The organism is Xenorhabdus stockiae, from assembly GCF_002632825.1.
Lineage (GTDB): Bacteria > Pseudomonadota > Gammaproteobacteria > Enterobacterales > Enterobacteriaceae > Xenorhabdus > Xenorhabdus stockiae.
Genome location: NZ_NJAJ01000026.1, coordinates 1 through 57,671, shown reverse-complemented (window position 1 = coordinate 57,671; position 57,671 = coordinate 1). Strand labels below are relative to the sequence as shown.

Below are 57,671 nucleotides of genomic sequence, written 5' to 3'. Positions count from 1 at the left end.
TGCAATTTGAAAGATACAAATTACTTTTATAATAAAAATATCAGGAATGTACTATGGAACGAGATTTAATTAACATTCGTAAAAAAATCAGCAGCATTGATGCTGATTTACTGGATTTACTAGCACAACGCCGGCAATTAGCCTGTGATGTCGCACAAACAAAACTTCATGATAATCGCCCGATACGGGATAAAAATCGGGAACGAGAATTACTGGATGTGTTAATTGATAAAGGTAGGTCTCGTGGATTGGATGGGTTTTACATTACCCGCCTGTTCCAAATGATCATTGAAGATTCAGTACTGACACAGCAAGCCCTTCTACAGCAACATCTGAACCAGACGCCTTATGATACGGCACGAATTGCCTTTCTTGGCCCAAAAGGCTCTTATTCTCACCTTGCAGCCCGTCAGTTTTCAGCACGACATTTCAATCAGTTAATTGAATGTAGCTGTCATAAATTCTCTGATATCTTTTCATTAGTGGAAATTGGTCAGGCTGATTACGGTATCCTGCCACTGGAAAACACCAGTTCCGGGGCAATAAATGATGTTTATGACCTATTGCAGCACACGCCATTATCTTTGGTAGGAGAAATTACTCTTCCGATCAATCACTGCTTATTGGTTAGCAAAGAGAGTGATATTTCTAAGATAAAAACAGTCTATAGTCACCCTCAGCCATTTCAGCAATGTAGCCAATATCTTAATCACTTCCCGCACTGGAATATCATCTATTGTGAAAGTACTGCCGTTGCCATGCAAAAGGTAACTGAGATAGATTCACCGGATGTGGCGGTATTAGGAAGTGAAGCCGGAGGCGTACTTTACGGACTAAAAGTTTTAGAAAATAATCTGGCAAACCAACAAAATAACAGTACCCGTTTTATTGTTGTCGCCCAGAAACCGATTGAAGTATCAGATCAGGTTCCGGCAAAAACGACTTTTATTATGTCCACGGGACAGCAGGCTGGTGCTCTGGTTGACGCACTCATTATCTTAAAAAAGCACAATATTATTATGAGTAAACTGGAATCACGCCCGATAAACGGTAAGCCATGGGAAGAGATGTTTTATATTGATGTTCAGGCCAATATCCGTTCTATGAAAATGCAACAGGCTCTTAAGGAATTGTCTGGAATCACCCACTTTTTGAAAATATTAGGATGTTATCCCTCAGAAAATGTCCCCTCGGTCGATCCATTCTGAATAGTAAACCGGATGGCAACATCCGGCTTTTCCTTCACAGCAACCGATTTGCTTATACCCGGTTATCATTGGCCTGCTGTAAGAGTGCCCGGCTTTCTTTCATAAATCGGTTTGCTTCATCACCAAACCATTCGCTCACTTGATTAAAGCTTGCAATAAATGCTTTTTTATCCTGATTCTCCAAAAGCGCCAAAGCCTGACCGAAGCTCTGATGATAACGACGAATCAGTTCGAGATTTTCAGGGCTGGACATAATAATATCTGCATACAATTGTGGATCCTGAGCAAATAATCGGCCAACCATAGCCAGTTCCAAACGATAAATGGGTGAAGACAACGATAACAGTTGCTGTAAGTCGATATCTTCTTTTAACAGATGCCGTCCATAAGAAAAAGTGGTGAAATGGCGTAGTGCCTGAATAAAACTCATATTTTTATCATGCTGATCTGCATCGATTTTATGTAGTCGAGCTCCCCAGACTGATATTTGTTCCAGAAACCACTGGTATGATTCGGACTGTCGGCCATCACAAAAAACAACCACTTGCTTAGCAAAACTTCCCACGTCCGGCCCAAACATTGGGTGTAAACCCAAAACAGGCCCTTTGTGTACATCAAGCATAGCCTGAAGTGGCTTTTGTTTGATAGAAGCCAAATCCACCAAAATGCACTCTTCAGGCAAAGGGGGTAAACGGTGGATAATATCTTCAGTTAAATGGATAGGTACGCTGATAATGACCATGCCAGCACCAGCTAAAATAGTTTCAGCTCGTTCCCAGTCATTCGCCTCAAGGATCCTGACTTCGTAATCTGATAAGGTCAATAACCGGTTAAATAACTGGCCCATTTTTCCAGAACCACCAACAATAACAATAGGCCCTATATCAGCATTGAGCTTTTTAAAGCCTTTATCATTTTCACTGGCATAAGACTCACGCATAATACGGCGCAGAATATCTTCAATTAAATCCGGAGAAATCCCCAGTATTTCTGCCTCCTGGCGGCGAGAAGCCAGCATACTGGCCTCCCTTTCGGGTGCATAAATCGGTAAACCAAGCTGACTCTTAACCTCACCGACTTCAGCAACCAAATCCATCCGTCTGGAAAGTAAATTCAGTAGAGCTTTGTCTACCTCATCAATTTTTTCCCGCAATTGCGATAATTCTGCTGCCATGTCAATTACCCTGCCTGTTTCATCGTTATGTTTCGTTTTGATAAATGTGGCTTGATTTGCTGATGTAATTTTCTTAATACCTGTTCCGTCGTTTCCCAGCTAATACAAGCATCAGTGACAGAAACACCATATTGCATTTCAGAACGGGTTAGCTCGGAAGACTGGTTTCCTTCATTAATATGACTTTCTAACATGACACCAATGATGGATTGATTCCCTTGCATAATTTGCTCAGCGACAGAATCCACAACAACACTTTGACGGCGAAAATCTTTATTAGAGTTACCATGACTACAATCAATCATCAGTGATGGAACTAAACCTGCCTTAACCATCTGATTTTCACAGTCACGCACATGCTTAGGACTATAATTAGGCTCCGCTCCACCACGTAATATTATATGGCCGTTTGGATTACCCCGGGTTTGCAGCAGGCACACCTGACCAGACTGATTTATCCCCATAAAGCGATGTGGCATTGAGGCAGCTTTCATCGCATTAATCGCAGTATTTAAATTACCATCCGTACCATTTTTAAAACCAACTGATACTGATAAGCCTGAAGCCATCTCACGGTGAGTCTGAGACTCAGTCGTTCTTGCTCCAATCGCTGACCAACTAAAAAGATCGCCCAAATATTGAGGGTTGTTAGGATCAAGTGCTTCATTTGCCAATGGCAACCCCATTTCTACCAGATTCAGTAATAAACGACGGGCAATATGTAATCCGCCATCCATATCAAACGACCCATCCATATAAGGATCACTGATCAAACCTTTCCAACCAACAGTAGTACGAGGTTTTTCGAAATAGACACGCATAACTATATACAGACAATCGCTCAGTTCGGCAGAAAGTGATTTCAGGCGTTGGGCATAATCAAGAGCAGCATCCACATCATGAATAGAACATGGGCCACATACCACCAACAAACGGGGATCATCATGATGGATGATATCTGCAATAGTATTACGCGCGTTTGTAATGGCATGCAAATCGCTGCTACTCAATGGATATTTTAGTTTCAGCTCTTCCGGTGTAATCAGAACCTGTTCATCGAGGATGTGAATGTTATTAAGCGCGTCTTTTTGCATGATCATTTTTCATACCTGCTTTATTTGTCTGTTTAAGTTTTTAGCGTCTGCCGGATAACATACCACGCTCCGTAAAGAATACAATCCGATTGTTTATATTTTTTTACGATAGTGTAAATTTAATTTTACACCAAATCCTCTTGGTAATTGATATTAATCAATGCATAAATAATTTACATATATTCTAATTATCAATAGAAATATATTAAACAACCTTAACGTAAATGACTTAATAATATATTTAACAATTAAACCTCTAATAGCAATATTTTATTAACCATTGATTAATTATTTATAAAAAAGTCAATTACCTTTAAAAATCAGTTGATAAAAATAAGATCTTAATCCCGTTTTTATATTTTTATTTTAATAATATTAACATGTGTTTTTAATGTTAAGTGGAAACTATATAAAAACATTTATGAAGAATGGTTGAATAACACTGTCTAAAAGAAGTGGGTTATCAACGTTCATTTTTTACTCATTCATTAAGGATAGATATGATAACGCTGCAATTTGCCATAATAATTATATGCTTATTGATAGGTACGCGTTATGCGGGCATGGGATTGGGGCTGATCAGTGGCATCGGGCTTTTTATACTGACATTTCTTTTTGGATTAGAGCCAGGCAAGCCACCAGTTGATGTAATGCTAACTATTCTTGCTGTGATCGGCTGCGCATCTGTTTTACAAACTGCGGGTGGCCTGAATGTGATGATGCAATGTGCTGAACGTCTTCTACGCCGCCATCCACAACATATTACTATTTTAGCGCCACTCACTACATGGATGTTAACTTTCCTCTGTGGTACAGGTCATGTGGTTTATACCATGTTCCCTATCATCGGTGATATTGCCTTAAAAAAAGGCATTCGCCCTGAACGTCCGATGGCAGTCGCATCTGTTGCCTCACAAATGGCAATTACTGCCTCTCCCGTTTCTGTTGCCGTCGTTTCTTTAGTATCAATTATTGCGGCCAGTCATGGTATCGGACATGCCTACGGGATCTTAGAAATCCTGACCATTTCAATTCCTGCATCACTGACCGGGGTAGTACTTGCTGCATTATGGAGTTTACGCCGAGGTAAAGATTTAGATAAGGACGAAGAATTTCAGGAAAAAATTAAAGATCCTAAACAACGAGAATTTATCTACGGTAATTCAGAAACGCTGTTAGATCAGGTCTTTCCTAAGCAGGCATACAGAGCCACTTGGATCTTTTTCGCTGCCATTGCAATCGTGGTGTTGTTCGGTTCATGCACTGAACTACGACCTGTTTTTGAAGTAAAAGGTGAATTAAAACCACTCTCTATGAATCTGGTTATCCAGATGATGATGCTGATCGCGGGTTCAATCATTTTGATGACCTGTAAAGTCAAAACCAGCGAAATAGCTAATAGTGCCGTATTCAAAGCCGGAATGGTTGCTATCTTTTCTGTTTTTGGCGTTGCATGGATGAGTGATACCTTCTTTCATTCACATTTAGGCGATTTGAAACTGGTATTGGAAGATATTGTTCAGGCAAAACCCTGGACTTATGCATTAGTGCTGTTTCTGGTGTCAAAATTGGTTAACAGCCAGGCCGCAGCTTTGACCGCAATTGCTCCAATGGGATTACAACTTGGTGTTGATCCTAAACTTTTGATTGCCTTCTTCCCAGCAGCTTATGGTTATTTTGTTTTACCTACCTATCCAAGTGATCTGGCCTGCATCGGTTTTGACCGCTCAGGTACAACAAAAATCGGGAAATTTATCATCAACCATAGCTTCCTTGTGCCGGGTCTGATTGGCGTTAGCAGTGCCTGTACGGTAGGGTATGTCTTAGTCAGCACTTTTATGTAATCCACGGTGTGGACTGACAGAATAGCTCGCTGATTGCGGGCTATTTATTTTTCTGAAAGAGAAAAAATAGAGAAACTAAAAAGGCCAGCAAATTGCTGGCCTATAACTTTCGGATGTAGCAAAAGCGTATTATTTAGCGCCCAGACGCTCTTTAATACGAGCTGCCTTACCAGAACGCTCACGCAGGTAGTACAGTTTAGCTCTGCGAACAGCACCACGACGTTTAACATGGATGCTGTCTACGACTGGGGAGTGAGTCTGGAATACACGCTCAACACCTTCGCCGTTAGAAATCTTACGAACAGTGAATGCAGAGTGCAGACCGCGGTTACGAATCGCGATAACCACGCCCTCGAATGTCTGCAGACGCTTTTTAGAACCTTCAACGACCCATACCTTAACTTCCACGGTGTCACCCGGACGGAATGAAGGTACGTCTTGCTTCATCTGCTCTTGTTCAAGTTGTTTAATAATGTTGCTCATAATAACTCTCTTACCCTAGGTAAACTGATATATCAGAGACATTCCTTTATTGGATATGTCTAGATTAATTCGTTGCCTGATCCTGATATTCCTGTTGGAATTCAGCCAGCAACATCCTTTGCTCGTCAGTCAGAGCTAGGCTTTCTAGAAGTTCGGGCCTTCTTAGCCAAGTACGACCCAGTGATTGTTTCAAGCGCCAGCGATCAATTTGGGCATGATTTCCTGACAGTAAAACTGCCGGGACTTCCATCCCATCCAACACTTCAGGGCGGGTATAATGCGGGCAATCCAACAGCCCGTCAGCAAACGAGTCCTCTTCTGCCGATGCCTGACGCCCCAACACCCCTGGAATAAACCGGGATATGGAATCAATCATTGTCATCGCAGGAAGTTCTCCCCCGCTGAGAACGTAATCACCGATAGACCATTCTTCGTCAATTTCGGTTTGGATAACGCGCTCATCAATACCTTCATAACGACCGCAAACCAGAATTAATTTCTCATTTGCTGCCAGCTCGCAAACTCCCTGTTGGTCGAGTTTACGCCCCTGAGGTGAAAGATATATCACCTTTGCACCAACACCAGCCGCTGCTTTAGCTGCCTGTATGGCTTCCCGTAATGGTTGTACCATCATCAGCATGCCAGGACCACCACCATAAGGGCGGTCATCCACAGTACGATGCCTGTCGTAGGTAAAATCCCGCGGACTCCAGCAATCGATACTGAGCAGGCCATTTTTCACTGCCCGACCAGTTACCCCGTAATCGGTTATTGCGCGGAACATTTCAGGAAACAGGCTAATTACCCCAATCCACATATAGCGTCCCACTTCTCAACCGGTTTACCGGAGATTAAAAACTAGGATCCCAATCTACTTCAATAGTTTTGGTAGCGAGATCAACTTTCTTGATAACCTGCCCATCAAGAAACGGAATCAACCGCTCCTTGATACCGAATGCATCTTTCAGGTTTGCCTTTATTACCATCACATCATTAGACCCGGTTTCCATCATATCCTGAACAATACCAAGGTTATAACCCGCCGTATTGATTACCTGGCAACCCGTGAGGTCTTTCCAGTAATAATCACCGTCTTCCAGTGCTGGTAATTGGGATGAATCCACCACTACTTCACTGTTAGTGAATAAATTAGCGGCATCCCGATCATCAATACCTTTGATTTTGATGATCAAATCCTGATTGTGATATTTCCATGTTTCCAGCTCAACGTGTTGCCACTGGCCGGAACGCTGAATAAACCACGGCTGATATTCAAAGATGTCTTCGGCTTGTTCGGTGGAGGAAAAAACTCTGAGCCAACCACGTATGCCGTACGCTGACCCTAATTTCCCCAACACGATTGGATCAACAGGGTGCTCCAGGCCAGATTGTTTGCTCATTGTTACCACCGCGACAGATTAAGCTGCTTTTTTAGCGTCTTTGATCAGTGCCGCAACACGATCAGACACAGATGCACCCAGACCAACCCAATGTTCGATACGGTCCAGATCTAAACGCAGAGCTTCAGCATTCCCTGATGCGATAGGGTTGAAGAAACCAACGCGCTCAATGAAGCGACCATCACGCGCATTGCGGCTGTCGGTCACTACTACTTGATAAAACGGACGCTTTTTAGCGCCACCACGAGCTAAACGAATTGTTACCATAACATCCTCATTAGTTATCAAAACAACCAGACTCCATCGAGGAACGGAGTCCGGCTGTCCATGAAAAAGCCCGAAAATTTTACTCACTTTGGCGCAAAAAGCAATCCAAAGAGCATTTTCTTTCGAAATTTGTTGATTATCGCCCCATGAAACCAGGTGGCAGCATGCCTTTCATGCTCCGCATCATTTTTGCCATTCCACCCTTCTTCATTTTTTTCATCATGCGCTGCATTTCATCAAACTGTTTCAGTAAACGGTTAACATCCTGCACCTGAGTACCGGAACCCATTGCAATACGGCGTTTGCGCGATCCTTTGATAATTTCCGGCTTTTCACGTTCCTTGCGGGTCATTGAATTGATGATGGCTTCCATCTTAACCAGAACTTTGTCATCCATTTGAGATTTGACAGCATCAGGAACCTGAGACATGCCCGGCATCTTGCTCAGCATACTCGCCATACCGCCCATATTGCGCATTTGCTTAAGCTGATCAAGAAAATCAGTTAAATCAAAACCATCACCTTTTTTCAGTTTTGATGCCAGTTTTTCCGCCTGACTTCGATCAACTTTGCTTTCGATCTCTTCAATTAAGGAGAGCATATCGCCCATCCCTAGAATCCGCGATGCAATGCGGTCAGGATGGAAAGGCTCCAGAGCATCAGTCTTTTCACCAACACCAAGGAATTTAATTGGCTTACCCGTAATATGCCGGATAGAAAGTGCAGCACCGCCACGAGCATCACCATCGACTTTAGTCAGTACAACCCCTGTCAGTGGTAACGCTTCATTAAATGCTTTAGCCGTGTTTGCAGCATCCTGCCCCGTCATTGCATCGACAACGAACAGGGTTTCAATAGGTTTGATTGCTGCATGAACGTCTTTAATTTCATCCATCATGGCTTCATCGACATGCAGACGCCCTGCTGTATCGACCAAAAGCACATCATAGAATTTCAGTTTGGCATGCTGGGTGGCTTTATTAACAATATCAACCGGTTTTTCTTGTGGGTCTGACGGGAAAAAATCAATTCCGACGGTTTCTGACAACGTTTCAAGCTGCTTGATCGCTGCCGGGCGATATACGTCAGCAGAAACAACCAGTACTTTTTTCTTACTTTTTTCTTTCAGCAACTTACCCAGTTTTGCAACGCTGGTTGTCTTACCGGCCCCCTGCAAACCCGCCATCAGAATGACTGCCGGGGGCTGAACAGCAAGATTCAATTCGCTGTTCACCTCACCCATCGCCTTTATCAGTTCATTTTGAACAATTTTGACGAATTCCTGCCCGGGGGTTAGACTTTTGTTAACTTCATGTCCTACCGCGCTTTCTTTGACTCTTGAAATGAAATCACGCACTACAGGTAACGCAACATCCGCTTCAAGTAAAGCCATGCGAACTTCGCGCAGCGTATCTTTAATATTGTCTTCAGTCAGCCGTCCACGACCGCTGATATTGCGCAATGTGCGCGATAGTCTGTCAGTTAAATTATCAAACATTGTCTCAGCTCAGATATCTACAAGTGGGTCTACCTGTAAGGCAAATTTAGTGAATTATAACACGATGATTATGTAATCTCTGCAAAGAGATTCCCAAGTATGATTAACAACGGTTGGAGGCTATCCTCGCTGACGGTATACTTAAATTTTAAGTTAACTCTAATACTATTGCGAAAACGAAAAACTTTATGCCAGTATTTTCAATCATTGCCTCACTTGCTTATCTCATTAGCCTGACACTCATTGTTCCGGGCTTATTGCGGCAACAAAACAGTTATCAAAAACTGGCTCTGCTTTTCGCAATTGTCGCTCTCTTCAATCATGGGATATCCCTAAAATATCAGGTGTTCCATGTCAGTAGTGGCCAAAATCTGACCTTGCTGAATTTAGGTTCTATAGTCAGCTTACTGGTCTGTATCATCATGACGATTGTTGCCTTTCGTGGTCGTGCCTGGTTTTTACTACCGATTGTTTACAGCTTTGCCGTGATAAATTTGATACTGGCAAGCATGGTACCCGGTGAATTCATTACTCATCTTGAAGGAAGCATTGGCCTATTTATACACATTGGGCTGGCATTACTGGGATATGCCACGTTACTGATTGCAGCACTTTATGCGCTACAGATTAGCTGGCTGGATAATCGTCTGAAAAAGAAAAAGCTCACTTTCTCACCGGGAATGCCCCCGTTAATGACGATTGAGCGCAAAATGTTTCACATTATCCAGGTTGGTGTAGTTTTACTAACATTGACGTTATGTACGGGCATCATGTATATGGATAATGTTTTCAATAAAGAAAATATCCATAAATCGGTTTTGTCCCTCCTCGCATGGTTTATCTATATCATTTTGCTTTGGGGACATTATCGTGAGGGATGGCGCGGTAAACGTGTTATTTGGTTTAATTTGATTGGTGCATTTATCCTGACACTTGCTTTTTTTGGTAGCAGGTTGTTGCAGGAATTCGTGACTTATTAAACCCGCAGCCAGCTTATATAAACATTAGGAAGGAACTCTGCTTTGGAGCATGTCTCAACAGGCACATTAATTATTGTTCTTGTCATCATGGTTATCATTTCTGCCTACTTTTCTGCCTCAGAAACCGGCATGATGACAATAAACCGTTATCGCTTACGTCATTTAGCTAAACAAGGTAGCAATCCTGCACGGAGAGTGGAATCACTGCTGCGCCATCCTGACAGGCTAATCAGCCTGATCCTGATCGGTAATAACCTTGTCAATATTCTGGCATCTTCACTGGCTACCATTGTAGGTATGCGTCTTTATGGCGATGCCGGCGTTGCAATCGCAACCGGGATACTGACTTTTGTGATTCTGGTTTTCGCGGAAGTTATGCCTAAAACTATAGCAGCGCTATACCCGGAAAAAGTTGCCTTTCCAAGCAGTTTATTATTGCGCCCACTACAGAAAATCATGCTGCCGCTTGTATGGGCATTTAATAAGATTACTTTACTGTTTATGCGCTGTCTGGGGATCAAAGCTTCTGGCATTCGTAATGACTCAGTCAGTAAAGATGAACTGAGAACAATTGTTAATGAATCAAACACCAACCTCTCACGCCGTAATCAGGATATGCTGATCTCGATACTGGATCTTGAGAAAGTCACTGTTGGTGACATTATGGTTCCCCGTAATGAAATTGTCGGCATTGATATTAATGATGACTGGAAATCCGTTATACGCCAGTTGACACATTCACCACATGGCAGAATTGTGTTGTACCGGAATTCACTGGATGATGCTATTGGCATGCTGCGTGTGCGTGAAGCCTACCGTCTCATGATGGAGAAAAAAGAATTTACGAAAAAAAATCTGATCAGAGCTGCGGATAAAATTTATTTCATTCCTGTCAGTACACCATTAAATGCTCAGTTGGTTAACTTTCAGCGTAATAAGCAAAAAGCGAGTCTGGCTGTTGATGAGTATGGGGACATTCAGGGGCTAGTGACAGTAGAAGACATTCTGGAAGAAATCGTTGGTGATTTTACCACCTCTATGTCTCCTTCTCTGGCAGAAGAAGTCTTGCCTCAAAGTGATGGTACGGTTCTGGTGGACGGTACAGCCAATATCCGTGAATTAAATAAAGCATTTGACTGGACACTGCCGGCTGACGGGCCGCGAACAATGAACGGTATGATTCTGGAAGAGTTAGGCGAAATCCCGGAATTGAATGTTCAGGTGCAGATCAACGATTACAATTTTGAAATTCTTTCTGTCAATGACAATGTTATCAAAAAAGTACGTGTAACACCGATGAAGAAAGGAGCTGCTAAAAATACTAAAGCCAGCAGCTGATTGATAACACAACAAATCTGGCCGTAGAACAGTATTTTTACGGCCAGAATAACAAGTCTTACTATATTCAGCTTAATTCAACTCACACTACACTTGCAGTTCAACCAGTTTCTCTTCCGGTAAAGCCAGTTCATCATTTTTATTAACACGAACATCTGCATCCAGAATGTGGCGGGCAATATCCTGTGCTTCCTGCAAAGAATGCATTTCATAAGTACCACACTGATAAACATTCAATTCAGGAATTTGTTTCTGATCCTGGACTTTCAGTACATCAGCCATCGCACCTTTCCATGCTTCAGCAACTTTGGATTCATCTGGAGCGCCAATTAAGCTCATGTAAAAACCAGTACGGCATCCCATTGGAGAAATATCGATAATTTCAACTCCAGCGCCATTCAGGTGGTTGCGCATAAAACCGGCAAACAAGTGTTCAAGTGTGTGAATGCCTTTTTCTGGCATGACTTCTTTGTTAGGAATACAAAAACGTAGGTCAAATACTGTGATAGTATCACCGTGAGGTGTTTTCATCGTCTTGGCAACTCTAACGGCTGGTGCAGACATACGCGTATGGTCAACGGTAAAACTGTCCAATAAAGGCATGATCTTATTCTCCTCAGACATCAGATTTTTTTACGAAAAATTTTTTCAGATAAATGAAACCTTTTTAATTACAGCAGGTCTTAATTAATGAAGACGCGCAAAATTGTTATCATCCTTATTTTTCTAAGAGACTTTTTTAATTCGGCCACCACTCGGTGGCCATTTTTATTTTTTAAGACTCTGCATGTAATTTTAGATAATCATCAAAACTCATGTTGTCTTGCTGTTCCAAATTACGTTGTCGCTCTACGGAAGCTTCACGCTCCGCAGAAAAACGTTCATCATTGAGTATACTATACGGCTCGTTGACTAGTTCCAGATAATATTTATTAGCCAGTTCCAACCCAAAACCATCAATCCCCTGATTTTTCATCCGTTCTAATACACGGGCAGAAAATGTCAGCGATGGATCTTCAAACATACCAACCAATTCCTTACAAACTGACTGATATTGTGACCCGGAGCAACTGTCCAAGACCTCAGCAACACGTTCCAGATCTGCAAATAATTCCAGACCAACTACCTTGAGCGGTTGCAATTCAATCCCATGGCCAATACCAACATTAAGATCCGGTCTACGTCCTTCCAGGATCACTTTATTCCAGTTTTTACGGCAACAATCCAACTCTTCACTACTCATTTCAGGCGAATCAGCCACTGCACACCATATCAGAAATAAATCCAGAAAACGGATCTGGGTTTCATCAACGCCGATCGATGTGAATGGATTGATATCTAGTGAACGAACTTCAATATATTCCACCCCTCCACGAAGTAAAGCATCTGAAGGCGTTTCTCCTTCTTCAGCAACTCGTTTAGGACGTATAGGTGCATATAGCTCATTCTCTATCTGAAGAACGTTCGTATTCAGCTGTAGATACTTACCATCTTTTTTAAGGCCCAGTGCTGCAAACTCATCCGACGGCTTGTGAATTGCTTTTTTAAGACCTTCTACATATGTATGAAGGCTATTAAAAGTAATATTCAAATCACTCTGCGATTTGTTGGTATACCCTAAGTCACTCATTCTCAAAGAAGTCGCATAGGGTAAATAACAAGTTCCTTTTTCAGTCTGCTCAAAGGATAACGCAGTATCTCTCCCGCGTAAAAACGAGGAACAAATTGCCGGTGATGCACCAAACAAGTATGGGATTACCCAACCGAACCGATAGTAATTGCGGATCAGTTTAAAATATCCTGCTGAAATTTGTTCTTTACCACTTTCTGCATCTTTTACACCTAGCCATGCCTGCCAGAAGTTGATTGGTAGTGAAAAATTATAGTGCACGCCAGAGATGGTCTGCATCAATGCACCATAACGATTTTTCAACCCCTCCCTATACAGGGTCTTAAAACGCCCGATATTGGATTGGCCATACTGTGCCAGCGTAATGTCATCTTCCTTACCAATGAAGCATGGCATACTTAAAGGCCAGTTTTTTTCATTAACCAGATTCTTAGCAGTGTATCGGTGTAAGTCTTTAAGAAAATCTATAGTTCTTTTTATATCACTATCAACAGGGGTGATAAACTCCAACAAAGACTCAGCAAAATCAGTTGTAATCCATTTATGTGTTAAAGAAGCACCTAGCGATTCTGGATGCTTTGTCATAGCTAAATGACCGTCTGGAGTAACACGCAATGTTTCACGTTCAATACCGCGACAAATGCCATCTAACACGGCTGGATTTGCCTCTAACCATGACAATGCTTTTGATACATCCGGGATCAATTTGACCTCCCGTGGAGTTTTAATAAGATGATTATTGAGCACTTACTTTATATCAAACAAGCCAAATTGTCGCTGACTACATAGCGATGAAGATATGTTATTGAACAAAATACAAACACTAAATGATAAAATAAATATAATGTATAAAAACCAAAACGAAAAACCCCCGCCTATTAAGGCAGGGGTTTATCTAATATGGTGCATCCGGGAGGATTCGAACCTCCGACCGCTCGGTTCGTAGCCGAGTACTCTATCCAGCTGAGCTACGGATGCATCGTCAATTTCTTATGTTCTGTTCAGGTGCTGTCGCTACCCGATTTTCCAGAATTGAATACCCGACAAATCGGATATATTTAATATGGTGCATCCGGGAGGATTCGAACCTCCGACCGCTCGGTTCGTAGCCGAGTACTCTATCCAGCTGAGCTACGGATGCATCGTCAATTTCTTATGTTCTGTTCAGGTGCTGTTGCTTACCCGATTTTCCAGAATTAAATACCCGATAAATCAGATATATTTAATATGGTGCATCCGGGAGGATTCGAACCTCCGACCGCTCGGTTCGTAGCCGAGTACTCTATCCAGCTGAGCTACGGATGCATCGTCAATTTCTTATTTTCTGTTCAGGTGCTGTTGCTTACCCGATTTTCCAGAATTGAATACCCGACAAATCGGATATATTTAATATGGTGCATCCGGGAGGATTCGAACCTCCGACCGCTCGGTTCGTAGCCGAGTACTCTATCCAGCTGAGCTACGGATGCATTGTCGGTTTTCAGTGTTCTGTTCAGGCGCTGTTGATTGCCTAACTGTTCAGAATTGATATACCTAGTAAATCGCGGCTTTTAAAATGGCGGTGAGGGAGGGATTCGAACCCTCGATGCAGCTCTTAACCACATACTCCCTTAGCAGGGGAGCGCCTTCAGCCTCTCGGCCACCTCACCATACGCTTTAAAACTCTTGACTTGGGTTTTCGTTTTTAAGCTTTCACTTAATAACTCTTTTAAGCTTCACCTCTGAGACTCACTCAGAAGCTTTTCTTAAAGCCGTTCGTCGTTGCGATGGCGCACATATTACTTTCCCAGCCTGATAAGTCAAACAATTTCTCGCAACTTTTTTCCGTTTGAATACTTTGCGCACAAAACGCTTGGTTTAACGTCTAAAAGGCTGTTTTATCAACAGCAAAATCACCGAATCCATATGAAGATTCATCGAAAAAATTATTCATCGCTATGACATCATGAATGAGGCCTTTTCGACAGATAGAAAATGAAAAGACGTGAGAGAATAGAATTAAGGTAACAAATAGAGATAAATCGACGTGGTTTATAAAGAAGGGAAGTAGAGTAGCGCCCAAGTTTAAAAAAAAGCATGGACGCCATTCTTGAATTAAAAAGTTGTAGGCTGAGACTTCTCTGCCTGAATCCGTTGATAAATTTCTTCACGGTGAACAGAAACTTCCTTGGGCGCATTTACACCAATGCGAACTTGGTTGCCTTTAACTCCCAGTACTGTAACTGTTACCTCATCGCCTATCATGAGCGTTTCACCAACTCGACGAGTCAGAATAAGCATTCTTTGCTCCTTGAAAATTTAAAAGAGTCGGGTCTCTAGGTTTCCCCGCTATTATCCATCAAACACCGTGAAAACGTAAAGCTATGATATCTACTTAAAGTATAAGCAGTTTTGAACACATTTCCTATATCTATAGGATAGCTAAAATATAAGTATGTGCACAACATTTCAACAATTTCACAACGAAAAACATTTGGCACCATAAAAAGATTGCTTCTATGGTGCCACTACTATCACTGCAATACCAACTACAACCGCAATGTGACCCACTCTTCTACACTGTCCAATGCGGAAGGAAGAGCTGCTACATCTGTCCCGCCAGCCTGAGCCAGATCAGGACGACCTCCTCCTTTACCTCCAACTTGTTGGGCAACGAAAGAGATTAAATCGCCCGCTTTTATTCTAGCAGTCAAATCCTTCGTTATACCAACAATTAGGGTGACTTTATCACCAGTCACAGTAGAAAGCACAATAATTGCTGATCCTAGTTGATTTTTCAGATCATCAACCATTGTTCTGAGCATTTTTGGTTCCACATCACCCAACTGAGTTACCAGCAGGCGCACACCCTGAATATCTTTTGCCTTATTAGCCAAGGAAGAGCTTTCCTGAGCTGCCTGCTGAGATTTCAGCTGTTGCAATTCTTTTTCCAGCTGCTTCGTTCTATCCAGCGTGGCTTTAACTTTCTCGTTCAGGCTATTGATATCGCCCTTCACTAAATAAGCTATATCTTGCAATAAATCAGTCTGCTGATAAATAGAATTAAGTGCGGTTTGCCCTGTTACAGCTTCAATACGGCGGATACCCGCAGCTGTACCTGATTCACTGGTTATACGGAATAATCCTATATCACCGGTATGGCTCGCATGAGTACCACCACATAGCTCAGTGGAAAACTCTCCCATGCTCAATACACGCACTTTCTCATCGTACTTTTCGCCAAATAGTGCCATAGCACCCTTGGTCTTCGCCTCTTCCAAATCCATTACATCTGTAATAATTGATGAGTTTTTACGGACTTCTTCATTCACCAAATTTTCTACCAGACGAATTTGCTCTGGCTTCATTGCTTCAAAATGGGAGAAGTCAAAGCGCAAATATTTGTCATTGACCAGAGAGCCTTTCTGAGAGACATGTTCTCCAAGAATTTGGCGCAGTGCTGAATGTAGCAGGTGAGTTGCCGAGTGATTCAGACGAATGTTATTTCTGCGTGCCACATCAACTTCAGCGTTAACTGCTGTATTTACAGTCAGGCTACCACTTATCAACTTACCAATATGGCCAATTGCCTGACCGTATTTTTGTGTATCAGTAACTTCAAATACACCTTCAGTACCGGACAATTTGCCTGTATCACCGACTTGTCCACCGGATTCAGCGTAAAAAGCAGTTTTATCAAGAATAATGATCGCTTCATCACCTGCATTCAGATGATCTACTTCCTCTCCATTGCGGAAAATAGCAGTTACAGAGGCTTGCTGAGAATCATGGTCATAACCAGAAAATTCGCTTTGCCCATCAACTTTAATGACGTCATTATAATCAGTACCAAAACCACTGGATTCGCGAGCACGACGGCGTTGATTCTCCATCGCAGACTCAAAACCTTTTTCATCAACTTTGATATCACGTTCACGACAAACGTCAGCAGTCAGATCAAGAGGGAATCCATAGGTATCATAAAGACGGAAAGCTGTTTCGCCATCTAAAGTATTACCGGACAGTTTGCCCAGCTCTTCATCCAATAATTGCAAACCCCGTTCCAAAGTACGAGCAAACTGCTCTTCCTCTGTTTTCAGTACTTGCTCAACCAATGCTTGCTGACGCTGAAGTTCCTCGCCTGCGGCTCCCATAATTTTGATCAACGGAGCAACCAACTTATAGAAGAATGTTTCTTTAGCGCCCAGCATATTCCCATGACGGATAGCGCGACGAATGATACGACGAAGCACATAACCCCGGTTCTCATTCGATGGAATAACACCATCACAAATCAAAAATGAGCATGAGCGAATATGGTCGGCAATAACACGCAGAGATTTGTTAGTGAGGTCAGTAGCACCAGTAACTTCTGCTACTGAAGCAATTAGATCACGGAATGCATCAATTTCATAGTTGGAGTTTACATGTTGCAGTACCGCAGCGAGACGTTCCAATCCCATTCCTGTATCAACGGAAGGTTTTGGTAGTGGCTCCATTGTGCCATCAGCATGGCGGTTAAACTGCATGAAAACGATATTCCAGATTTCAATATACCTGTCACCGTCTTCTTCCGGGCTACCCGGAGGACCACCCCAAATATGTTCACCGTGGTCATAGAAAATCTCGGTACAAGGGCCACAAGGGCCTGTGTCTCCCATTTGCCAGAAATTATCTGACGCGTAAGGAGCACCTTTATTATCACCAATGCGAATAATTCTTTCTGTAGGAACGCCGACCTCTTTGCTCCAGATCTCGTAGGCTTCATCATCTGTCTCATAGACAGTTACCCACAGTTTTTCTTTTGGCAGGTTGAACCACTCACTCCCAGTCAGCAATTCCCATGCATAATTAATTGCATCCTGTTTAAAGTAATCGCCAAAACTGAAATTACCCAACATTTCAAAGAAAGTATGATGGCGGGCTGTGTAACCAACATTTTCTAAATCGTTATGCTTACCACCAGCACGAACACAGCGCTGAGCCGTTGTTGCTCGGGTATAAGGCCTTTTATCCAATCCAAGGAAAACATCTTTGAACTGGTTCATTCCTGCGTTGGTGAACAACAATGTTGGATCATTAGTCGGCACCAATGAACTGCTTGGTACTATCTGGTGCCCTTTAGTTTGAAAAAAGTCAAGAAACGCTTGACGGATCTCAGCGGTGCTTTTGCTCATAATTGTCCCGAAATCAAGCTGAAAAACAGAATCATGGATGGTTGAAGTGACAAGTTTTATCACTATTTCAACTCACGAACAGGGTTAAGATAGAGTCTCTTCCATAAGAAGTAAAATTCCATATAAATCTATTCGCTTTTCAGCATTGTAATTCGTCTGAGCATTTTCTGAAAGTCCGTTTGTCAGACCAGTTCCGACGCACCTATTACACAGGTATTTATTCTCTCCATAAAAGAAAAAACCACACCCTTAAAGGATGTGGTTTTTTCAGAACTCTTTGTGACCACAAGGCTGTAGCACAGAAGAAATAACAATCAAAACTCTTCGTTATTTACTTCTTCTACATTGTCTTCATAATCAGTGACATAATCTTCAGCCGCGCTACTGAACCCACCAGCATTATTCAGCAATAACTCGCGCAGTTTTTTATCCAGCTCAGATGCGATTTCCGGATGCTCTTTCAGATAATTTGTCGCATTGGCTTTACCCTGACCGATTTTATCGCCGTTATAGCTGTACCATGCACCTGCTTTTTCCACCATTTTGTGTTTAACACCCAGGTCGATAAGCTCACCATAAGTGTTGATACCTTCTCCATACAAAATCTGGAATTCAGCTTGTTTAAAGGGTGCTGCAACTTTGTTTTTGACTACCTTCACACGGGTTTCGCTGCCAACAACTTCATCACTATTTTTAACTGAACCGGTACGGCGGATGTCCAAACGAACAGATGCGTAGAATTTCAGTGCATTACCACCCGTCGTCGTTTCTGGGTTACCAAACATAACCCCAATTTTCATACGGATTTGGTTGATGAAGATAAGCAGAGTATTCGAGTTTTTCAGGTTTCCTGCCAGCTTACGCATTGCCTGGCTCATCATACGAGCCGCCAGACCCATATGTGAATCACCGATTTCACCTTCGATTTCTGCTTTTGGTGTCAATGCAGCAACGGAGTCAACAACAATAACATCAACTGCACCAGAGCGTGACAAGGCATCACAGATTTCCAGCGCTTGTTCACCTGTATCAGGCTGAGAACACAGTAAGTTATCAATATCTACACCCAGCTTTTTAGCATAAACCGGATCGAGGGCATGTTCAGCATCGATAAAAGCACATGTTCTGCCTTCGCGCTGAGCAGCGGCAATAACCTGAAGAGTCAGCGTTGTCTTACCGGAAGACTCAGGCCCGTATATTTCAACAATACGCCCCATTGGCAAACCACCTGCCCCCAAAGCAATATCGAGAGACAGTGAGCCAGTAGAAATAGTTTCAACATCCATTGAGCGGTTTTCGCCCAAACGCATGATTGAACCTTTACCAAATTGTTTTTCAATCTGACCCAGTGCCGCTGCTAGTGCCTTTTGTTTGTTTTCATCGTTAGCCATGTTTACTCCCTCGTAAGCAATGAAGTGAAGGGGGCTGCCCCACTGCTGATAAACCGTTTCTGATGCTATGTCTAATAAGACTCGTTGTTTAATAAACATTTATTTAAAAAACAATGTTTATAAGTCCACGTTTCGTAAATCAATTTATAAAGCCGATGTGCTTTATAAGATCAATATGGTTTATACGACCAAAATACTGGAATCAATTATACTGTATAATCATACAGCATCAAGTTAATTTTTTATGATTTCTTCCAGCAATGTTTTTAAAGAAAAAATCACAGACTGGAGACGAACAGAATTACGGTCACCAGTGAAAAGTCGGCGATATGATTTTGTATATCTCTTTGTGCCATCACGGACGGCAAATCCAAAACAAACGGTGCCAACCGGTTTCTCTTTGCTGCCACCATCCGGCCCGGCGATACCACTGACTGAAACCGCAAAATCAGCCTTAGCAGCGTCTAATGCTCCCAAAGCCATTTCTTTCACAACCTGCTCACTGACGGCTCCTGACTCGACTAATGATATCGGTGAAACACCCAGCATTTCACATTTTGAATCATTACCGTAAGTCACAAAGCCACGATCAAAATAGGCAGAGCTTCCCGCAACATCTGTGATCACCTTGGCAATCCATCCTCCTGTGCAGGATTCTGCACAGGTAATAGACAGATTTTTCTGGCGTAACCTTTTTCCTAGTTCAATACTAAGCTGATTCAGGATTTTTTCATCCATAGTACGCCTTTAACTCTGTAAGAAATTAATTTTTCCGAAGCAGATCCCAAATCCATAATCCACCGATTGCTAAAGAGAATAGTATTCCAAAGCCAATACCTATAGTAATAACGGATATTTGTAACATGGTGGAAATTAAGTATAACCCCAGCATGATCAACATTGCGCTGTTTTCACCAAAATTCTGTACTGCAACAGCTTTACCAGCGCCCATTTCATGCTTCCCATGTTCCTGTAACAACGCATTTAATGGCACCACAAAAAGACCACCACACAAACCAATCGTAATCAGGAATAGGTATGAATGCCATATTGAGTGTTGCAAGACAAACATGATAACAATAATACCAATAAGTATTCCGGCTGGCATACAGCGGCGCACCGTACTCAGTGTAATAAACCTTGCAGCTAATCCCGCTCCCGCAATAATGCCGATAGCAACCACAGCGTTCATCAAGGTTGGCGTTGTATTCCCCTCAACTCCCAGAACAACGGGAACCCACGCAACCAACAAAAAGCGCAGAGTGACCCCCGCCCCCCAAAACAGGCTGGTTCCAACCAAAGAAAAACGGGTTTCCGAGTTATTCCAAAGGGCAGAGATTACCGAGATAAAATCCTGCAACATTGCTTTAAGATCCCAGCCTTTTCCCTGCCGGGCAGCCACTAAACGGGGTATATACAAATTGGCGACTACTGCCGCGCTATACATCAGGGCACATATTCCTAATGCAATAAACAGGTTTATATCAGAAAGAAAACCACCCACTACAGAACCAATCAGAATGGCAGCAATAGTCGAAGCTTCCATCAATCCATTGGCTTTGACCAGATGGCTGCCGTCTGTCAATTCCCCTAAAATGCCATATTTGGCCGGAGAATAGGCCGCCGCCCCGATCCCCACAAGGGTATATCCCAAGAAAGGATTAATATCAATACAGATGCTGATGGCTCCCAGCAATTTGATGCCATTGGAAAAGAGCATAACCCTGCCTTTCGGGAACCGATCAGCAATTTGCCCCACAAAAGGGGCAAATACGATATAGGTCAGCACAAAAACCATTTGCAGAGCCGGCAGGCTCCAGCCCGGATAAGATTCAGCTTTCAATTGAGCCAATATCGCAAAGAATAGGGCATTGTCGGCAAAAGCGGAGAGAAACTGGGATAGTAAAACAGCCTTCATTCCCCGGTTTAACAATGGTTGTGTTTCCACAGTACCATTCATTTTTTTACTCCTGTTCTGCCATTTTTCTTAATGTGACAAAATCAGGTTTGCCACTGCCCAGCAAAGGTAATTGCTTCACATAACGAATATCACGTGGAACTGCCAGTTCAGGTATCCCAATTTGACGGGCGGTGAGTAACATGACGCTTCGGTTCAAAACGGTATCTGTTGTAAACAACACCAATGCCTCACCCTTGCTGCGGTCCCCCTTTGCTGTTACTGCATGCAGAGCTTCGGGCGAAACACGTAAAGCTATTTGTTCTACAGCTTCAAGAGAAACCATTTCACCTGCCAGTTTGGCAAAACGCTTTACTCGTCCTTTGATCGTACAGAAACCTTCTTCATCAATGGATACAATATCACCTGTGTCATACCAGCCTGTCTGGATATTTCCTTCCGCATCTTCTGCCGTCGGCGGTTCCAGACGATCCGGGGCTTCAACCCGCAAATAGCCCTTCATCAGATTTGGCCCACGAACTTGCAGACGCCCGCCCTCTTCAATTCCCGGCACAGGTAATAAGCGAGTTTCCATACCCGGCAAAATTCTTCCTACTGTACCTACTTTAGCTGCCATTGGGACATTGATAGCGACAACAGGAGCGCATTCGGTCACGCCATAGCCTTCCAGAATCCGGATACCAAATTTATCCTGCCAGACACGCTTAGTCTCTTCCGACAGTTTTTCTGCACCAGCAACGACATAGCGCAAACGGGAGAAGTCATAAGGATGAGCATAGCGGGCATAATTACCCAGAAAAGTTGAGGTTCCGAACAGAACAGTACAGTTCTGATCATAGACAACTTCAGGAACAACACGGTAATGCAGTGGGTTCGGGTACAGAAATACACGGCTTCCTGACATCAGGGGAGTGAATAACCCAACGGTCAGCCCAAACGCATGGAACAAAGGTAAAGACGACATAAAACGATCCTGTGGAGTAAAATCAGCTATCGTTTTAATTTGTTCAACATTTGCCAATAAGCTGGCATGGCTATGCACAACACCTTTCGGTGCCCCTTCAGACCCAGAGGTGAACAGGATAAGTGCATCATCCTCTGGTTTCTGTGAAGACAAAGCCGCTTTTGCGGGAAAAATCAAATGCCAAAGCACCCACAATTTATCTTCCCACGTAATAGTCTCTTTCAAATCTTCAAGGTATACCCAATTTGCTTCTGTTATCTGATCTGGTAGATGCGTAAGCTGACTTTTCTCAAGAAACTGGCGGGAAGTGATGATTGTTTTGATAGTCGCTGCTTGTATCGCATTTTTAATGCCACTGCTTCCTGCCGTGTAGTTCAGCAAAGCAGGTACTCGCCCTTTCAGTGACGTACCATATATTGTGGTTGCCATAGCGGTGGCATTAGGTAATAAAAGCCCGACCCTTTCACCTTCCTGAGTAAAGCGTCCTAAAATCCGGCTAAAACCCAATATCTTTTTCAGAAATGTATGATAACTATCTTCTTTCAGTGCAATATCTTCAATACAGGGTTTAAAACGCCCGAAACGCTTTTGGGCAGCGAGATACGCGCTGAATAACGTTTCTTTTGGGCGAGTCTGCATCCTCACATCCATCATAACAGCATGCAGTTTCTCTCCTGCCAGACGGCGGCGACTGTTAGAGTCCGGCGCATCTGGCATTGGGAAATCCATTGCAGGTAAAATCCGGATGGTGACTTTAGGGAACCAATGCTGCTTCATGACGCCTCTTAACCGCCCGAATACGCTTTGTTCCGCTCCATCAATACGGATAGGCACGATTTTTGCGTCTGACTTCGCCGCAATAAATGCTGCACCATCGTAGATTTTCATCAGGGAGCCCGTTACCGTGATCCGACCTTCAGGAAAAATCACTATCGGGCGACCTTTGTCAATTTCCTTAACTAGTGTCCTGATTGCCATCGGATTGTTTGGATCCAAAGGTACAACATCAGCAAAAGGTTTAATAAATTTGAGAAAGCCCTTTGTCGCAATATTGGAATAAATGGCAAATACTGGTTTTCCCGGCAGGAAAAGCCCTATCAGGAGCCCATCAAGAAAGGAAATATGATTGGGTGTAATAATACATTTAGGGTGTTTTAAATGCTTATCGTCACCTTCGACTGTCACTCTGAAGAGTACACGTACAAGTAATCTCAGAACCTTTAAGAGTATATCCATATCTCAATCCATATATCTCAATATAAATAATTAAATAAAATTAAAGTGAGTGAGTAGAATGATACTATAAGAGGTATAAATGATCTGAGATACAGGATTTATTAGTCTTATAATAAATAAGCGTAAAAATAAAAAAATATATCAAATTATCTGTTTATATTGACTTAATATATAGCTTTGAATTTCAAGAACGATATTTTCTATCGATAAGGCCGCATCCACAATGAGGTGCGCACATTCACAATAGAGTGGTTCCCTCTCTGCCAATACTCCGGTTATTTCTTCTGTTATGGATTTTCCGGTCAGGCTGGGACGCTGTGAATTCTCCGGATTAAGAGAGAGCCTCTCTACCAAAACGGAAGCGGGTGCCTGCAAATAAACCACAATACCGTTTTGCCGCATATACTGCCGATTTTCCGCTGCTAACACCATTCCACCACCGGTAGACACAACTCTGTTTCGCTGACTAACCGCTTTCAGTGTTTCACTTTCCAGCTTTCTGAAATAATCCCAGCCACGCTGTTCAACAAGCTCTGCAATTGTCATTCCACAAGAAGTCTGGACATCTTCATCAGTGTCAACAAATTGATACGATAATACTTCAGCCAACACATTACCTATTGTCGTCTTCCCTGCACCTCGTGCACCCACGATAAATAGAGTCTGTTTCATTTCGTTGCTTTCCTGAAGTTTTGTGTTGTTAAACCTAAATACAAAGTATAGTAACTAAACATTTACACCTGTGTAAAAAATATATTTCTTGTATATAAAAAGCCACACTTTACATTAAGTGTGACTTACTCTGATTAAATATTATTTAAAATGAATATTGTCATTATCGACGGGAAAGGTAATCTCCGTAACCAATCCATTTGTAAGTCGTCAGAGCATCCAGACCCATTGGGCCTCTGGAGTGTAGTTTCTGAGTACTGACAGCAACTTCAGCGCCTAAACCAAACTGACCACCATCAGTAAAGCGTGTGCTTGCATTTACATATACCGCCGAAGAGTCAACACGATGAACAAAATAATCAGCATGTTGTAAACACTCCGTCAGAATAGCATCCGAATGGGCTGTACCATAATGACGTATATGCTCAATCGCATTATCAATATTGCTGACAATTTCCACATTCATATCCAAAGAAAGCCATTCATCACAATAGTCTTCTTCTGTCACGGCAACCACTTTTGCCGGGCCATCCTGTAGCAATGCCATTGCTGACGCACCGGCATGCAGTGTTACGCCTTGCTCTTTCATTCTGGCACTCAGTTCCGGCAGGAAATCAGCGGCTATTTTTTCATGTACTAGCAAAGTTTCCAATGCATTACATGCGCTTGGGCGCTGAATTTTAGCATTAGTGATAACTTCCAGTGCCTTTTCAAAATTCACATGCTCATCCACAAATGTGTGACAAACGCCAATTCCTCCGGTGATTACCGGAATAGTGGACTGCTCACGACAAAGTTTATGCAAACCGGCACCACCACGCGGGATCAACATATCGATATAGCGATCCATTTTCAGCATTTCGGCAACCAGATCACGATCTGGCTTATTAATTGCCTGTACTGCTGAGGCTGGCAAGCCACTTTGTTCCAGCGACTGCTGAATGACTTTAACCATTGCCTGATTGGTATGATGAGTTTCCTTACCACCACGCAATATCACTGCATTCCCTGTTTTCAGGCACAATGATGCTACATCAATCGTAACGTTGGGACGGGCTTCATAAATCACCCCAATTACCCCAAGAGGAACACGGCGGCGACTCAGTTGCAGCCCGCTATCCAACAGTTGCCCATCCATCACTTGACCGACAGGATCAGCCAGACGGCAAACCTGACGGACGTCATTAGCAATCGCACTCAAACGCTCAGGAGTCAGTAATAAGCGATCAAGTAATGCTTCATTCATACCCTGTTTGCGGGCTTGTTCCATATCCTGCTGATTGGCTGTGAGGATCACTTCTGCTTCTTTTTCAAGTAAATCAGCAATGTGACTCAGGGCCTGATTTTTCTGACTAGTACTTAATTGAGCCAGTTGCCATGATGCTGCCTTGGCTGCTTTTCCCATCTGCTCTAGCATGGTGGAATCCTTAACTTACGATCATATCATCACGGTGCACAGCAACTGCACCATATTCATAACCTAATATCCGGCTGATTTCCTGTGAGTGACGGCCTGCAATCAGGCGTAAAGCATCACTGTTGTAACGGCATACACCGTGAGCCAGTTTCTTACCGGATAAACTACAGATGCGAACCACTTCACCACGGGAAAAGTCGCCTGAAATACTTTTAATGCCTTTCGGCAGTAAAGAGCTGCCTTTTGCGAGAATAGCCGCTTCTGCGCCATCATCGACAATAATTTCACCCGCAGAAGGAGCGCCGAAAATCCAGCGTTTGCGATTTTCCATCGGGCTGGTCAGGCCATGAAAACGAGTTCCCACCGATTTTTCTTCAATCACATCAGCAATCACATTTTCTCTGTTACCGGCAGCGATGATGACATCAATGCCGGCACGGCCAGCAATGCCTGCCGCCTGAAGTTTTGTTGCCATTCCCCCTGTTCCGAGACCTGATACACTGTCTCCGGCCATCATTTTGAGTTCATCGCTAATATCGTGTACTTCACGGATAAGTTTAGCATCAGGATTATTACGGGGATCAGCAGTATACAGACCTTCAATATCTGTCAGGAGCAATAACTTATCTGCAGTGCCCAGAATTGCCGCCAGTGCAGAAAGATTATCGTTATCACCGACTTTAATTTCCGCCGTTGCTACCGCATCATTCTCGTTGATAATAGGGATAATGTGATTATCAAGCAGTGCATGCAACGTATCCCTTGCGTTCAGGAAACGTTCGCGATCTTCCAGATCGGCACGAGTCAGTAACATCTGCCCGACATGGATGCCATAGATAGAGAAAAGTTGCTCCCATAGCTGAATCAGGCGGCTTTGCCCTACGGCTGCAAGCAATTGCTTTGAGGCAATGGTGGCCGGAAGATCCGGATAACCCAAGTGTTCCCGACCTGCTGCAATTGCACCGGAAGTCACAATAATAATACGGTGACCTTTCTCATGTAACTGCGCACATTGCCGAACCAACTCTACTATGTGAGCGCGATTCAAACGGCGGGAACCCCCTGTCAGTACACTCGTTCCCAGTTTCACAACCAATGTTTGTCGGCCATTCATCATATTTCTGCCATTATTAATTTGAAAAAGCTAATTTGAAAAAACAATAAATTCAAAACACATTCAAAAAACAGTGCTCAGTTTTAGCAGGAGAGAAGCATTATGCCAACTGGCATAACATAAAATTCAAAAAAAGTTGATTTATACCCTGTGAATTTCAAGATACAACCAAAAGTCGGCCTCTGATAATAGACAGAAGAGTATCAGCACACCCCGGCAACATAGACAAAACTGTGGCCGGGGTGTAGCTATCGAAAAAACAGCGCAACCAGCAAGGCTGCAACTTAAAATCTGTCGGGGATAAAATAAACCCGGTTAGTAGACTTAATTCTGTGGAGTGAAGGTATTTTCGGATGGGCTAAGTGTGAGTTTAAGGTTACCCAAAGAATCAGACAGGCGTTGATGAAACGCCTGTAATGTCGATTCAAGCTGCCTGAGATCTGCTTCTTTTTTGATACTCATAGGCAGCCACTCACCATGTTTATCAAACAGACCTATCTGATAATTATAAACGAACCCTTTTTCCTGTCGTTCCAATTCTAGCCACCAGCCCCAGAACTCCCGTTTTTCTGGCGCTGCTTTAGCACTCACGCAGACCGCCAGACAATCAAAGAAGAAATAGTCATTTTGGCATTTTAACTCGCGTAAATAAGGCCCTAATGCAGAAAAACTCTTCAACAACTTATTTCTGGAATAATTTACGGGTACAGTCATACAAAGGTCTCCTTTATAAACAGAAGAACAGTTGTATCAAATGATTAAAAAATATCAATGATTAAATTTCAGTTTAGTTAACTTTATCTTTCAACCATACACTTGCTGCGTGTAACGCATTACTGAAACCACTATAAGCAGGCATAGCAGGAATAGCTAATAAAGAGCCATCCAGCGAAGATCTGGCAATCAGTTTTGAATCTTCCGCCGGGCTAAAAATGTCATCCTTCCAATACACTGAGAACATTGGCACAGAACAGCGACGACCGAGTAACCCCTGATTTTTTAATGAATAACAACTCAGTTCTGAACGCAAAACGGCTTCATCCACATGATAGATACCCAAACGACTGGCGAGTATATCGATATACATTGACGGAATTTTCTGCTGCAATCTCTCATTATGCAGCAATTCATGAACAACCGGGCTGACCACTGCCACACCCTTAATAAGACTGGATTCCAGATAGGCAAGACGAACGGCAATATTGGCACCGAAACGGAAACCAAAAATACCTATTCTTGTGTGATCGATCCACGGGATGCTATCTAATTGCTGCAATACCTGCTGATGAAGAGCGCAGGTATCCTGTGTCAGCGTAAATCTCGCTGAATAACCTACGGAAGGCATATCCACCGTTAGCATCGCAAAACCCTGTGGTGAGAAATGGTCCCGAAACAGTCGCCAGCAATCACTTTGCAGGCTATCAATACCAGAGCAAACCAGTATTGTTGGGCATGGTTCCTGAACTCCGGGAGGAATATGCAATAAACCGGTAACAGTTTTGCCATCTTCCAACTGAAATTTCAGTTTTTTCAATTGATAGTCAGAGAAATGTGCTGCATTTTCATAGGCTTTATTAGCCAGAACAACCGCCTGATCAGCCAGCTCATCACCGTGCAGATGAGGATAAGCGGCAATGCTGTATAACATTGAAGCTCTTAACCAACACTGACTGGCTTCAGACGCCTGCTCAACATGTTGTGCTTTCTGTTGCCAGAGCATAGCCTGCTGTGACCATTCATATACCCAGTTCCCTTTGCGATAGCCAATTACCGTATCCAATAGATGATCATAACTGCGTTCAGCATCTGTTACCGCAATCCTGCTGAGGATCTCCTGAATCTCCAGCGGATTGATGCCCCTCCAGATCCAGGCAAGCCAGTTAATCATTCGATACCAGCGTTCCTGATGTTCGCCACCGAGCATTTTATTATCAGCATGAGCTGATGATGGCAAAACGTATTTTACCAATGTAGACGTTTCCTGCTGTTTAACCTGCGGTTTAAACAGTGATTCTGAAAGGTTCTGTTTAGTCATGACAAAGAAATTTATTACTGCTTATTACAAGATATCCAATAAGTTCTGAGCTGCATTGCGATAACAAAAGAATACCAGATTCGTCGGAACGAATTTGCTCAGCCAAAGGCTGGCCTCCGGTGAGAAGCAAGAGACTCTCTCATTAAAATCCCCAGTGGCATAGATAACTATGTGACTGGGGCGTCATTATGTAAAGCAAAGCAACCAGCAAAGAAATAACTGGAAAAATGAAGGGAATAATTACTGATCGCAAATAGGTGGCACGAACATTACGCCCATATCCCACGGCTGTTCAATCCATGTATTCTGAGGGATATCAATCACATAATCATCTACTAACGGACGACCTGCTGGTTTGGCAAAAATCGTCACAAAATGCGCTTTTGGATACATATCACGAATTGCCTGAGCAGTTCCGCCGGTATCAACCAAATCATCAACAACGATAAAGCCTTCTCCATCTCCTTCGGCTTTCTTCAGCACCGTTAACTCACGCTGATTATTGTGGTCATAGCTGGAAATACAGACTGTATCAACATGGCGAATACCCAGCTCACGGGCCAGCAAGGCCCCCGGCACAAGACCTCCACGACTTACAGCAATAATGCCTTTCCACTGCTCTACAGGAAGTAAACGCTGCGCCAGTTTACGGGCATGTATTTGCAACATATCCCACGTTACGACATATTTTTCGCTCATAAAATTTGATCCTGGAAACTAAGAATATTTTCAGAAAAGAGTTTGTTGCGGAATAAAGGTTGCGCGGGATTATAGTGATTTGAGCCCGCAAAAACCAGCAAAAACAAGGAACATCCTGATCCTGAAAGCGCATTACTAATCAGAAAATGGTATTCTCAGGCATAACATAGACACTGGGCAGCTCAAGATGATAAAGCCCCCCGAGATGTCAAACATTACACTTATTATTTCATCAAGATGAAGTTACAGGAGATTCGCCGTGTCCGAATTATCAACATTATCCCCCCAACCATTATGGGATATTTTTGCTAAAATTTGCTCCATTCCACATCCATCCTATCATGAGGAAGAACTTGCTTCTCACATCATTGAATGGGCTGAGGATAAAAACCTCCATGTTGAACGTGATGAAGTCGGTAATATCCTGATAAGAAAACCGGCCACAAAGGGCATGGAAGACCGTAAAACGGTCGTACTTCAGGCTCATCTTGATATGGTTCCGCAAAAGAACAACGATACACAGCACGATTTCGCGAAAGATCCTATTCGTCCTTACATTGATGGTGACTGGATAACCGCAGAAGGTACAACACTGGGCGCAGATAATGGTATTGGTATGGCTTCCGCGCTGGCAGTGCTGGCAGATGAATCTGTCAAACACGGCCCTCTGGAAGTGTTACTGACAATGACTGAAGAAGCGGGTATGGATGGCGCATTTGGTCTTCAACCGGGCTGGTTGCAGGCTGATATTCTGATCAACACCGATTCAGAAGAAGAAGGCGAAATCTATATGGGCTGTGCCGGTGGGGTAGATTATGTTTCAACACTACCACTTTCCCGCGAACCTCTGCCTGCAAACTATCAAACACTACAACTGACCATTAAAGGATTAAAAGGTGGTCATTCCGGTGGTGATATCCATCTGGGATTAGGTAATGCCAATAAATTACTGGCCCGCTTCCTTGCTGAATACAGTGATGAACTGGAGCTGAAACTGATCCATTTACAGGGGGGTACTCTGCGTAATGCAATCCCTCGTGAAGGCTCCACTATCATCGCCGTACCAGCAGCTCAACTGCCAAAACTACATCAGGTAAAAGATAATTATCTGGAAATACTGAAGAACGAATATGCGGTCGCTGAAACTAACCTGACTCTTTTGTTGGATGACGTCAAAACCTCATCACAGGCATTAACGGCAGATTGTCAGTCCCGCTTTATCGCTATGCTGAATACAATGCCTAACGGTGTTATTCGCATGAGTGATGTTGCAAAAGGTGTTGTAGAAACATCCCTGAATGTGGGTGTTGTCAATATGGAAGAAGACCACGTCGAGGTTATCTGCCTTATCCGTTCACTGATTGAAAGTGGCAAGGCTTATGTTGTCGGGATGCTCAACTCTCTGGCCAAAATTTCCGGCGCAGAAGCAACAGCAAGTGGTGACTACCCGGGCTGGCAGCCGGATGCCGATTCTCCGGTAATGCACTTAGTGCGTGAAACTTACCACCAACTGTTCGACAGTACACCAAACATTATGGTAATTCACGCAGGTCTGGAATGTGGATTATTTAAAAAACCCTACCCTGATATGGATATGGTTTCCATTGGCCCAACTATCCGTGGTGCCCACTCACCTGATGAAAGGGTTCACATTAAGAGTGTTGGCCAGTACTGGCAATTATTGACTGCTATCCTGAAAGCGATCCCAGTGAAAGAATAATGCAGTTCTCCCCTGTCTACAGACAGGGGAATATCCCTTCTTCATATTCCCTACGCTATTTTGCAGTATCTTTTCCATGATAGCTTCCTGTAATACTTTTTCTTTAATTTTTTTCGTAAAGCATATTTTTATAAAACATACCCGTATAAAAGATTGCTAACAAACCCGCATTACAACTCAAGCAATAGCTGTCGTTCCAGTTGTGGGCTTTGTAATGTCACATGCAGACCAACTAAGCGGACTCCTCTGCCTTCCCGACGTGTCTCCCAAGCCTGTTGGGCAACCTTCAGCAGATCCTGTTTATCCAGTAACGGATGAGTATGTTCCTGTGTGGTTAGCTGAAAATCATCAAATTTTAATTTAATACCCTGACGAGCAATGCGGAGATCTGGTTTGACCTTTCCCAGCCTTTTTTCCAGCTCGGGATAAAGCTGTTCAATCAACTCAACACAATCACGCCAGTCATGAATATCCTGCGCCAGCGTTTTCTCTACCCCAACAGACTTACGTAAACGATCAGGTTTTATCAGGCGCTCATCAATACCATGACAGCGCTGCCAGAGCACAAGTCCAAATTTACCCAGTTTTTTTATTAATGCTAACTTGTCATAGTTTTGTACATCAGAACAAAGTACTAACCCCATATCGGACAGGCGCCCGGCGGTGACTTCCCCCACTCCGGGAATTTTACGTAATGGCAGAGATTGCACAAAATCGTCAACCTGTGTGGGTGAAATCAAATACTGACCGTTGGGTTTATTGATATCAGAAGCTATTTTTGCCAGAAATTTAACGGGGGCAATTCCCGCTGAAGCCGTTAGCTGCAATTCATCAAAAATCACCTGTCGAATTTCTTTGGCAATTAATGTTGCTGAACCATGACAATGCTGGCTATTTGTCACATCCAGATACGCTTCATCCAGCGACAAGGGTTCGATCAACTCAGTATAGCGGGCAAAAATCTGACGGATATGTTGAGAAACTTCTTTATAGTAGGCCATACGCCCTGAAATTACTTTCAGTTGAGGACACAACTTCATTGCCATTGAGGTAGACATAGCACTGTGTACACCGTAACGGCGGGCAGGATAATTTGCAGTACTGATGACACCCCGCCTGTCAGCACTACCACCAACAGCTATCGGGATATCGCGGAGTGACGGATTATCCCGCATTTCAATGGCAGCAAAAAAGCAGTCCATATCGATATGAATAATTTTGCGCATCTGAACTCTCCACGACAAAAAATACTGTATAAATATACAGAATGAATTCATGATATGCTACTTTTTTTAATCTGTTCTGTTACTGCGCAACTTTCATTTCACTATCGTCTCTCACTATCTGAACAATATTTCATCTTTGTTAAGATGAAAATTATCACCTCACGATAATTCATTAATTAGTCTAGTAACATTTAAAATAACAAAACTATCAAAATTTATTATTTATTTTCATTGATATAAAAAATAAACTGCAGTTTTGTGCGATTCATGGCAGACAGATTTAACTAAAACCAACAGCAAACAATAAACTATTACAAATCACACAAAATGAGAAACCTCTTGCACAAATATCACCCTAACATTCTCAAACCCTGTTAAATTTGACTCCAAAGTAAGGACTCTGATGAGCAACAATCGTTCTTTTTATCTATATCAGATATCTGATATTCTGTTTACTTCGTCAACAAGAGCATTTGGTATGCTATTTTCCTGGTGGATGATTGAAATACTAAAGCTAGAATTAAAACTCGGCTGGTTTATCTTTTTTTGTTGGCTATTTCAGATTTTATTCTTAATTAAATTTGGAGAAATAGGTGACAAAATAAATAAAAGAAGTGTTGTGCTGTACTGTACTATCCCTTCTTTTATTCTTTTTGTTATCTCTAACCTATTAGACAGCAATTTTTATTTATCATTAGGCCTGATATATATTGCAACATCAGTTGCCACGGCTATCATTCAGCCTATAGGAATAAGTATTATTCCTGAAATAATGGATAACAAAAAACTAGACAGGGCATTTAAATATCGAGGTCTGGTAAACTCTATTAATACCATGCTTGGCCCGGCAATTTCCGGATTAATTATTCATTACTTTAATATTGGTGGCTCATTGATTTTTATTGCCGTAATGTCATTACTGCCACTGATTGGGTTTTATTTTATTAAAACAAATTCAGAAAAAAAGCCAGAGGAAGCCGAACATCGCGGGCAAAAAAGTATTAGGATCATTACCAAAAATTCAACAGAGATAAGGCTTTCATTTGTTGCGGCTTTTTTTAATTTTGCGATTACACCATTAATCATGTACATCCTGCCTATTATCATTCTGAATCAGTTTAAACTAAGTGCCTTGCATGTTGGCATTGCTGAGGCAACCTTTGGGATTGGCATGATGCTAGGCAGCCTTGTTATTATCAATCAGATAAATAAGATTTTCTGTAAGGCTCATACTGCTTTTATTGCAGCATTGACTATGGCGCTCTGTATTGCCGGTATATCTCATGCCGATTCTTTTACTGAATTATGCTGTTACATGTTGATCTGTGGAATAGGGTTAGTAATTTACAATATAAATACCACCTCCATTCGTTGCCTTGCAACACCAGAAAATTATCGTAATTCAATGGAATCTAAATTCACTGCTATTTGTATGGCATCCATTCCTCTGGGCATGCTGACAGCCACTTATATTATTGAGAGTTATGATATTAAAATATTATTACTCGGCTTTTCTTTCTTCATGGCATTAATCTCATTATTGATTCTCTCTTCACCTAAATATATTGAGATATCAAAAATGTCAGAAAGCCAGTTAAATGGATACTACGAAAAAATCTATCCTGAGGCATTTTATACTAAAAAATAAATCATTACGTTGGCCTGCAATAATATTGCAATTGCAGGCCAACTTTGATTTATACCCCGTTAGGAAAAATTAGCGTCTGCCCCGGAGATTCACGATTCAAATGAATAAAATTCAGATGCTTCTCATAATGGTCGAGAATATCACTGATAATCTGTTCTTTTGTATATCCCATCAAATCATTACCCTGAGTTCCCTCTATCAAGAAAGTTTCCAGCCGGAAATAATATGATTTGCCTAATCTTGCACGGTAAGTAAACCCGGGAACAGAATAACGCTGAGGCCAAATCTGATAGATAAAATTCTGCTCATCTCCCAGATCGACAATCAACTCAATTGGAGTAAGACGTTTATCTTCTTCTGACGACAGAATAGTAAACTGCACACTTGCACCACGTAACTCCAGCTCTTTTGCAACTTCCTGCATCGCAGGGCGACACACCATATCCAACATACGCTGAGTACTTTTCGTACCCGGGAAATGCATCATACGGCTCAGGCGCTGTTTCCAGTTCAACGATCCATTATCATGCACCAATGTCGGAGATGTATTCTGCAATGCGCTGGCTTTGCGGAAATCCTCAACCCGCAACGATTTATACAACCCCGCCATGATAAAAAAGATCACAAAACTAAAAGGCAACCCCATAATTACCGTCATATTCTGTAACGCTGAAATGCCATCAGTCATCAAAATACCCAGCGTCAGTACACCAATCGCCACAGACCAGAATATCCGCAACCAGTTCGGTGCATCGTTATTAATGTCACTGAGATTAGAAGTGAAATTGCCTAGAACCAGTGAGCCAGAATCTGCTGACGTAACATAAAACAACAGCCCTGTAATTGTGGCAACTGAAGCACTGAACGTGAAAGCCGGATAAAGTGCCAGCAGGTTATAAAACCCTCGCTCAGGATGAACTAACACCGTTTCCGCTAATTCGTGGTTGCCGTGAAGAATTTCATATAACGCGCTATTGCCAAAAACAGACAGCCAAATCAGGGTAAACACAAATGGAATGATCAGAGTACCCATCACAAACTGGCGGATCGTACGACCTCGGGAAATACGGGCAAGAAATAACCCGACAAACGGTGACCAGGCAACCCACCACGCCCAGAAGAACAGTGTCCAGCTATTCATCCATTCCGTCGGGCGCTCAAACGCGAAGCTATTGAGTGTCATGCCCATAAACCGGCTGATGTAATCACCCACATTCTGTACCAGCCCATTAAGCAAAAACTCTGTATCTCCTACAAACAGAATAAACAGCACTAATCCTAACGCCAGCAGTACATTCAGCTCAGACAGAAACCGAATACCCTTGTTCACACCAGAGGTGACAGACACTGTTGCCACAATAACCGACAGCAATATCAGCCCGCCCTGAACCCCCAATCCCTGCGGCAGTCCAAACAACACTTTTAGTCCGTAGTTTAACTGTACAACCCCGATCCCAAGTGTTGTCGCGATGCCAAAAATCGTCCCTATCACTGCGGCAATATCCACGGTATGACCAATCGGTCCTTTGATACGATTCCCGAAAATAGGGTAAAGCGCCGAACGGATAGTTAATGGCAGATTGTAACGATAACTGAAATAGCCCAGTGCAATCCCCATCAAAGCATACATAGACCAGCCCGTCAGGCCATAGTGAAACAGTGTCCACACCATCGCCTGACGAGCTGCTTCAATTGTTTCCCCTTCACCCGTTGGCGGACGCATATATTGAGTAATCGGCTCAGCCACGGAGAAAAACATCAAATCAATGCCTATGCCAGCCGCAAACAACATTGCCGCCCAACTGAGCAGACTGAACTCAGGTTTGGATTGTTCCGGCCCCAGCTTAATAGCGCCAAAGCGGGAAGCTGCCACAAAAATGACAAAGACAATGTAAAGCGTGGCTGCCAGCAAGTAGTACCAACCAAATGTTTTCGAAACCCAGTTAAGGGTGTTTTTTATCCAGATGCTTGTTGCATCCGTAAAGAAGAGCGTGAAAAGCGAAAAGAGAATAATTAATGCGGCTGAGGTAAAAAAAACGACAGAGTTTAGTGAATCCTTCTGAGTATTTTTTGGACTGTCTCCGGTATTCATAGGCAGTTCCTGAAGTAAGTTAAAAGAAAAAAACAAAAAAGAGCAATATCCATAATATATTGAATAACATGATAAAAATTAAAACACTTTCTATAACTCCAACTGATTTTTGTAAAAATATTGTAATAAAACATATTTAATTTTGATTGAACATTCAATCAAAAAAAAGTTTAATAGCCATCGAATCATTGATTGCTGAGCGTAAAGTCATGCCCAAAGTTGGAATACAGTCAATAAGAAAACAGCAACTTATTGATGCTACATTAGCTGTCATCAATGAAGTTGGAATGCAGGAAGCAAGTATTGCGCAAATAGCCAAAAAAGCGGGCGTTTCTAACGGTATCATCAGCCATTACTTCAAAGATAAGAATAAGTTACTTGAAGCGGCCATGCGGCACTTATTGCATCAACTTCAGATGGCGGTGGCACGACGATTAAGGCTGCTCGACAACGCAACCCCTCTTCACAGGCTAAAAGCCATCATTGAAGGAAATTTTGACACCAGTCAGATTAATAGTGCAGCCATGAAAACCTGGCTGGCTTTTTGGGCAAGCAGTATGCATCAACCCAGTTTATACCGCTTACAGCAAGTCAACGAACGTCGGCTATATTCCAATATCTGTGTCGAATTCAGCAGGGCTTTGCCCAGAAGAGAAGCACAGCTTGCAGCACAGGGGCTGGCAGCTCTGATTGACGGCATCTGGCTGAGAAGTGCCTTAAGTAGCAAACCTTTTGACGTAGAAAGTGCATTCACTATTACTTTCGATTACATCGAACAGAAACTCAGATGACCACTCTTCCTGAATTCTGACCTAAGGAGAACCCATGACCCGTTTTGGTTTACAGAAACTTTATATCCACGGTGCTTATGTTGACAGTACCCATCCTGATAAAAATATTTTTGATGCTGTCAATCCGGCTAATGGTGAAATCATTGCACAGTTACAATCTGCAACTGAACAAGATGTTCAACTAGCAGTGGAAAGTGCGCAAAAAGGGCAGAAAATTTGGGCAGCAATGACGGCGACAGAACGTTCCCGGATCCTGCTTAAAGCCGTTGATATTCTGCGTGAACGCAATAATGAACTGGCTGAACTGGAAACGCTGGATACCGGTAAACCGCTCTCTGAAACCCAGCAAGTTGACATCGTTACCGGTGCCGATGTTCTGGAATATTATGCGGGCCTGATCCCGGCACTCGAAGGCCAGCAAATTCCATTGCGTGAATCCTCTTTTGTCTATACGCGGCGAGAACCACTGGGTATCGTCGCAGGCATTGGGGCATGGAACTATCCAATCCAAATTGCTCTGTGGAAATCAGCCCCTGCACTGGCAGCGGGTAATGCCATGATTTTCAAACCCAGTGAAGTGACATCTCTCACCGCCCTGAAACTTGCTGAAATTTATACCGAAGCGGGTCTGCCTGATGGTGTATTTAACGTACTGACAGGCATGGGGCATGAAGCTGGCCATTATCTGGCTATCCATCCGAAAATTGCCAAAATGTCTTTTACCGGCGGAATCACTACCGGTAAAAAAGTGATGGCTAATGCATCCGGTTCAACACTGAAAGAAGTCACGATGGAACTGGGTGGAAAATCTCCGCTGATTATTTTTGACGATGCCAATCTGGATCGGGCGGCCGATATTGCCATGATGGCAAACTATTTCAGCTCTGGTCAGGTCTGTACTAACGGCACACGTGTTTTTGTCCCGAAAACACAGCTTCCCGATTTTGAAAATAAAATAATGGAGCGCGTTAAACGTATCCGCATTGGTTCACCTCTCGATCTGAATACTAATTTTGGCCCTCTGGTGAGTTTCCCCCATATGGAATCGGTGCTGCGCTATATAGAAAGCGGTAAAAATGCGGGCGCTCGGTTGCTGTATGGTGGTCAACGCCTGATGGACGGTGAGCTGGCGAAAGGGGCATTTGTCGCACCAACCGTCTTCACAGACTGCACAGATGACATGCTTATTGCACGGGAAGAAATTTTCGGCCCGGTGATGTCTATTCTGGCCTATGAAACGGAAGATGAAGTCATCGCCCGTGCTAACAATACGGATTACGGCCTCGCCGCCGGAGTGGTGACAAACGATCTCTCCCGCGCCCATCGCGTAATCCACCAGCTGGAAGCTGGGATCTGCTGGATCAACACTTGGGGGGAATCACCGGCTGTGATGCCGGTCGGCGGCTATAAACATTCCGGTGTCGGTCGCGAAAACGGATTGGTCACACTGCAACATTACACACAGACTAAATCTGTGCAGGTTGAACTGGGTGATTTTGAATCGCTATTTTAAATAATGACTGAAACAGAGGAGATAACAATGGTATTTGACTACATTATTATCGGTGCTGGTTCAGCGGGTAATGTGCTTGCAACTCGTTTAACGGAAGATCCGAATATCACTGTCCTGCTGCTGGAAGCTGGCGGGCCTGATTATCGATTTGACTTTCGCACTCAAATGCCAGCAGCGCTGGCATATCCCTTGCAGGGAACCCGTTATAACTGGGCGTATGAAACCGATCCTGAACCCTATATGAATAATCGCCGTATGGAATGTGGACGAGGCAAAGGGTTAGGAGGCTCATCACTGATCAACGGCATGTGTTATATCCGTGGTAATGCGCTGGATTTTGACCACTGGGCAAAACAGCCGGGTCTGGAAGACTGGTCATACCTTGATTGCCTGCCTTATTTCCGCAAGGCTGAATCACGAGATATCGGTCATAACGATTATCATGGCGGAGATGGCCCCGTCAGCGTGACAACGCCAAAAGCCGGTAATAATGAACTTTTCCATGCAATGGTGGAAGCGGGTATTCAGGCGGGTTATCCGGCTACGGATGATCTGAATGGTTACCAGCAGGAAGGCTTTGGTCCGATGGATCGCACTGTTACTCCCAAAGGCCGTCGTTCCAGCACTGCTCGTGGTTATCTGGATCAGGCCAGACAGAGGGCTAACCTGACCATCATTACCCATGCCTTAACGGATACAATCACATTTGAAGGTAAAACCGCGGTTGGAGTTACTTTTTATCAGGGTAATAATTCCGTACTAACGCAGGTTACAGCACAAAAAGAAGTTTTACTTTGTGCCGGTGCAATAGCTTCTCCACAGATTTTACAGCGTTCAGGGGTTGGCCCTGAGGAAGTTCTGAAAGAATTATCGATTCCTGCGGTGCATATCCTGCCGGGAGTCGGGCAAAATCTTCAGGATCACCTTGAGATGTATCTGCAATACGAATGCCTCAAACCTGTTTCGCTCTACCCTTCTCTCAAATGGTACAACCAGCCCATGATTGGTGCAGAATGGTTATTTAAGGGAACGGGAGTAGGTGCCAGCAATCAGTTTGAAGCCGGTGGTTTTATCCGCACCAGTGAAAAATTTGACTGGCCCAATATTCAGTTTCATTTCCTGCCGGTAGCCATCAATTACAATGGCAGCAATGCAGTCAACGAGCATGGTTTTCAGGCTCATGTTGGTTCGATGCGTTCCCCGAGCCGCGGTCACGTGAAAATCAAATCACGTGACCCACGCCAGCACCCGAGTATTCTGTTTAACTACATGTCTACCGAACAGGACTGGCAAGAATTCCGCGATGCTATCCGTATCACGAGAGAAATTATGGCACAACCTGCTCTCGCGCCCTATTGTGGCCGGGAGATAAGCCCCGGAGCGGATATCCAGACAGATGATCAACTGGATGCTTTTATTCGTGAACGTGCTGAAACCGCTTTTCACCCATCCTGTAGCTGCAAAATGGGGCTTGATGAGATGGCGGTGGTTGATGGTCAAGGACGTGTACATGGTGTTGAGAATTTACGGGTCATTGACGCTTCTATTATGCCGGAAATCATTACCGGTAATCTGAACGCCACAACGATTATGATGGCAGAGAAAATTGCGGATAACATTCGGGGGAATATACCTCTGCCCCGCAGTCAGGCAAAATACTATGTCGCCAATGGCGCTCCCATCCGAAAATCAGGGCTAAGCAGTTCGTCTACAAATTAATACTTATACTCTATGGATTTCGAGTTGCATCGCGGCGGCGAGGGAACACATCCCCGGGAGCATAGAAAACTATGTGACTGGGGGGTGTGAGCGTAGCCAACAAAGAGGCAGCTTGAAAGACGACGGGTATATTGAAAAGTCGATTATTAATACGGGAAATAACGTAGTTATTTATTCGCTATTTTTCCCGTATTAAATATGCTGGTTACAACAAATCTAATTCCATAAAAATATGCTCTGCTCCATCTTCCATATAGATTTCACCTTTGGTTTGATAACCCAGGCTTTCATAAAATGGCTGAGCATGACATTGTGAGGATAAACCAATCGTCGCCACCCCATTTTTGCGGGCATAATTCTCAACAAATTCCATCACCAGACGACCAATTCCTTGACCCCGATAGGCTTTCAAAACAGCAACACGCCCCACTTTGAGCATATCGTTGTGCTGTGGAACGGCTCTTAAGACAGCAATAGGATTTTCAGCATCAAATACCACGACATGCAGGGCAATATCATCATATTCGTCAATGTCAATTTCATCAGCAAATCCTTGCTCATCCGTGAAAACGTACTTACGGATATTGAAAGCATGCTGAATTAATTCAGGGTCTTGTCTTCCTAAACTGTGTTTTATTTTCATTGTTATATCCTAAAAATAATGACGTACAGAAGAATGGAATAGTAAAAATAGTGACAAGAATGTAAAAAAACAAGGGCGCTCTTTACCAGAGCGCCCTTCTGATTTCAACTAACAAACTATATCCAATGGATTTATAAAAGAAACTCGAAAGAGGGAAGGTATTATCCTTCTTCTTTCTTACCATCATCACCTTTAAGTTTATTAATTAAATCATCCGTTTTTTTATCGGCCTCGGACTTTATTTCTTTCGATTTCGATTTTGCATCATCTGTAAGCTGATTAATTTTATCCGTAGCCTGCTGCTGTATTTCCCCTGTTTTATTTTTCAGCTGATCAGCTGCGTCATTGACAGATTTCGTGATGTCATTCTTTAAATCTTCCGTTTTGGATGGCAGTTGGCTTATGGTTTTCTCCGTCGAACTCCCCGTACTACTCTGGACGTCCTTCGAATTATTTACCGCTTTCTGGTCTTCATGATTAGCATTGTCTTGCGTTCCCTGTAGCTTTTCCTTTGTATCCAAGTTGAGCTGTTCTGAATCCGTCTTCATTTGCGTTGCACTATCTTCAACCGGTTTGGTTGAATCTTCCGCTTTTTTGGCTGCATCATCACAGCCCGCAATGAATGCCACAATTCCAACCAGAAACAGAGCACTAAGAATCTTCTTCATTGACTAACCCCTTGCACTTACGGAAATAACCTTGCAAATGGGTGTTCTGGCTTTCTATGCCAAAACATCCATAAGCTCTTTGTCGTAAACCTTGCCGATAAAAATAATTCTCATTTTTATCTGCCCGATTTGCTCTCTTGGGTGACTTATAGCAATGCAATATTTCATACAGACATATTTCGGGAAATTTATGGCAAATAATAGTCAAAATTTAGGAAAACGCCCAATCGCAACTTTTATCCGAAAAATTTTAAACGGAACATTTTCTGGCACTCTGGTGCTGGGAACAGCATTTTCCAGCTCAGTTTCAGCTGCTGAAAATCCTTCTGACCAAAAGCCAGAAAAGAAAAATGAGGTGATGCAGCTATCCACGCTTTCTGTTGTGGGAAGTACCCGCAACAGTACCAGTGCAGGTAGTTCAGCACTCAAAAAGGAAGATATTGACCGGACTCAGGCGGATAATATTGCTGAGCTGCTCGGACAGCTTCCCGGCGTTTCGATGGCTGGTTCACCACGTCCCGGTGGGCAGACATTAAATATCTGGGGAATGGGAGATCAAGAAGATGTCAAAGTGACACTGGATGATGCCCCAAAAGGGTTTGAGAAATATCGTCAGGGATCTATCTTCATTGAGCCGGAGTTAATCAAACGCATTGATGTCGATAAAGGGCCGCATAATATTTTAAATGGTAATGGTGGATTTGGTGGCTCAATTAAAGTTGTGACTAAAGATGCCAATGACTTATTGCGACCTGATGAGGATTGGGGTGGATTTATTAAGCAAAGCTTCCATACCAATGATCGGCAGTGGATCAACAGCGCTGCATTATATGGCAGAGATTCGAATGGCTACGCGGATAGCTTGCTGTATTTCAGCAAACGAGATGGTCATAATATCAAGCGCCCCGATGGGACACGTTTTGAGTTTTCTCAAAACAATCAAACTTCCTATTTATTGAAAACCAATTTCTATCCTAATGACACACATACTGTCAGCTTATCTGCTATGCGTTCGGAGTCAGATGGCTGGCAACCGTGGGCGTCGAAACGAGATGTAATGGTAGTCCCATCTGCTGAAGACATCAAAAAATATGGTTGGGATGGAGCATGGAAAAGAAAACTAATTTTCCGCGATCAAGTCGATCAAAATTATTCCGCCAAATGGAATATCGCTCCAGAAGATAATCCATGGGTAAATTTAACACTGACCTATGCTTATTCCAAAACCAAACAAAATGATAGTCGTCCGGAAAACGCATCATCCCTTTTCAGTGGATCAATGGGGAACAAAAGTTGGACAAATTACACTGACAATATGGTTGAGCTCAAGAATAATAGCGTGTTCTCAACAGGCATAATAGAACATGAATTAATAGCCGGAACTCGTTGGCATAAGAATCAGCGCAACGTGTTAATGTTCGATAAAAGTAAGAGTAAAAATATACAAGACAATGCTGAATATAATTACGGTTACTATCAACCTTACTATATGCCAGCGGGTACTCAACATACCTACAGTCTATATATGCAGGACTCAATGAAACTGGGTAGCGTTACAGTGACACCGGGAGTACGTTATGACCATGTTAAAAATACAGGCGAAAAAAATAGAGCACCTATCTATAACAACACATCACCTGAAATAAATCATGACTATCGCAGTGTAACTTATACTGGCTGGTCTCCTCATCTAGGTGTTATATGGCAAACAAATCAAAACCTTTCTCTATTTGCAGATATCAGTCGCACATGGCGTGCCCCCGTTGTTGATGAACAATATGAAGTTCAGTCAGCAAAAACCAGCCTACCAGGATCCAGCCGTAATCTTGATGTTGAGAGAATGACAGGCATTCGCCTCGGCGCCATTATTGATTTCAATGATGTAATGCTCAAAGATGACAGCCTTCAAATCCGTACTACTTTATTCCGTAACCGTGGCAAAGATGAAATTATTAAAAGACGTGGAATGTATTGTGCAGCACAGTTAAATGGCTCTTCATATAAAGATTGTGAAAAACCGCTTTCTAACAATCGCAATTTGCCGGGATATACTATTGAGGGTCTGGAAATAGAAACTTTCTACGATAGTAAGATCCTATTTGGTAAATTATCTTACTCCACTATGCGTGGGCAGCGTGATACTTCTCCACGCAATCCATGGATAGGACATAAAACTTGGTGGGATCAAATACCTCCAACTTCATTGCACACTACACTCGGTTTCAAAATCCCTCTCTTGCAAATGAAGATGGGCTGGAAAGGTGATTTTATCCGTAAACAAGACCGTTCACCTGTAGATGACGACCCGGAAGCAGGATATTGGTCGCTACCAAAAACCAAAGGTTATGCTCTGCACGGCCTGTTTGCCAGCTGGCAACCACCTTTTATGCACGGTTTTGAAGCACGGATAACCATCGATAACCTACTCAATCGAGATTACTATCCATACTTAGGGGAAGCTGTTTCCGGCATGGGTCGCAACTATAAACTCAGCATTTCACAGCAGTTCTGACTGCCATTAAACATCCAATGCAATATACCCTCTTAATTTTTAAGAGGGTTATCACTATAATCTGCTATTGACTTCCATCAATAAATAAAAATAATAATCATTATCAAATTTATTCATTCAGGCAATATCACATGGCTGTGCAAAAAAGCACATTCGGACACAATGAAATAGCCCGTCAGCTTTATAACGAATATCACGAATGGCTGCTGAGCTGGATCAAACAGAACTGTGCCAGTCTCAACCATGCAGAAGACCTCACCCATGATGTTTTTATCAAATTGATGCAATCTCCGGATATGGCTGAGATCCGTTATCCCAAAGCGTTTTTAATTACCATCGCCCGCAGAACTATCGCTAATTATTATCGCCGGAAGAAGCTCGAAGAGAATTATTTGGACTATATCAGTACCGTGCCGAAAAACACGTCCTATCCAACAGAACATCAGCTTGTGCTGCTGGAGCAGTTAGAAAAAATAGACAGCACTCTTGATAAACTACCAATAAAAGTCAGGCAGGCATTTTTGCTGACTCAGCTGCAAGGGATGCGCTATAAAGAGGTAGCAGAAGATCTTGGGATCTCCATGAGTTCGGTAAAAAGTTACTTACAACAGGCGCATAAAAGGTGTTACCCTCTTAATTCACTATAAAAAATAAAACCCGCTGCTTTTTCTGACAGCGGGCTATTTCAAATTACTTCAAATCCCATTTCTCAATTGATTTGAAAAACGAAAATACATCAAAGAATGCGGTTTTTCTCTAACTGAGCAAGGCGAGCAGCTTCTCTTGCTTCACGCTTTTTACGAGCATCGCAGGGTTCAGGGCAATCACAAACTTTCTCAACACCGATGCTTCCCAAACCGCCACAACTTCCCTGAATGCTTTTGCGTTTAACAATATAACCTAACGCCATTCCCGCAAAGGCCAGCAGGAAAAAGATAAAGGCTGCGATAAATACTTCCATAACCTTCCCTCTTATTTCTTCTGTTGTAAATCGTCTTTCTGTTGTAAATAGTGCTTAAAGGCCGGGCTATAACGTTCTTCAAAACCATCTTTAGTTTTGACAATCATAAAGACCGGAATGTTCAGCTTCTCAGCCATTTCCATTCCCTTTTCCGGCCCCAGAACATCTATCCCGGTAGAAAAACCATCAGCACTCATACAGCTTGGAGCAATCACCGTGATTGAAACCAGATTATGCGCGATAGGTCGGCCTGTTTTAGGATTAATCGTGTGTGAATAGCGTACGCCATTCTGTTCAAAGTAGTTACGATAATCACCCGATGTTGCTACAGCCATATTACCCGGTGCAATAATTTCCTGAGCACTTTGTGTCATTCCGCTATCGGAGGGTTTTTCAATCGCAATTCGCCAAGGTGTCCCTTTTCCATTATTGCCTGCAGTGCGGACTTCTCCGCCAATATCAACCATGTAATTACCGATATTCTGAGAAGCCAGATATTCCGCCACAACATCAACACCGTAGCCTTTGGCAATGGAAGAAAGATCAACATACAACTCAGGAATGGATTTAATCAGACTATTACCTTCAACAGATAGTTTATCAATGCCAATCCATGCGCGACGTGTTGCCAGTTCATCCTCTGTTGGTGCCTTCGTTACGCGCCCTTCCGGCCCGAAACCCCATAGATTCACTAATGGCCCGACAGTGACATCCAGCGCACCATCCGTCAGCTTATTAATGCGGATGGCTTCTTTAACAACCTTGGCGGTGGCTGCAGATACCGGAAAAGGCGTATTCACTTCATGGCTTTGATTAAAACGACTCAATTCAGAATTTGGCCGGTAAGTGGACATCTGATCGTTTACTTCCTCCAGTAAACGATCAATCTCTTTTTGCATGTTTTCCGGAGAGGGAACTGATGAATCAGCAACATATTTGACGGAGTAATAAGTCCCCATCGTTTGCCCACTCAGATTCTGCTGTTCAGGGCCACCACATGCTGACAACAACATTGCCGCCAGTAGCATTACACCCCAGTTGATAATTTTTTTATTCAACATAACTTACTCTTTCTGAATCGTCAGCGCCCACAAAATGTGGGCGCTTATCGTTAAATCAAAGTGTTATATACCCACACAATTTACTGCCATTGTGGGGGATATATATCATGGCCTGATTCAAATCATCAGCCACCGAAATCATCCAGCAGGATGTTTTCATCTTCTACACCAAGATCTTTCAGCATCTTAATGACTGCTGCGTTCATCACCGGAGGCCCACACATGTAGAACTCACAATCTTCCGGTGCCGGATGGTCTTTCAGATAGTTTTCATACAGAACATTATGAATAAAGCCTGTGTAACCATCCCAATTATCTTCCGGCAGGGCATCAGACAATGCCACGTGCCATGTAAAGTTCTCATTTTCTGCCGCCAGCTGATCAAAATCTTCGGTATAGAACATTTCGCGCTTAGAACGAGCACCATACCAGAAAGTGATCTTACGCTTGGAGCTCAGTCTTCTCAGCTGATCAAAGATATGCGAACGCATTGGTGCCATACCTGCGCCACCACCGATAAAGACCATCTCTGCATCAGTATCTTTCGCAAAGAACTCACCAAATGGGCCGGAAATAGTGACTTTATCACCCGCTTTCAGTGACCAGATATAAGAAGACATGATACCCGGTGTCACGTCAGGATTTCTTGGCGGCGGTGTTGCAATACGCACATTCAGCATAATGATGCCGTGCTCTTCCGGATAGTTCGCCATAGAATAGGCACGAACAGTTGGTTCAGTAACTTCAGAAACATAGCGGAACAGGTTAAATTTATCCCAGTCCTCACGGTATTCATCCGGTACATCAAAATCGGAATAACGGGCAACATGTGGTGGACATTCAATCTGAATGTAACCACCAGCACGGAATGGTACAACTTCCCCATCAGGAATTTTCAGTTTTAATTCCTTAATGAAAGTCGCTTTATTATCGTTAGAGATAACTTCACATTCCCACTTTTTAACGCCGAATATTTCTTCCGGCAATTCAATTTTCAGGTCCTGCTTAACATTAACCTGACATGCCAGACGGCAGCCTTCTTTCGCTTCGCGTTTGTTAATGTGAGACAGCTCGGTAGGCAGAATGTCACCACCACCGTCCTTGATTTTTACACGGCACTGACCACAAGAACCGCCGCCACCACAAGCAGAGGAAACGAAAATCCCCTGATTAGCCAGCATACCCAATAACTTGTCACCGGCAGGAGCAGTAAAGCTTTTATCCTCATCGCCGTTGACTTCAACTTTAATATCCCCGGTGTTCACCAGCTTCGATTTTGCGAACAAAATCATTGCTGTCAGTGCCAACACAATCAGGGTAAACATTACTACGCCTAGAATGATTATATCCATGAATTCTTCCCGCCTTTAGAGCTGCACGCCGGAGAAGGACATAAAGCCCAATGCCATCAGCCCGGTGGTAATAAAGGTGATCCCCAGTCCTTTCAAACCCGCCGGAACATCCGCATATTTCATTTTTTCACGGATTGCGGCCATCAGAACAATTGCCAGCATCCAGCCCATACCTGAACCGAAACCATATACGATGGATTCGCTGAAGTTATAATCGCGCTGGGCCATGAAAGAAACACCACCAAAAATCGCACAGTTTACCGTAATCAACGGCAGGAAAATCCCCAATGCGTTGTAAAGGGCGGGAACGTAGCGGTCGAGGATCATTTCCAGTATCTGTACCAGTGCAGCAATCACACCGATAAAGGTAATGAAGTTCAGGAAGCTCAGGTCAACGCCATCAATCAGGGCACCATCACGGAGTACCAGATTGTAAACAAGGTTGTTAGCAGGAACCGAAATTCCCAGAACAACCGTTACGGCAACGCCCAAACCAAAAGCGGTTTTTACGTTTTTGGATACCGCCAGAAAAGTACACATACCGAGAAAGAAGGATAACGCCATATTCTCGATAAAGACGGCACGGACAAACAAACTAATATAATGTTCCATGTTGCCTGTTACTCCTTATCAACCTGCTCAGGCTTCAGAGTCCGCAGACCCCAAATCAGCATACCAATGATGAAGAATGCACTTGGTGCCAGCAGGAACAAGCCATTAGGCTGATACCAACCGCCATTCTTGATGGATTCCATCACTGTAATGCCCAACAGTTTTCCTGAGCCAAACAGCTCGCGCAAAAAACCCACCAGCAACAGAATGACACCGTAGCCCAAACCGTTACCAATACCATCCATAAAGCTTTCCACCGGTGGCGCTTTCATGGCGTAGGCTTCTGCGCGGCCCATTACGATACAGTTAGTGATGATAAGGCCAACAAACACGGATAACTGTTTTGAGATTTCATAGGCATACGCCTGTAAAATCTGGTCTACCACAATAACCAGCGATGCGATGATCGCCATCTGTACGATGATTCGCACACTGCCCGGAATGTAGTTACGAATCAATGAAATAAAGAAGTTAGAGAATGCTGTTACCAGTGTTACAGCAATCGTCATTACCAGCGCAGTTTCCAGTTTGGTTGTTACAGCCAATGCTGAACATACCCCCAAAACCTGCAATGCTATCGGGTTATTATCAAACAACGGCCCAAGCAGGACGCGTTTTATCTCTTTGCTATCAGCCATCTTTCAGGGCTCCCTCGCGTACTTTTTTCAGGAACGGACCAAAACCGTTATCACCCAACCAGAAATCAAACATATGCTGAACACCGTTGGAAGTCAGAGTCGCTCCGGACAAACCATCTACACCGTAAGGATTATCACCGGCTCCACCACGAACGATTTTAATCGCCGGCGCACCTTCCGGGTTATACAGTTTTTTACCAACCCATTGCTTACGCCATTGTGGGTTATCAACTTCACCACCCAGACCCGGAGTTTCGCCGTGAGAATAGTAAGTAATGCCGCGAGATGTTACGCCATCCACATCAATAGAAATAAACGCATACATCATTGACCACAAACCTGAACCGTAGATTGGCAATACCAGCTCAGTGGTTTTACCCTGCTCATCTTTGACCAGATAGATTTCGGCCATATCAGCGCGACGGCGGATTTTTGCCAAATCCTGTTTCGATGATAAAGCGATACTGGTTTCATCACTGCGCAGAGCATTATTCAGGTCAAACTTACCATCACTTTTTTCAAGTGCTGCCGTTTTCAAATTAAGTAATTCAGGTTGAATACGACTGTCATACACTTCTTTAATTTCTGCTGTTGTCATGTCTGGCTTGAGCAAACCGGCAACATCCAGAATATTGCGCTGCTTATCCAGCAGTTTCTGTTCCTGCTGCTGCGCTTTCAAACCTACGGCTGAACCAGCAACGACAATCGAACATACAAGGCACAGCACAAAAACAACGAGAAACGTTCTGCCGATGCTATCATTATTTTTTGGTTTATCATTAGCCACGGGCTTTTCTCCGCTTAATATTGGCCTGCACGACCAGATAATCGAACAGTGGCGCGAACAGGTTAGCGAACAGAATCGCCAACATCATCCCTTCTGGGTAAGCTGGGTTCACAACCCGGATCAGAATACACATGACCCCGATCAGAATACCGTATGCCCACTTACCTTTATCCGTAAATGCAGCAGATACCGGGTCTGTAGCCATAAAGATCATGCCAAATGCGAAACCGCCCAGAACCATGTGCCAGTACCAAGGCATAGCAAACATCGGGTTAGTATCTGAACCAATCGCATTGAACAGATAGGACATGGCAATCATACCGACCATGACACCAGCAACGATGCGCCATGAAGCGATGCGAGCAAACAGAATGATGGCACCACCGATGAAAATCATCAGAGTGGAGACTTCACCCACTGAACCCGGGATGTTACCAAGGAAAGCATCCATCCATGTTACAGGCTGGCCTGAAATGGTGTTCATCAGAGCGTGCTGGCCTGCATTCGCCCACTGAGACAGCGGAGTCGCACCGGAAAAGCCATCAGCCGCGGTCCAGACCAGATCGCCTGAAATTTGCGCAGGGTAAGCAAAGAACAGGAAAGCACGGCCTGCCAGCGCTGGGTTAAGGAAGTTACGCCCGGTTCCGCCAAAAATTTCTTTTGCGACAACAATACCAAACGTAATACCCAGTGCCGCCTGCCATAATGGCAGCGTTGGCGGAACAATCAGTGCGAACAGAATCGAGCTGACAAAAAAGCCTTCGTTGATTTCATGTTTACGGATAATGGCAAATAAAACTTCCCAAAAACCCCCAACAACAAAAACAACCGCATAAATTGGCAGGAAATAGGTTGCGCCCAACAGCATTTTGCTGCCCCACCCTGCATCCGGTGTCAGTGATGCACCAAGATACTGAGCCAGCATATAATGCCAGTCTGAAGACAGAACCTGCTGTAATGCCTCTCCACTGTATAGATGAGTCAGGGCTGGTATCGCCTGATTCCCGACGTTATACATTCCCCAGAACATCGCCGGAAAAACAGACATCCATACCAGAATCATCATACGCTTGAGATCGATGGCATCACGGACGTGAGTTTTTCCCTTTGTCACCGTGCCCGGCGTGTAAAAGACGGTGCTCACTGCCTCATAGAGAGGATAATATTTTTCCAGCTTGCCACCGGCCTCAAAGTGATGTTCTACTTTTTCAAAATAATTTTTCAGGCCCATGAATTACCCTTCCTGCTCAATCTTAGTCAGCACTTCACGCAGTACCGGACCATACTCATATTTACCCGGGCAAACATAAGTACACAGTGCCAAATCTTCTTCATCTAACTCCAGACAACCCAGAGCCTGAGAACCGTCAGTGTCCCCAGCCAGCAGATCACGAAGCAAGTGAGTAGCCATGATATCCAAAGGCATTACTCGCTCATAGTTACCGATTGGCACCATGGAGCGATCTCCGCCATTTGTGGAAGTTGAGAAAGCAAACCGTTTCTTTTTCAGGAAATGACCGATAGTGGTGCGGGTAATGGAGAATTTATTCGTACCGGGAGCTATCCAGCCAAACAACTCTTTCTCACGGCCTTCAGACAGAACAGATACCAGAGTGTGGAAACGACCCAGATAATGATGAGCTTCATCTGATTTAGCGCCACACAATACTGAACCGGAAATAATACGGTTTTCACCCTCTTTAAGCTGCCCGTGAGTCACTTCCAGCAAGTCAGCACCCAGACGGGAACGAACCAGACGCGGTGTTTTAACCTGCGGCCCCGCCAGAGAAATGACGCGATCAGTATACAATTCACCGGTAGTGAATAGCTTACCGATAGCAATAACATCTTGATATCCAAGATGCCATACTGCTTTTTGAGCACTGACCGGTTCAATGAAATGAATATGTGTTCCAACCAACCCAGCCGGATGCGGCCCGACAAACTGGCTGTAAGTAATTTGAGGGTTGTTCCCCGATGTCGGAATTTTCCCCGCGCCGTGGCAAACGTGGATTTTTCCTTCTGTCAGTTTTGACAGAACATTCAGACCATCAACAAAAGCCTCTTCTTGTGTTGCAATAACAACGGACGGATCAGCCGCCAGTGGCTGAGTATCAATTGCCGTAACAAAGATTGCCTTTGGTGTGGAGCCTGGGACAGGAGAACGACTGAAAGGACGTGTACGTAATGCCGTCCACATTCCTGATGAAAGCAGGTTTTTTTCTACCTGTTCACGAGTCAGCCCTGCAAGTTCTGTACGCTCATAACGATCAAACGTTATTTGTTCGTCACCATTAACCTCAATCACAACAGATTGCAGTACACGGCGCTCTCCACGTCCAATGGTTACAACTTTCCCACTTGCGGGACTGGTAAATACTACCCCTGGATTCTTTTTATCTTCAAAAAGAATTTGCCCTTTTTTAACATGCTCACCTTCCTTAACCAGCATAGAAGGACGCATTCCAACATATTCTTCGCCTAATAAGGCGACATGGCGAATTGTCGGACCATCTTCTATAACTTGGGCAGGCGCTCCTGCTATCGGGAGGTCGAGTCCTTTTTTAATTTTAATCATAAGATTTGCACAAGTTTATCAGTTAAATCATATGCTACAGATCACCCAGTGGTATTTCCGCGGGGTGATGCAGCGACTTCAGTAATAAAAAACAGCTTGAGCGGCATATATCTCAAGTTATTCATGCCGATAATCGTTACAATATTCTCTTAAGTTTCGCCGGCAACGATTCTAACATTTCCCCCAAACGCTGTCTGACTAATCGAGTGATTTAGCTCAAGCAAATAAGAATAATTTCTCTGCTGAACCGTTAAATACTCGATAAAGCCGAGCACAATCATCACTTTTCCCTACTACGGAGGGCTTTTTAACCAGACTGTCTTTTTATGGGTACAAAATATCGTTGTTATATTTACTCAGCATATTGCCACGACATGATAACCTCAATCGCAGGATGTCATTAAGTTATTACCTTCTTAGGTGGTTATATTATGAAAAAAAATATTCTTTATTTTTCGCTGAGCTGGCTTCTCGTTAGTGTGCCAGCATTTACTCAGGCCCAGAGCTTGTTATCAGGCAGTAAACAATTAAGTGAAAAATCACCATTAAAACAGCTCGGCTCTGATATCTTCATTCAAATATTCAAAGAAGAAAAAGTACTTGAACTCTACACCAAAAACAGCACAGGGCATTATCAATTAACCCGGCAATATCCTATCTGTAATTACTCCGGAGGGCTTGGCCCTAAAACCCTGAAAGGGGACTTAAAAAGCCCGGAAGGTTTTTACCACGTCAGCCTTAAACAGTTAAAACCCGACAGCAGCTACTACCGAGCCATTAATTTAGGCTTCCCCAATCAATTTGATAAATACCGGGGTTATTCCGGCAAGAATTTAATGATCCATGGTGCATGTAAATCTATTGGCTGCTATGCCATGACCAATCTTTATATGGATGAAATATACCGGTATGCAGAAAGTGCGCTTCATCGTGGGCAACGAGAAATTAAAATTGACATTTACCCCTTCAGGATGACGTCATCAAACATGAAACGCCATCACAATAACGTCAATTACCCATTTTGGGAACAGTTGCAGCCTGCTTATGAATATTTCGTTCAACATAACACACCTGCAACTGTTAAAGTCATCAGAGGACAATATGTTTTAAATCAGGTAGCTCAATCAGACAATCAAACTCCATCAGACTATGCGTTCACCGAGGTGAAATAATGCATAACTTCCCGGTTCAATTTTATGCCAGTCTTCGTTATGCGTTAAAGGCAAAGTTGCAATCACGGATACCACATCATCAGGCTGCGTATGTTCCTGAAAATCAATTTCAATATCCTGATCAAGCAATTTTGCTTTACCGAAAGGTGAACGGCGGGTAATCCAGTGCAATTGTGTCGAACAATAAGCCAGCATAAATTGCCCATCCGATAGCAACATATTAAACACACCTTTTTCCCGAAGTTCATCTGCCAGTGATGCGATGAAACGGAATACCGCTGGCCAGTTGGAAGGCCGTTTAGGATATTTCACCGACAACTGATGTAGTATCCAGCAAAATGCCCATTCACTGTCAGTTTCACCAACCGGACGATAATTTCCCGTTTTCAGGTTACGATGCCCTTTCAATTGACCGTTATGGGCATAAGTCCAGTATCTTCCCCATAATTCACGGGTAAACGGATGAGTATTCACAAGGGATACATTGCCGCGGTTAGCCTGACGAATATGGGCAATAATAGCCTCTGATTTGATCGGATAGCCCTGAATAAAGTGGGCAACAGGAGAATGATAACAGGGCTGGTGATCTTTGAAGGTTCGATATCCAAGACCTTCATAGAAAGTAATTCCCCAGCCGTCCCTGTGAGGGCCTGTATTCCCGCCTCGCTGGATCAGACCACTCAAACTGAAAATGATATCCGTTGGCACATTGGCACTCATGCCAAGTAATTCACACATTGCCTACCTCTAACCTGAACCTGATACCTGTTAACGCTGATTGCTGTTAACACTGGTTTCTATTAACACGTTGTAATCAGGCTTTTTCCATCTCTTTTTCAATTAACTGAATCAAAATATGGATAACTTTGATATGAATTTCCTGAATACGATCCGCGTAACCGAAATGAGGCACACGAATTTCAACATCCGCTGTTCCGGCCATTTTGCCGCCATCTTTGCCGGTCAGGGTGATCACCTTCATCCCTTTCGCACGGGCAGCTTCAATTGCCTTAATAATATTACCGGAATTACCTGAGGTTGAAATTCCGAGCAGAACATCACCTTGCTGACCAACAGCTTCAATATAGCGGGAAAACACATAATCATAGCCAAAATCATTACTCACGCAGGACAGGTGGCTGGGATCAGAAATAGCGATACCAGGGTATCCCGGACGATTTTCACGATAACGGCCTGTCAACTCTTCCGCAAAATGCATGGCATCACAATGTGAACCACCATTGCCGCAAGAAAGTACTTTTCCTCCCGCCTTGAATGAATCTGCCAACAAAACCGCCGCTTTTTGAATGGCATCAATATTGGCATTATCGTTGAGAAAATTGGTCAGTGTCTCTACGGCTTCAGATAATTCACTGCGGATCAGATCTTGATACATGGGGCTCATACTCCTGAAAGGAAAGGTCTTCGGGATTAATAACAACAGTTATTCAGTGTAACGGATTCCCCCTCCTGAAAGAAGATTTCATTACACCCCGACGAAACTATCACAGCAAAAACAGCAATCACTTTGTGAGCTAGATTGTAATTAAGATGTAAATATATTGATAAAAGCCTTTTCCTCATCTAAAAAAGAAGAACAACACAACAGGTCAGACCTCTGACAACTCAACCTGAGATTTACAGGAGTTTTACTATGACCGTCCTCAGTATCATCTTATTTTTAGTCTTGATTGGTGGGCTTTGTTACCGCAAAGTCAGCCTGACTGTCAGCAGCCTGCTGCTTATTGCCTATACATTCATTATGGGTGTTACCGGCCTATGGAGCTACTGGCTACTGCTGCCACTCGCTATTATCCTGTTCCCTCTTGTTTTCACCCCAACCCGAATCTCTTTATTCTCCGCTCCCGGCCTGAAAGCATTCCGTAAAGTTATGCCAAGCATGTCCAGAACAGAGAAAGAAGCCATTGATGCAGGTACAACATGGTGGGAAGGTGATTTATTCCGTGGCAATCCTGACTGGAAAAAATTGCACAATTACCCTAAACCGCAACTCACTGCTGAAGAACAAGCATTCATTGATGGCCCTGTGGAAGAAGCCTGCCGGATGGCAAATGATTTTCAAATCAGCCATGAATTAGCTGACTTGCCTCCGGAGCTGTGGGCTTACCTGAAAGAGCATCGCTTCTTTGCGATGATCATCAAGAAAGAATATGGTGGTCTGGAATTCTCAGCTTACGCCCAATCACAAGTGCTACAAAAACTGTCTGGTGTCTCCGGTATTCTGGCGATCACTGTCGGTGTACCTAACTCGTTAGGTCCGGGTGAATTATTGCAGCACTATGGTACCGATGAGCAGAAAAAACATTACCTGCCCGGTCTTGCCCGTGGTGAAGAAATTCCCTGTTTTGCTCTGACCAGCCCGGAAGCCGGTTCTGATGCTGGTGCAATTCCGGATACTGGTGTCGTCTGTATGGGCGAATGGCAGGGTGAACAAGTTCTTGGTATGCGCCTGAACTGGAATAAACGCTACATTACTCTTGCACCTATCGCGACTGTACTGGGGCTGGCATTCAAATTGTATGACCCGGACCATTTACTGGGTGAGACTGAATCTCTGGGTATTACCTGTGCTCTTATCCCAACCAATACCCCGGGTGTTGAAATCGGTCATCGCCACTTCCCACTGAATATTCCATTCCAGAACGGGCCAACCCGTGGTCAGGATATTTTCGTTCCTATCGATTACATTATTGGTGGGCCGAAAATGGCTGGGCAAGGCTGGCGTATGCTGGTTGAGTGCTTGTCAGTTGGCCGTGGTATCACTCTGCCGTCCAACGCAACTGGCGGGCTGAAAAGTATCGCTATGGCTATCGGTGCTTACTCCTACATTCGCCGTCAGTTCAAACTGCCTATCGGTAAAATGGAAGGTATTGAAGAACCACTGGCCCGCATTGCCGGTAACTCTTATCTGATGGATGCAGCAGCAACGATGATCACAAGCGGCATTATGATGGGTGAAAAACCTGCCGTTCTGTCGGCTATCGTGAAATATCACTGTACCCACAGAGGTCAGCGTGCAGTCATTGATGCAATGGATATCGCTGGTGGTAAAGGCATCTGCCTTGGCCCATCTAACTTTTTGGCCCGTTCTTATCAGGGCGCACCTATCGCCATCACTGTAGAAGGTGCGAATATCCTGACCCGTAGCATGATTATCTTTGGTCAGGGCGCCATTCGTTGCCACCCTTATGTACTGACTGAAATAGCTGCGGCTGAAAAAAATGATGTCAAAGCATTTGATAAAGCGCTGTTTGGTCACCTCGGGCATGTTGCCAGCAATACCCTGCGCAGCCTCTGGTTAGGTATTACTAATGGTAGAACAAGCAGCACACCTGTTAATGATGCAACCCGCCGTTACTATCAGTTAATCAATCGCCTGAGTGCTAACCTTGCCCTGATGTCTGATGTTTCCATGGGAGTATTGGGTGGCAGTCTGAAACGCCGTGAACGCATCTCAGCACGTCTGGGCGATATTCTGAGCCAAATCTTTCTGGCAAGTGCGACTTTAAAACGCTATGAAGACGAAGGACGCCAGAAAGAAGACTTACCATTGGTACAATGGGCGGTAGAAGATGCTCTGTATCAGGCGGAACTGGCTCTGCATGATTTACTGCTTAACTTCCCTAACCGTCTGGTGGCTGGTTTAATGCGAGGAATTGTCTTCCCTCTGGGTCGTTCACGCACTGCTCCAGCGGATAAACTGGATCACAAACTGGCTCAGATATTACAGACTCCTTCTGCAACCCGTGATCGGATTGGTCGTGGTCAGTATCTGACACCAAGCGAGCATAATCCTCATGGATTACTGGAAGAAGCCCTGCATGACGTTATTGCCGCAGAGCCTATTCATGCCCGCCTGAGCCGTGAAGCAGGCAAAAATCTGGGCTTTACACGTCTGGATCAGTTAGCTGAAAAAGCATTATCTGATAATAAGATCACCAAAGAAGAAGCTGATATTCTGAAACGAGCGGAAGCCAGCAGACTACGTTCAATCAATGTTGATGAATTTGAAGCAGACGCACTCTCTGTACCTAATGCAACAAAAAAAGCGAATAAGCAAATCAAAGCGGCTTAATGCTGATACAAGTGATAAGTAAATAACCCCAATTCCGCTTAAGCTATTGCTGAAATATCTTCTTCTGAGTAGAAAATTTTCAGTGATGGCTTTTTCTCTTTAAGGCAGTAAGCAACCAATCCCGTTAAAATCGTTAACAAAAAACCGGTTATACTTCGGTGACGAGAATGTTCTAATTGAGAGTCGTTTTTTAATTGTCCATTAATCGTTTCAATGATAAAACGCTTTTTAAGCATAATATTATCCCACTCAGCCAGTGCAAGCACTTTCATGTTGCGGCGCTTTTTCGTGATAAAGGTGATATCCGTTTTAGCTAAATCATCCGCCAATTCCTGACTCAGATATCCTTTGTCGCCGTAAAGAG

49 protein-coding genes and 5 tRNA genes are annotated in these 57,671 nt (G+C 43.5%); 13 read left to right on the top strand and 41 right to left on the bottom strand.

The window, feature by feature from the left end; genetic code table 11:
* The first annotated feature begins 53 nt into the window (after positions 1-53).
* Positions 54-1,208, top strand: a complete 1,155-nt coding sequence (pheA, locus tag Xsto_RS13875) for a bifunctional chorismate mutase/prephenate dehydratase (RefSeq protein WP_099125412.1) — start codon at positions 54-56, stop codon at positions 1,206-1,208.
* Between the two features lie 52 nt (positions 1,209-1,260).
* Here the strand turns inward: pheA and tyrA are convergent, their stop codons facing one another.
* Together tyrA and Xsto_RS13865 are read right to left on the bottom strand one after the other, a co-directional pair.
* Positions 1,261-2,382 carry a bifunctional chorismate mutase/prephenate dehydrogenase gene (tyrA, locus tag Xsto_RS13870; RefSeq protein WP_099125411.1) on the bottom strand — a complete coding sequence of 374 codons (1,122 nt, stop codon included), beginning with the start codon at positions 2,380-2,382 and terminating at the stop codon, positions 1,261-1,263.
* Positions 2,383-2,387: 5 nt separating this feature from the next.
* The gene (locus tag Xsto_RS13865; RefSeq protein ID WP_099110741.1) at positions 2,388-3,482 is read right to left on the bottom strand and encodes a 3-deoxy-7-phosphoheptulonate synthase; all 1,095 of its coding nucleotides are present in this window, start codon (positions 3,480-3,482) and stop codon (positions 2,388-2,390) included.
* A 494-nt stretch (positions 3,483-3,976) separates the two neighbouring features.
* Here Xsto_RS13865 and Xsto_RS13860 point away from each other — a divergent pair, with 494 nt between their 5' ends.
* On the top strand, positions 3,977-5,320 hold the full coding sequence (locus Xsto_RS13860; protein ID WP_099110742.1) for an anaerobic C4-dicarboxylate transporter: 1,344 nt from the start codon (positions 3,977-3,979) through the stop codon (positions 5,318-5,320).
* A gap of 129 nt (positions 5,321-5,449) precedes the next feature.
* Here Xsto_RS13860 and rplS read toward each other — a convergent pair whose 3' ends face one another.
* From rplS to ffh, 5 genes are all read right to left on the bottom strand, one after another.
* Entirely contained in the window at positions 5,450-5,803 is a 354-nt protein-coding gene (gene rplS / locus Xsto_RS13855) for a 50S ribosomal protein L19 (RefSeq protein WP_099110743.1), read from the bottom strand.
* 64 nt (positions 5,804-5,867) lie between these two features.
* Positions 5,868-6,620 (bottom strand): tRNA (guanosine(37)-N1)-methyltransferase TrmD, encoded by a 753-nt coding sequence (gene trmD, locus Xsto_RS13850; RefSeq protein ID WP_099110744.1) that lies wholly within the window; start codon positions 6,618-6,620, stop codon positions 5,868-5,870.
* 34 nt (positions 6,621-6,654) lie between these two features.
* Complete coding sequence (gene rimM / locus Xsto_RS13845; protein WP_099110745.1) at positions 6,655-7,203, bottom strand: ribosome maturation factor RimM; 549 nt, start codon at positions 7,201-7,203, stop codon at positions 6,655-6,657.
* 18 nt (positions 7,204-7,221) lie between these two features.
* The gene (gene rpsP / locus Xsto_RS13840; protein ID WP_010845359.1) at positions 7,222-7,470 is read right to left on the bottom strand and encodes a 30S ribosomal protein S16; all 249 of its coding nucleotides are present in this window, start codon (positions 7,468-7,470) and stop codon (positions 7,222-7,224) included.
* A gap of 136 nt (positions 7,471-7,606) precedes the next feature.
* A complete protein-coding gene (ffh, locus tag Xsto_RS13835) occupies positions 7,607-8,968 on the bottom strand; it encodes a signal recognition particle protein (RefSeq protein WP_099110746.1) in 1,362 nt (453 codons plus the stop codon).
* A gap of 188 nt (positions 8,969-9,156) precedes the next feature.
* On the opposite strand from ffh, the gene Xsto_RS13830 reads away from it, so the two are divergent.
* On the top strand, positions 9,157-9,948 hold the full coding sequence (locus Xsto_RS13830; RefSeq protein ID WP_099125410.1) for a cytochrome C assembly family protein: 792 nt from the start codon (positions 9,157-9,159) through the stop codon (positions 9,946-9,948).
* A 42-nt stretch (positions 9,949-9,990) separates the two neighbouring features.
* A complete protein-coding gene (locus tag Xsto_RS13825; protein ID WP_141554513.1) occupies positions 9,991-11,286 on the top strand; it encodes an HlyC/CorC family transporter in 1,296 nt (431 codons plus the stop codon).
* An 87-nt stretch (positions 11,287-11,373) separates the two neighbouring features.
* On the opposite strand, the gene luxS is transcribed toward Xsto_RS13825, so the two are convergent.
* The 19 genes from luxS to gpt form a co-directional block, all read right to left on the bottom strand.
* Positions 11,374-11,889, bottom strand: coding sequence for an S-ribosylhomocysteine lyase (gene luxS, locus Xsto_RS13820; protein ID WP_099110748.1), 516 nt, complete (start codon positions 11,887-11,889; stop codon positions 11,374-11,376).
* Positions 11,890-12,061: 172 nt separating this feature from the next.
* Positions 12,062-13,621: a glutamate--cysteine ligase gene (gene gshA, locus Xsto_RS13815; RefSeq protein WP_099125409.1), complete on the bottom strand. Its 1,560-nt coding sequence runs from the start codon at positions 13,619-13,621 to the stop codon at positions 12,062-12,064.
* A gap of 196 nt (positions 13,622-13,817) precedes the next feature.
* Positions 13,818-13,894 (bottom strand) — tRNA-Arg (locus tag Xsto_RS13810).
* 86 nt (positions 13,895-13,980) lie between these two features.
* A tRNA-Arg gene (locus tag Xsto_RS13805) sits at positions 13,981-14,057 on the bottom strand.
* Between the two features lie 87 nt (positions 14,058-14,144).
* Positions 14,145-14,221 (bottom strand) — tRNA-Arg (locus Xsto_RS13800).
* An 87-nt stretch (positions 14,222-14,308) separates the two neighbouring features.
* Positions 14,309-14,385, bottom strand: a tRNA-Arg gene (locus tag Xsto_RS13795).
* A gap of 87 nt (positions 14,386-14,472) precedes the next feature.
* Positions 14,473-14,565: transfer RNA gene (locus Xsto_RS13790), tRNA-Ser, on the bottom strand.
* 445 nt (positions 14,566-15,010) lie between these two features.
* Positions 15,011-15,196 carry a carbon storage regulator CsrA gene (csrA, locus tag Xsto_RS13785; protein ID WP_010845367.1) on the bottom strand — a complete coding sequence of 62 codons (186 nt, stop codon included), beginning with the start codon at positions 15,194-15,196 and terminating at the stop codon, positions 15,011-15,013.
* 248 nt (positions 15,197-15,444) lie between these two features.
* Positions 15,445-18,072: an alanine--tRNA ligase gene (gene alaS, locus Xsto_RS13780; RefSeq protein WP_099125408.1), complete on the bottom strand. Its 2,628-nt coding sequence runs from the start codon at positions 18,070-18,072 to the stop codon at positions 15,445-15,447.
* 314 nt (positions 18,073-18,386) lie between these two features.
* On the bottom strand, positions 18,387-19,463 hold the full coding sequence (recA, locus tag Xsto_RS13775) for a recombinase RecA (protein ID WP_099125407.1): 1,077 nt from the start codon (positions 19,461-19,463) through the stop codon (positions 18,387-18,389).
* A 234-nt stretch (positions 19,464-19,697) separates the two neighbouring features.
* Positions 19,698-20,201, bottom strand: coding sequence for a nicotinamide-nucleotide amidase (pncC, locus tag Xsto_RS13770; RefSeq protein ID WP_099125406.1), 504 nt, complete (start codon positions 20,199-20,201; stop codon positions 19,698-19,700).
* A gap of 25 nt (positions 20,202-20,226) precedes the next feature.
* Positions 20,227-21,423: a lysophospholipid transporter LplT gene (gene lplT, locus Xsto_RS13765; protein ID WP_099125405.1), complete on the bottom strand. Its 1,197-nt coding sequence runs from the start codon at positions 21,421-21,423 to the stop codon at positions 20,227-20,229.
* Between the two features lie 4 nt (positions 21,424-21,427).
* Positions 21,428-23,575 (bottom strand): bifunctional acyl-ACP--phospholipid O-acyltransferase/long-chain-fatty-acid--ACP ligase, encoded by a 2,148-nt coding sequence (aas, locus tag Xsto_RS13760; protein WP_099125417.1) that lies wholly within the window; start codon positions 23,573-23,575, stop codon positions 21,428-21,430.
* A gap of 147 nt (positions 23,576-23,722) precedes the next feature.
* On the bottom strand, positions 23,723-24,253 hold the full coding sequence (aroL, locus tag Xsto_RS13755; protein ID WP_099110754.1) for a shikimate kinase AroL: 531 nt from the start codon (positions 24,251-24,253) through the stop codon (positions 23,723-23,725).
* Positions 24,254-24,416: 163 nt separating this feature from the next.
* On the bottom strand, positions 24,417-25,670 hold the full coding sequence (proA, locus tag Xsto_RS13750) for a glutamate-5-semialdehyde dehydrogenase (protein ID WP_099125404.1): 1,254 nt from the start codon (positions 25,668-25,670) through the stop codon (positions 24,417-24,419).
* Between the two features lie 10 nt (positions 25,671-25,680).
* Positions 25,681-26,784, bottom strand: a complete 1,104-nt coding sequence (gene proB, locus Xsto_RS13745) for a glutamate 5-kinase (protein ID WP_099110804.1) — start codon at positions 26,782-26,784, stop codon at positions 25,681-25,683.
* A gap of 324 nt (positions 26,785-27,108) precedes the next feature.
* Positions 27,109-27,498: a sigma factor-binding protein Crl gene (gene crl, locus Xsto_RS13740; protein ID WP_099110756.1), complete on the bottom strand. Its 390-nt coding sequence runs from the start codon at positions 27,496-27,498 to the stop codon at positions 27,109-27,111.
* Between the two features lie 73 nt (positions 27,499-27,571).
* Positions 27,572-28,819 carry an esterase FrsA gene (frsA, locus tag Xsto_RS13735; protein ID WP_099125403.1) on the bottom strand — a complete coding sequence of 416 codons (1,248 nt, stop codon included), beginning with the start codon at positions 28,817-28,819 and terminating at the stop codon, positions 27,572-27,574.
* A gap of 240 nt (positions 28,820-29,059) precedes the next feature.
* A complete protein-coding gene (gene gpt, locus Xsto_RS13730) occupies positions 29,060-29,518 on the bottom strand; it encodes a xanthine phosphoribosyltransferase (RefSeq protein ID WP_099110758.1) in 459 nt (152 codons plus the stop codon).
* 259 nt (positions 29,519-29,777) lie between these two features.
* Here gpt and pepD point away from each other — a divergent pair, with 259 nt between their 5' ends.
* On the top strand, positions 29,778-31,238 hold the full coding sequence (gene pepD / locus Xsto_RS13725) for a beta-Ala-His dipeptidase (protein ID WP_099125402.1): 1,461 nt from the start codon (positions 29,778-29,780) through the stop codon (positions 31,236-31,238).
* Between the two features lie 170 nt (positions 31,239-31,408).
* Here the strand turns inward: pepD and dinB are convergent, their stop codons facing one another.
* Positions 31,409-32,464 (bottom strand): DNA polymerase IV, encoded by a 1,056-nt coding sequence (gene dinB, locus Xsto_RS13720; protein WP_099110760.1) that lies wholly within the window; start codon positions 32,462-32,464, stop codon positions 31,409-31,411.
* A 403-nt stretch (positions 32,465-32,867) separates the two neighbouring features.
* On the opposite strand from dinB, the gene Xsto_RS13715 reads away from it, so the two are divergent.
* A complete protein-coding gene (locus Xsto_RS13715) occupies positions 32,868-34,112 on the top strand; it encodes an MFS transporter (protein ID WP_099125401.1) in 1,245 nt (414 codons plus the stop codon).
* A gap of 49 nt (positions 34,113-34,161) precedes the next feature.
* On the opposite strand, the gene Xsto_RS13710 is transcribed toward Xsto_RS13715, so the two are convergent.
* Complete coding sequence (locus Xsto_RS13710; protein ID WP_099125400.1) at positions 34,162-36,204, bottom strand: choline transporter; 2,043 nt, start codon at positions 36,202-36,204, stop codon at positions 34,162-34,164.
* Between the two features lie 209 nt (positions 36,205-36,413).
* Here Xsto_RS13710 and betI point away from each other — a divergent pair, with 209 nt between their 5' ends.
* Genes betI through betA form a run of 3 tightly spaced genes read left to right on the top strand, consistent with a single transcriptional unit; the run spans position 36,414 to position 40,227 of the window.
* Positions 36,414-36,995 carry a transcriptional regulator BetI gene (gene betI / locus Xsto_RS13705; protein ID WP_099110763.1) on the top strand — a complete coding sequence of 194 codons (582 nt, stop codon included), beginning with the start codon at positions 36,414-36,416 and terminating at the stop codon, positions 36,993-36,995.
* Between the two features lie 34 nt (positions 36,996-37,029).
* Positions 37,030-38,508 carry a betaine-aldehyde dehydrogenase gene (betB, locus tag Xsto_RS13700; protein ID WP_099125399.1) on the top strand — a complete coding sequence of 493 codons (1,479 nt, stop codon included), beginning with the start codon at positions 37,030-37,032 and terminating at the stop codon, positions 38,506-38,508.
* Between the two features lie 27 nt (positions 38,509-38,535).
* The gene (gene betA, locus Xsto_RS13695; protein WP_099125398.1) at positions 38,536-40,227 is read left to right on the top strand and encodes a choline dehydrogenase; all 1,692 of its coding nucleotides are present in this window, start codon (positions 38,536-38,538) and stop codon (positions 40,225-40,227) included.
* Between the two features lie 205 nt (positions 40,228-40,432).
* Here betA and Xsto_RS13690 read toward each other — a convergent pair whose 3' ends face one another.
* Both Xsto_RS13690 and Xsto_RS13685 read right to left on the bottom strand, forming a co-directional pair.
* Positions 40,433-40,870 carry a GNAT family N-acetyltransferase gene (locus Xsto_RS13690; RefSeq protein ID WP_099110767.1) on the bottom strand — a complete coding sequence of 146 codons (438 nt, stop codon included), beginning with the start codon at positions 40,868-40,870 and terminating at the stop codon, positions 40,433-40,435.
* 161 nt (positions 40,871-41,031) lie between these two features.
* A complete protein-coding gene (locus Xsto_RS13685) occupies positions 41,032-41,538 on the bottom strand; it encodes a hypothetical protein (RefSeq protein ID WP_099125397.1) in 507 nt (168 codons plus the stop codon).
* 190 nt (positions 41,539-41,728) lie between these two features.
* Between Xsto_RS13685 and Xsto_RS13680 the strand changes: the two genes are divergently transcribed.
* Entirely contained in the window at positions 41,729-44,050 is a 2,322-nt protein-coding gene (locus tag Xsto_RS13680; protein ID WP_244590402.1) for a TonB-dependent hemoglobin/transferrin/lactoferrin family receptor, read from the top strand.
* 131 nt (positions 44,051-44,181) lie between these two features.
* Positions 44,182-44,697, top strand: a complete 516-nt coding sequence (locus Xsto_RS13675; RefSeq protein WP_099125395.1) for a sigma-70 family RNA polymerase sigma factor — start codon at positions 44,182-44,184, stop codon at positions 44,695-44,697.
* An 89-nt stretch (positions 44,698-44,786) separates the two neighbouring features.
* Here the strand turns inward: Xsto_RS13675 and nqrM are convergent, their stop codons facing one another.
* From nqrM to Xsto_RS13635, 8 genes are all read right to left on the bottom strand, one after another.
* On the bottom strand, positions 44,787-45,011 hold the full coding sequence (gene nqrM, locus Xsto_RS13670) for a (Na+)-NQR maturation NqrM (protein WP_092511537.1): 225 nt from the start codon (positions 45,009-45,011) through the stop codon (positions 44,787-44,789).
* Between the two features lie 11 nt (positions 45,012-45,022).
* Positions 45,023-46,072, bottom strand: a complete 1,050-nt coding sequence (locus Xsto_RS13665; protein WP_099125394.1) for an FAD:protein FMN transferase — start codon at positions 46,070-46,072, stop codon at positions 45,023-45,025.
* A 125-nt stretch (positions 46,073-46,197) separates the two neighbouring features.
* Positions 46,198-47,424: an NADH:ubiquinone reductase (Na(+)-transporting) subunit F gene (gene nqrF / locus Xsto_RS13660; protein ID WP_099110773.1), complete on the bottom strand. Its 1,227-nt coding sequence runs from the start codon at positions 47,422-47,424 to the stop codon at positions 46,198-46,200.
* 15 nt (positions 47,425-47,439) lie between these two features.
* Positions 47,440-48,036: an NADH:ubiquinone reductase (Na(+)-transporting) subunit E gene (gene nqrE / locus Xsto_RS13655; protein ID WP_099110774.1), complete on the bottom strand. Its 597-nt coding sequence runs from the start codon at positions 48,034-48,036 to the stop codon at positions 47,440-47,442.
* 8 nt (positions 48,037-48,044) lie between these two features.
* Entirely contained in the window at positions 48,045-48,674 is a 630-nt protein-coding gene (locus Xsto_RS13650) for an NADH:ubiquinone reductase (Na(+)-transporting) subunit D (protein WP_099110775.1), read from the bottom strand.
* Positions 48,667-49,461 carry a Na(+)-translocating NADH-quinone reductase subunit C gene (locus Xsto_RS13645; protein ID WP_099110776.1) on the bottom strand — a complete coding sequence of 265 codons (795 nt, stop codon included), beginning with the start codon at positions 49,459-49,461 and terminating at the stop codon, positions 48,667-48,669. The genes Xsto_RS13650 and Xsto_RS13645 overlap by 8 nt, the downstream gene beginning before the upstream one ends.
* Entirely contained in the window at positions 49,454-50,692 is a 1,239-nt protein-coding gene (locus tag Xsto_RS13640) for an NADH:ubiquinone reductase (Na(+)-transporting) subunit B (RefSeq protein ID WP_099125393.1), read from the bottom strand. The genes Xsto_RS13645 and Xsto_RS13640 overlap by 8 nt, the downstream gene beginning before the upstream one ends.
* 3 nt (positions 50,693-50,695) lie before the next feature.
* Positions 50,696-52,039 (bottom strand): Na(+)-translocating NADH-quinone reductase subunit A, encoded by a 1,344-nt coding sequence (locus tag Xsto_RS13635; RefSeq protein ID WP_099110778.1) that lies wholly within the window; start codon positions 52,037-52,039, stop codon positions 50,696-50,698.
* Positions 52,040-52,470: 431 nt separating this feature from the next.
* Between Xsto_RS13635 and Xsto_RS13630 the strand changes: the two genes are divergently transcribed.
* Positions 52,471-53,211: a L,D-transpeptidase family protein gene (locus Xsto_RS13630; RefSeq protein WP_099125392.1), complete on the top strand. Its 741-nt coding sequence runs from the start codon at positions 52,471-52,473 to the stop codon at positions 53,209-53,211.
* Here the strand turns inward: Xsto_RS13630 and Xsto_RS13625 are convergent.
* Positions 53,182-53,949 carry a class II glutamine amidotransferase gene (locus tag Xsto_RS13625; RefSeq protein ID WP_099110780.1) on the bottom strand — a complete coding sequence of 256 codons (768 nt, stop codon included), beginning with the start codon at positions 53,947-53,949 and terminating at the stop codon, positions 53,182-53,184. The genes Xsto_RS13630 and Xsto_RS13625 overlap by 30 nt on opposite strands.
* A 76-nt stretch (positions 53,950-54,025) precedes the next feature.
* A complete protein-coding gene (gene lpcA, locus Xsto_RS13620; protein ID WP_099110781.1) occupies positions 54,026-54,607 on the bottom strand; it encodes a D-sedoheptulose 7-phosphate isomerase in 582 nt (193 codons plus the stop codon).
* Positions 54,608-54,865: 258 nt separating this feature from the next.
* Here lpcA and fadE point away from each other — a divergent pair, with 258 nt between their 5' ends.
* Entirely contained in the window at positions 54,866-57,307 is a 2,442-nt protein-coding gene (fadE, locus tag Xsto_RS13615; protein WP_099110782.1) for an acyl-CoA dehydrogenase FadE, read from the top strand.
* A 38-nt stretch (positions 57,308-57,345) separates the two neighbouring features.
* Here fadE and Xsto_RS13610 read toward each other — a convergent pair.
* Positions 57,346-57,671, bottom strand: a 326-nt coding sequence (locus Xsto_RS13610) for a transposase (RefSeq protein ID WP_141554512.1), incomplete at its 5' end; no start/stop codon positions are given.

Coding starts and splice junctions, on each gene's coding strand:
- Xsto_RS13830 (WP_099125410.1), top strand. CDS start 9,157: ATGCCAGTATTTTCAATCATTGCCTCACTTGCTTATCTCATTAGCCTG.
- Xsto_RS13640 (WP_099125393.1), bottom strand. CDS start 50,692: ATGGGCCTGAAAAATTATTTTGAAAAAGTAGAACATCACTTTGAGGCC.
- recA (WP_099125407.1), bottom strand. CDS start 19,463: ATGGCTAACGATGAAAACAAACAAAAGGCACTAGCAGCGGCACTGGGT.
- rplS (WP_099110743.1), bottom strand. CDS start 5,803: ATGAGCAACATTATTAAACAACTTGAACAAGAGCAGATGAAGCAAGAC.
- Xsto_RS13865 (WP_099110741.1), bottom strand. CDS start 3,482: ATGATCATGCAAAAAGACGCGCTTAATAACATTCACATCCTCGATGAA.
- gpt (WP_099110758.1), bottom strand. CDS start 29,518: ATGAGCGAAAAATATGTCGTAACGTGGGATATGTTGCAAATACATGCC.
- frsA (WP_099125403.1), bottom strand. CDS start 28,819: ATGACTAAACAGAACCTTTCAGAATCACTGTTTAAACCGCAGGTTAAA.
- Xsto_RS13710 (WP_099125400.1), bottom strand. CDS start 36,204: ATGAATACCGGAGACAGTCCAAAAAATACTCAGAAGGATTCACTAAAC.
- aroL (WP_099110754.1), bottom strand. CDS start 24,253: ATGAAACAGACTCTATTTATCGTGGGTGCACGAGGTGCAGGGAAGACG.
- lpcA (WP_099110781.1), bottom strand. CDS start 54,607: ATGTATCAAGATCTGATCCGCAGTGAATTATCTGAAGCCGTAGAGACA.
- proA (WP_099125404.1), bottom strand. CDS start 25,670: ATGCTAGAGCAGATGGGAAAAGCAGCCAAGGCAGCATCATGGCAACTG.
- alaS (WP_099125408.1), bottom strand. CDS start 18,072: ATGAGCAAAAGCACCGCTGAGATCCGTCAAGCGTTTCTTGACTTTTTT.
- rpsP (WP_010845359.1), bottom strand. CDS start 7,470: ATGGTAACAATTCGTTTAGCTCGTGGTGGCGCTAAAAAGCGTCCGTTT.
- dinB (WP_099110760.1), bottom strand. CDS start 32,464: ATGCGCAAAATTATTCATATCGATATGGACTGCTTTTTTGCTGCCATT.
- Xsto_RS13675 (WP_099125395.1), top strand. CDS start 44,182: ATGGCTGTGCAAAAAAGCACATTCGGACACAATGAAATAGCCCGTCAG.
- rimM (WP_099110745.1), bottom strand. CDS start 7,203: ATGAGCAAACAATCTGGCCTGGAGCACCCTGTTGATCCAATCGTGTTG.
- pheA (WP_099125412.1), top strand. CDS start 54: ATGGAACGAGATTTAATTAACATTCGTAAAAAAATCAGCAGCATTGAT.
- crl (WP_099110756.1), bottom strand. CDS start 27,498: ATGACTGTACCCGTAAATTATTCCAGAAATAAGTTGTTGAAGAGTTTT.
- Xsto_RS13665 (WP_099125394.1), bottom strand. CDS start 46,072: ATGTTGAATAAAAAAATTATCAACTGGGGTGTAATGCTACTGGCGGCA.
- nqrM (WP_092511537.1), bottom strand. CDS start 45,011: ATGGAAGTATTTATCGCAGCCTTTATCTTTTTCCTGCTGGCCTTTGCG.
- Xsto_RS13685 (WP_099125397.1), bottom strand. CDS start 41,538: ATGAAGAAGATTCTTAGTGCTCTGTTTCTGGTTGGAATTGTGGCATTC.
- betB (WP_099125399.1), top strand. CDS start 37,030: ATGACCCGTTTTGGTTTACAGAAACTTTATATCCACGGTGCTTATGTT.
- ffh (WP_099110746.1), bottom strand. CDS start 8,968: ATGTTTGATAATTTAACTGACAGACTATCGCGCACATTGCGCAATATC.
- betA (WP_099125398.1), top strand. CDS start 38,536: ATGGTATTTGACTACATTATTATCGGTGCTGGTTCAGCGGGTAATGTG.
- fadE (WP_099110782.1), top strand. CDS start 54,866: ATGACCGTCCTCAGTATCATCTTATTTTTAGTCTTGATTGGTGGGCTT.
- pncC (WP_099125406.1), bottom strand. CDS start 20,201: ATGGATGAAAAAATCCTGAATCAGCTTAGTATTGAACTAGGAAAAAGG.
- tyrA (WP_099125411.1), bottom strand. CDS start 2,382: ATGGCAGCAGAATTATCGCAATTGCGGGAAAAAATTGATGAGGTAGAC.
- trmD (WP_099110744.1), bottom strand. CDS start 6,620: ATGTGGATTGGGGTAATTAGCCTGTTTCCTGAAATGTTCCGCGCAATA.
- proB (WP_099110804.1), bottom strand. CDS start 26,784: ATGAATGGCCGACAAACATTGGTTGTGAAACTGGGAACGAGTGTACTG.
- Xsto_RS13690 (WP_099110767.1), bottom strand. CDS start 40,870: ATGAAAATAAAACACAGTTTAGGAAGACAAGACCCTGAATTAATTCAG.
- Xsto_RS13860 (WP_099110742.1), top strand. CDS start 3,977: ATGATAACGCTGCAATTTGCCATAATAATTATATGCTTATTGATAGGT.
- csrA (WP_010845367.1), bottom strand. CDS start 15,196: ATGCTTATTCTGACTCGTCGAGTTGGTGAAACGCTCATGATAGGCGAT.
- betI (WP_099110763.1), top strand. CDS start 36,414: ATGCCCAAAGTTGGAATACAGTCAATAAGAAAACAGCAACTTATTGAT.
- Xsto_RS13650 (WP_099110775.1), bottom strand. CDS start 48,674: ATGGCTGATAGCAAAGAGATAAAACGCGTCCTGCTTGGGCCGTTGTTT.
- nqrF (WP_099110773.1), bottom strand. CDS start 47,424: ATGGATATAATCATTCTAGGCGTAGTAATGTTTACCCTGATTGTGTTG.
- Xsto_RS13625 (WP_099110780.1), bottom strand. CDS start 53,949: ATGTGTGAATTACTTGGCATGAGTGCCAATGTGCCAACGGATATCATT.
- Xsto_RS13715 (WP_099125401.1), top strand. CDS start 32,868: ATGAGCAACAATCGTTCTTTTTATCTATATCAGATATCTGATATTCTG.
- Xsto_RS13680 (WP_244590402.1), top strand. CDS start 41,729: ATGGCAAATAATAGTCAAAATTTAGGAAAACGCCCAATCGCAACTTTT.
- nqrE (WP_099110774.1), bottom strand. CDS start 48,036: ATGGAACATTATATTAGTTTGTTTGTCCGTGCCGTCTTTATCGAGAAT.
- Xsto_RS13630 (WP_099125392.1), top strand. CDS start 52,471: ATGAAAAAAAATATTCTTTATTTTTCGCTGAGCTGGCTTCTCGTTAGT.
- Xsto_RS13635 (WP_099110778.1), bottom strand. CDS start 52,039: ATGATTAAAATTAAAAAAGGACTCGACCTCCCGATAGCAGGAGCGCCT.
- luxS (WP_099110748.1), bottom strand. CDS start 11,889: ATGCCTTTATTGGACAGTTTTACCGTTGACCATACGCGTATGTCTGCA.
- lplT (WP_099125405.1), bottom strand. CDS start 21,423: ATGAATGGTACTGTGGAAACACAACCATTGTTAAACCGGGGAATGAAG.